Below are 54,441 nucleotides of genomic sequence, written 5' to 3'. Positions count from 1 at the left end.
CCGCGCGGACCCCGTGCGCGTAGAACAACCGCGACGCGGTCGCGAGGATGCGTTCCCGGGTGCCCGGGGCGGGCGTGCGAGCCATCCGGCGATGATAGCGGACCGATCGGTCCGTTCGTGGCGTCGTGCCGGAAGTGGCCGGTCCGGCCCCGGGAGCCGGCATCAGGGACCGCTCGTGACGACGTCGTCGAGGGGGACCGGCGCGCCGCGCTCGGCCCACAGGCGCTCGCCGGGGGTCCCCGGCCCCGGCGGGCGCAGCCCCTGGATGAGCCAGAGCTCCCGGGAGGTCTCGTCGACGTGGAGCTCCCAGTCCAGCGACCGCTCGGCCATGAAGGGGGTCAGCAGGTCGCGGACCCGGCCGATCAGGCGGTCGCGCGCGGACGCGTCGGGCAGGGTCCGGGCGATGTGGTCCACCTGGATCCGCACGGACCGCTCCCGGGGGACCCCGCCGATGAACAGCGCACCGGGTTCGGCGGCCTGGAACACCACGCCGACGTAGAACGGCGGCAGCATCGAGTAGATGCCGGTGATGCCCTCGGCCAGGATCCGCCGGTCGTCGGGGTCGAGGCAGTCGGCGCTGTGGTGGACGGTCCAGAGGGGCATGGGAGGCCTTTCCGTCGTTGCAGGGTCCCGGGGAGCTTAACGGACCGATCGGTCCCGGACCAGACGGTCCGTCACGACGTGCCGCGCTGTCGTCGGGCGGCCCGGCTCCCGGGAGCGCTCGTCCGCGTGCGGGGGTCAGGACAGTGCGCTCAGCGAGCGCCACTCGTCCCAGGGGATCGACCAGTCGTAGAGGTCGCCGTCGGCCGCGGTCAGCGGCTGCGAGCTGCCGGTCACCTCGACCGGGTCGCCGAACACGGCGCTCGCGAAGAACTCCTTCGCGTCCCGTGTGGACAGGTTGATGCAGCCGTGGCTGACGTTGCGGTTGCCCTGGGCCCACGACGAGGCGGGGTTGGCGTGGATGAACTCGCCGTTGTTGGAGATCCGGACCGCCCAGAACTGCGGCTCGTCGACGTAGCCGTAGTCGGGGTTGCTCATCAGCACCTTCTCCGACTTGGCCATCACCACGTGCACCCCCGAGCGGGTCACCCGGCGAGGGTCGGACTCCAGCCCGTAGGAGGCGTCGTAGCGGGCGACCTCCGCGCCGTCGCGGACGACGACGATCGCGTGGCTGCGGGTGTCGGCCTTCACGACCTGGCTGCGCCCGACGGTGAAGGTCCGGTCCAGGTCGTCGGTCACGTAGGTGCCCCCGCCCAGGTCGAGCCCGCGCAGCGCACCCCGCACGTGGACCCGCGTGTGCGCGGGCCAGTAGGACCTCGGGCGGTAGTGCACCCGCGAGCCCTCGGCGGTGTCGGGCAGCCACGCCCAGGCGCCCTCGACCGTCCGCGACGCGGTGACGCTCAGCTGCCGCTCGACGGCGGCCTTCGCCTCGTCGGGGAGCGTCTCGCCGAACCGCAGCACCACCGGGGCGCCGACGCCGACCTCGCCGCCGTCCCGATGTTCATCGTGGCCTCGACCGTGTCGTCCGGGTCGACGGTGCTGAACGGCGCCGCCGGTACCGGGCGCCGGTCCTGCGGGCCCAGCACTCAGGTGCCCGACCACCGGTAGGTGGTGGCGAACTCCAGCGGCTCCGCGGCGGTCCAGGTGCGGCCGTCGGGGGACAGGGTGCCGGGGACGGTGACCGGCCCGTCGCCGGAGTCGGCGGTGAGCGCGACGCCGTCGAGGGTCCCGGTGCTGACGCCGGTGCGGACCGGGCCACGCGGGGCGACCGGGCCGGGGCCGCCCGGGGTGCTGGTGAGGACCTCGGGCACCGGTGGTGCGGGCGGCACGGCCGGGGCGGGCCGCAGGCGGTCGACGGCGCCGGCGAGGTTGCGGGCCAGCGAGCCGCCGCCGCCGCCCACGGTGTCCCCGACCCGGCCCCCGGCCAGCGCGGCGGTCCCGCCCGCGAGCAGGACCACCAGGGCGACCAGGGTGGTCGCGAGCACCGTCCAGGTGCGCCGGTGCACCGAACGCCGCCGCCGGCGTCGGGTGTGCCGCCCGCGCGAACGCTCCCAGGACCTCGACATGGCGGGGATCATGGCCCGCATGTCACCCACACGGGCGGTACGACACCCCGGTGACATGTGATCGTTGCCCGGGCGCGTCCGGAGCACCGGCGTGACAGGGTTCGGCCATGAGCTACGACGTCGCCGCCGTCCGCAGCCGTTTCCCCGCCCTGCGCGCCGGGATCGCCCACTTCGACGGGCCCGGTGGCTCCCAGGTCCCCGACGCGGTCGCGGGGGCGGTGGCGGCCGCCATGACCTCCCCGCTGGCCAACCGTGGGACGGTCACCAGCGGGGAGCGCGCCGCCGACGCGATCGTGCTCGGCGCCCGCTCCGCCATGGCCGACCTCCTCGGCGTGGACCCGCGCGGGATCGTGTTCGGGCGCAGCATGACCGCCCTGACCTTCGACCTCGCCCGCACGCTGTCCGCGACCTGGTCACCGGGCGACGAGATCGTCGTGACCCGGCTCGACCACGATGCGAACATCCGTCCCTGGGTGAGCGCCGCGCAGGCCGCCGGGGTGACGGTGCGGTGGCTGGACTTCGACCCCGCGACCACCGAGCTCGACGACGTGGCGCCGCTGCTGTCCGACCGCACCCGCCTGGTCGCGGTCACCGGGGCGTCGAACCTGGTCGGGACCCGTCCCGACCTGCCGGCGATCGCCGGGGCCGTGCACGCCGCCGGCGCGTTGTTCATGGTCGACGGCGTGCACCTGACCGCGCACGCCCCGATCGACGTCGCCGCGATCGGCGCCGACCTCTACGCCTGCTCGCCCTACAAGTTCCTGGGCCCGCACTGCGGGGTGCTCGCCGCCGACCCGGCACTGCTGGAGACCCTGCGCCCGGCGAAGCTGGCGCCCTCGAGCGACGCGGTCCCCGAGCGGTTCGAGCTCGGCACGCTGCCCTACGAGCTGCTCGCCGGGACCACCGCGGCCGTCGACTTCCTCGCCGCCCTGGACCCGTCGGCGACCGGGGACCGCCGGGCGCGGCTGCAGACGTCGATGGCTGCGGTCCAGGAACACGAGCGGCCGCTGCGCGAGCGCATCGAGACCCACCTCGCCGGGCTGCCCGGGGTGACGGTGCGCTCCCGCGCAGCCCGGCGGACCCCCACCCTGCTGGTGACCGTCGAGGGTCGCGACGCCGCCGAGGCCTACCGGTTCCTCGCCGACCGGCGGGTCGCGGCACCGGCCTCGTCGTTCTACGCGCTGGAGTGCTCGCGGCGGCTCGGCCTGGGGGACACCGGATCCCTGCGGATCGGCCTGGCCTGCTACACCGACGACTCCGACGTCGACCGGCTCCTCGACGGGCTGTCGGAGTTCGTCGGAGCCTGATCGACATATGTGAGACTGTTCAGGTGATGCGTCCTCGGTGGGTCGTCGCGGCCCTGTTCGCCCTGGCCCTCGTCGCGGGATGCTCGGCACCGGCGACGGCGCCGCCCGCCACCGGCGGGACCGGCGTCGCGGGCCGGGACTGCGTCCCGGGCGCCGCGCCCGCCCCGGACGACACGGTCGCCTTCGCCCACGCCACCAACGTGACGATCACCGGCGGCGACGGGTACCGGGTCCTGACCGTGCGCACGCCCTACCCGGGCGGGCAGCCGCAGTCGGTCGTGCTCGTCGGCTGCGGGCGGGACACCCCGGCCCTGCCGCCGGCGCTCGCCGGGGCCCCGGTGGTGCACACCCCGGTCGGCGGGATCTTCGCCGGGTCCACCACCCAGCTGCCGATGGTCACCGAGCTGGGCGGGCTCGACCGGCTCACCGGTGTCGGCGGGGCGGCACTGGTCACCGACCCCGGCGTGCGGGCCCGCGTGGAGTCCGGCGCCGCCGTCGACTTCGCGCCGAACTCCACGATCGACGCCGAGGCGGTCGTCGCGGCGGACCCGGCGGTGGTGCTCTCGGGCGGGACCGACGACCCGGCGTTCCCCGCCCTGGCCGCGGCCGGGATCCCGGTGGTCGGGTGGGCGGACTACCTGGAGACCGGCCCGCTCGGCCAGGCCGAGTGGATCAAGGTCGTCGGGGCGCTGACCGGCCAGGACGCCCGCGCCGCGGAGATCTACGACGGCATCGCCGGGCGCTACACCGACCTCGCCGCGCGGGTGCGCGGCCTGCCGCCGACACGCGTCGTGGCCGGTCAGCCCTACCAGGGGACCTGGAACGTGGCCGCGGCCGACTCGACCGCGGGCATCCTGTTCCGGGACGCGGGCGCCACCTGGCTCGGCGCCGGGATGCCCGGCACCGGCACCCAGCCCCAGTCCCTGGAGCGGGTCCTGGCCGAGGACGGCGACGCCCCCGTCTGGCTCGCCGACGGCCCGTTCGCCACGACCGCCGACGTCGCCGCGGTGGACCCGCGGCTGTCCTCGCTCGCCGCGGCCCGCCCCGGCGGGCAGCTCTGGACACGGGACCGGGCCACCACCGCGACCGGCGGCAACGCCCTCTACGAGCGCGGCGCGCTGCACCAGGACGAGATCCTCGCCGACCTCGTCGCGATCCTGCACCCGCAGGTCCTGCCCGGGCACGCGTTCACCTACTACCGGCAGGTGCCCGCCGGATGAGCCACGCCGCGCCGGCGTCGCGACCCGCGACCGGCGAGCCGGACCGGGCCGGGCAGCGCTCGGGGCGCCGCGCACCGCTGGCCCTGGGGCTGCTCTCGGCCGGGGTCGTCGTGCTCCTGGCCCTCGCGGTCTCGACCGGCTCGGTGGTGATCGGGCTCGACCGGACCCTGTCGGCGCTGCTCGGGATCGGCACGCCGGACGCCCGGATCGACCTGCTCGTCACCGACCTGCGGCTGCCGCGGGCGGTGACCGCGGCAGCCGTCGGCGTCGGGCTGGGCACCGCGGGCCTGCTGACCCAGACGCTGTTCCGCAACCCGCTGGCCGAGCCCTACGTGCTCGGCGTCAGCGCCGGGGCCGGGCTCGGCGTCGCGCTGGTCACGACGCTCGGGGCGGCCTCCGGCGCCGCCGCTTTCGCCACCGGCGGGCTGGGCGCGGCGCCGGTCGTCGGCGGGCGGCTCACCACCGTCACGGCGGCCGCGGTCGGTGCCGCGGCCGTGCTCGGGCTGGTGCTGGCCCTGTCGCGGTTCGCGTGCTCGGTCACCGCGCTGCTGGTGATCGGCGTGATGCTCGGCTCGGCGGTTACCTCGGTGGTCAGCCTGCTGCTGGTCTGGACCGACCCGCGCACCGCGCAGCAGTACCTGATGTGGGGCCTGGGGTCGGTGTCCGGCGTCGGCCGCGGCGAGCTGCCGGTGCTCGGCGGCATCGTCGTGGCGGGCCTGGCCGCCGTGGTGGTGCTCGCGAAACCGCTGGACGGGCTGCTGCTGGGCGACGACTACGCCCGCACCGCGGGGGTGGACGTCGCCCGGGTGCGGCTGGTCGTGCTCGGTGTCGCCGCCGTGCTCGCCGGGACCGTGACCGCGTTCTGCGGGCCGATCGGGTTCCTCGGGATCGCCGTGCCGCACCTGGCCCGGATGGCGGTCGGCACGTCCCGGCACCGGGTGCTGGTCCCGGCCACCGCCCTGACCGGGGCCGTGGTCGGCCTGGCCTGCGCGATCGTGGCGAACCCACCGGGCGCGGGCACCGTGGTCCCGCTGAACGTGGTGACCTCGCTGGTCGGGGCACCGGTGGTGATCGCGGTGCTGCTGCGCTCGCGGCGGCTGGGCGCGGCCTGGTGAGCGCCGGGCTCGCGCTGTCGCGGCTCGCCGTCGGTCACGCCGAGGGCCGGGCGCTGCGCCGCGGCCGGGTCCGCCCGGTCCTGTCCGGTGTGGACGCGCATGCCGCGCGGGGCGAGCTGACCGTGCTGCTCGGGGCGAACGGCGCGGGCAAGTCCACGCTGCTGCGGACCCTGGCCGGACTGCAGCCCGCACTGGGCGGGGCGGTGACCCTCGACGGCACCGACCTGCTCGGGCTGCGCCCGTCGGAGCGGGCGCGCCGGGTCGGGGTCGTGCTGACCGACCGGCCGGACCCCGGACTGCTGACCGGCCGCGACGTCGTCGAGCTGGGGCGGCTGCCGCACACCGGGGCGGCCGGCGTGCTCGGTCCCGGCGACGAGGCCGCCGTCGACGCCGCGATCGACGCCGTCCGCGCCGGTCCGCTGGCCGGGCGTCCGCTGGCCCGGATGTCCGACGGCGAGCGGCAGCGGATGATGGTCGCCCGCGCGCTGGCCCAGCAGCCCTCGCTGCTGCTGCTCGACGAGCCCAGCGCGTTCCTCGACGTCTCCTCGCGGGTCGCGCTGCTCGGGACGCTGCGCCGGCTGGCGGGGGAGCAGGACCTCGCGGTGCTGCTGTCCACCCACGACCTGGAGCCCGCGCTGCGCCTGGCCGACCGCGCCTGGCTGCTCGACGGCGCCGGCGCGCTGCGCACGGGGGCGCCGGACCAGCTGGCCGCCTGCGGGGCGGTGGGGGCGGCGTTCGACACCGACGAGCTGGCCTTCGACGCGGCGAGCGGCACCTTCCGTCTCCGCGTCTGAGGCGCCCCTGCCCGCGCTGCGCTGCCTATGCCCGCGCTGCTCGCGCCCGCGCCGCGCTGCCCGCGCCCGCGTCGGGGCGCCCGGCCGTGCCGCCGGCGCCACCGCCCCCCCGGCCGGGCCGGAACGCGCCCGGACCGACCCCGGGCGGTCGCCGCCCCACCGGTCCCGCGCCGCAACGGGTTCCGGCCGCGCCGCACACCTGCGGGGCACCTGCAGTGGGACCGGAGCCCGTGCGACGCCGCGCGGGGTGGGGGTGCGCCGCGGGTGCGGGGTCGGAGCGCGGGGTGGGCCGGAGCTGCGGAACGGGCACCGGACAGTGGCATGGATCACCCGGACGGCGTCGCGATCAGTGGATGCGGGCCGGTCGCGCACGACCGGCCGCGTCGACGGCGCGGCGCCCGGGCCCGGTGCCGCAGCCCGGTCGGGGGTGTCCGTGACGTCGTCGGGCACCACGCGACCGGGAGTCGCTAGGTTCGCGCTGGACCGCGCCGCCCGTCCGGGTGCGCGCACCGGAACACGAGGAGATGCGATGACGCACGCCGCGAGCGCGGCCGAACTCGAGTCGCTGCTGCTGACCCGGTCGCTCGACGACCCGGAGCTCGCCGCGGCCACCGAGCGGACCCCCGACACCCGGGTCCTGCCCGACGTGTCCGTGGTCAAGGTCGGCGGGCAGAGCTTCGTGGATCGCGGCCGGGAGGCGGTGTTCCCGCTGGTCGAGGAGCTGCTGGAGGCCCGGTCGACGCACCGGCTGCTGATCGGCACCGGCGGCGGCACCCGCGCGCGGCACGCCTACTCCCTGGCCGCGGAGCTCGGCCTGCCCACCGGTGTGCTCAGCTCGGTCGGCAGTGCCGTCGCCGGACAGAACGCCACGATGCTCGGCTACCTGATGGCCCGGCACGGGGTGCCGGTCGTCGCCGGGGGTGGGTTCGACGCGCTGCCGCTGTCGCTGTCCGAGGTCCGCGCCGCAATCTTCGCCGGCATGCCGCCGTACGCGATGTGGCAGCCGCTGCCCGACGAGGGCGTCATCCCGCCCTACCGCACCGACGCGGGCTGCTACCTCGTCGCCGAGACCTACGGCTGCAAGAACATGATCTTCGTCAAGGACGAGGACGGGCTCTACACCGCGAACCCGAAGAACGACCCGTCGGCGACCCTGATCCCCGAGATCACCGTCGACGAGCTCGTCGAGCGGGACCTGCCCGACCTGATCGTCGAGCGCCCGGTGCTGGAGCTCATGCGGCACGCGAGGCACGTCCGCTCGATCCAGATCGTCAACGGGCTGAAGCCCGGCAACCTCACCTGCGCGCTCGCCGGCGAGCACGTGGGCACGATCATCACCGCGGGAGACGCCCGATGAGCACCACCCACCCCAAGGACGTCGAGTCCCCGCTGGCCCGCCAGACCCTGCTGGACCGCGAGCAGGTCCGCCCCGTCGACCAGCAGCAGCCGGTGATCCGGATGCTGCCCCGTCTGCGCGTCGTCGTGCTCGGCGGACGCTCGATCGTCGATCGCGGCCGCGACGTGCTGCTGCCGATCGTCGAGGAGCTGCGCGCCGCGATCTCCGGGGACCCACTGCTGATCGCCACCGGCGCCGGGATCCGCGCCCGGCACGCGCTCGGCGTCGGCCTCGACCTGGGCCTGCCGACGGGCGCGCTCGCCGAGATCGCCGGTCGTGAGGCCGAGCAGAACGGGCACCTGGTCGCCGCCCTGCTCGCCGAGCAGGGCGTCGCCTACCTCGGGCACGACGCCGTCGCCCACCAGCTGCCGGTACACCTGGCCGCGTCGAACGCGGTCGTCACCAACGGCTACCCGCCCTACGGCGTGCACGAGCACCCGCCGTCGGCGGGGAAGGTCCCGCCACACCGCACCGACACCGGCGCGCTGCTGCTCGCCGACGCCTGGGGTGCGGCGTCGCTGACCTACGTCCGCGACGTCGACGGCGTGCTCGACGGGGACACCGTGCTGCGCGAGGCGTCCGCGGCGGGCCTGCTCGCCGACGCCGCCCGGACCCTGCCGATCGACCGGGAGGCGCTGCGCACCCTGCAGCGCGCCCGCCACGTCCGGTCGGTGCAGATCGTCAACGGGACCGTCGCCGGGAACCTGACCAAGGCCCTCGCCGGGGAGCACGTGGGGACCGTCGTCTCGGCCTGACCCCGGGATCGATCAGTACCTCAGCGCGGTCGGGGCAGGATCGGGCAGCGCTGAGGTACTGATCGACGGGGGCGTCCGCTCAGCCCACCGGGATCGACGGAGCCGGGGGAGCGGGAGGGGCCGGGGGAGCGGTGCGGCGTCGGCGCCGACCCGCGACGAGTGCGGCGGCCGTCAGCAGCACCAGCCCGGCGACAGCGGCCACGAACGGCACCGAGCCGGGGTCCCCGCCGTAGGCGCCTATCGTCACGAACGCCACCGCCGAGGGCAGCACGCCCAGCACGGACCCGGCGAGGAAGTCGCGCAGCCGGATCGCGGTCAGCCCGCAGGCGTAGCTGAGCACCGGGAACGGGATCACCGGCAGCAGCCTGCCCCCGGCGACGGCCCACAGCCCGCCCCGGCGCAGCCGCGCGTCGAGACGGCGGATGCGGGCGCTGCCGATCCCGGCGACGACCTCGCGACCCAGCGTCCGCGACAGCACGAAACCGATCAGCGAGCCCACGGCGACGGCGGTCATCGTGGTCGCCAGGCCGACGGGCAGGCCGAACAGGACCCCGGCCGCGATGCCCATCACGGTCGCGGGCGCCGGGACCAGGGTGAACCCGACGAACAGCACGGTGAACAGGACCGGTGCGGCCCAGCCCGCGGCCGCTGTCGTCGCGCGGACGCCCTCGACCGTCGGCCAGCCGGTGACCAGCAGTACCGCGGAGCCCGCGGCCACCAGTGTCACCAGCAGCACGGGCCGCCACCATCGGGCCACCGTCGACCACCTCCACCCGGGTCTACGAGTGCGGGTACCCGCGGGGTTCGGGTGCGCACCGGCACGGACCGGTGAACGGCGACGGGTGTGCGGCGGACGACGTGTCCGGTATGACACCGTCTCGGCCTGATGAGACGTCCTGCGCGCACCCGCACCCTGCTGGGGTGGATCGCCGTCGCGTTCGTCGGGGCGTGGATCGTCGGGACCGTCACACTGATCGCGGCGGCCGGGGAGCGCGGCGCCGACGACCGGGCCGCCCTCTACGCCCGGGGAGACGCCGCGCTGCGTACCCCCGACGGCGGCGGCGCCCGGCTGCACGAGCTGCTGCTCGACGCCCCGGACCGCGGTTTCGTCGACGACTACGTCGAACGCCTGCAGGCGGCCGGGTCGCCCGCCGTGCTGCCCACCGGGCCGGACCGGGTCGAGGTGCGCTCGGGCCCGGTGCTGGTGACGCTGTCGGTCACCGAGGAGGCGGGACGCTGGTACTTCAGCCTCCTGCCGCCCGGGGAGCGGGAACCGGGCTGACGGCCGGGCGCCGCCACGGCATCCACGGCCGGGGCGCGGGCCCGGGGCCGGCCGCGACGACGACACCGGGGAACCCGGTCAGCAGCCGCGGCACCGCGCGGCGCAGCCGTCGCACGGCGGCGGGACCGTCGACGTCGTCGAGGCGCGCCTGCAGGACCAGCTCGCCGTCGTGGCGCGCGGTCCGCACCCGGGACAGCTCGGGCAGCGTCCGCGCCAGCACACGCAGCTCGTCGGCGGTGAGGGGACAGCCACCGACGACCACCGTCGCGGTGAAGGGGCGCGTCCCGTCGTGCTCCGAGCTCATGGAGCGCCCTACGAGCAGAACCCCCGTCCGGGTGCGGCCCATGCCGGGAGATACCCACTTCTCATGACGCCGGGACCCGGGGTTGCTCCGTCCGCAGCAGCTCCGTGACGTCCGTCCGGAACTGCATCGCGCGGTAGGGCCAGTTGGTCGTGGTGTTCCACTGGCTGACCACCAGGTGCAGGTCGTCGAGCGTCGAGCCGGGGACGACGTAGCCGCCGTAGAGCTGCGCGACCCGGCCGGTGGCGTGGTCCTCGTCGTCCCAGCCGCAGCCGGTCAGCACGGTGGCCCGGGGTGCGCGGTGCAGGTCGGCCTCCGGGCGGTCGAGCAGCAGCGTGTCGATGCGGTAGTGCCCGGCGTCGAACACGGTGAGGAGCAGGTGTCCGCGGCCGTCCGGGCCCGGGACCCGGCGCAGGTTCAGCTCCCCGAACGCGCCCGGCAGCGTCAGCGTCGGCGGGTTGCCCCAGTCCCAGCGCTCCCCGGCGAAGCCCCACGGCTCCCACGCGGAACGGTCGGTGATCCGGTCGGCCGGGACCCGGTGCAGCAGCAGACCGTCCCGGCGCTGGAAGCCGGTGGTGTAGGCGTAGACGTACCCGTCGCCGCCGTCGCACCAGGTCAGCTGCTGGAACAGGCCGTCGTGGTGGTCGCCGGGCCAGTCGCAGCCGGTGCGCTCCCAGGTGACGCCGTTGTCGTGGGAGGCGAGGATCTCGCTCCACAGCACGTTGCCCAGGCCCTTGTTCGCCATCACGTGCAGGTACATCGTGTCGCCGACGGTGATGACGTCGGCGGGCAGGATGGTGGTGACGCGGCGGTGCAGCCGGAACCAGTTCGTCGCCGGCTTGCCGACGAGCCGGCAGGCGTAGTCGGCGGTGTCCCCGCCGGAGCCGGTCCAGCGCAGCCCGGACCGGAACCCCTGCGGGTCGGCGAACAGCACCACCGGGGAGCGCCAGCCCGGGCCGCCGACCCCGGCCCGGTCGAACGTGTCGCCGAAGACGGCGACCAGCCGCCCGTCCGGCGCGGTGGCGAGGATGCCGAGGTCGGTGCCGCCGATCCCGAACCGGTCGGTGTGCCCCGGCCCGGTCAGGTCGGCGATCTTGGTCGTGACGGCCATGGCGGCGACCCTACGGCCGGTACCTCGTGATCGCGGCGCGGGTCGCGGGCAGCGCGAAGACCTCCGCGAAGGTGTCGACACTGGCGTCCACCGACCCGGTGATGCCCAGCTCCCGCCAGGTCTCGAGCAGCTCCTTCTGCGCGGCGAGGACCTCCCGGGTCGGGACGAGCAGGGTCGTGACCAGGTCGTCGACGGCGGCGTCGAGACCGCTGGGGTCCTCGACCAGCCGGTTCACCAGCGGTGCCACCCCGGGCTCGTCGACCCGGTGCACGCTGCCGGTCAGGACCATCTCCTGGGCGAGCGCGGCGCCGACGTAGCGGGGCAGGAGGGCCGCGTCGACCACGGACGGGATGCCGAGGCGCACCTCGGGCAGCCCCACCCGCACCCCGGAGTGCGCGACGCGCAGGTCACAGGCCAGGGCCAGCTCGAACGCGGCGCCCAGACAGGCACCGTTGAGCCGGGCGAGGGTCGGGACCGGCGCGGTGCGCACCGCACGCAGGCACTCCGCGAGCCGGGTGATGATCTCCCGGCCGTCGCCGGGCCCGGCGTCGCGGAAGACGTCGAGGTGCATCCCCGCGCCGAACGCGCGGTCCCCGGTGCCGGTGAGCACGACGACCCGCACCCGGTCCGGGAGGTCGGTGACGGCGTCGGCGATGGCGTCGACGTCGTCGAGGTGCAGCGCGTTGGCCGCACCGGGGCGGTCCAGGGTGACGGTCCGGACGGGGCCGTCGTCGTGCACCCGCGGTGTCCCCATCAGTGCACCGTCCACGGCGGGGGGACGGTCCGCGGGGGTCGTCGCCGCAGCAGCAGGACCAGCACCAGCAGCACGGCCGCCCCGACGCAGGCGGCGACCGTGGTCAGGATCGCCACGAGCAGCGGGGTGACCCCGGCCGCGGCCACGACCAGCGCGACCCCGATCCCGCGGGCCCCCGGCGCGGCGGACAGGGTGAAGGTCCCCGGCTCGGTGGCCTCGAACGACCCGATCAGGAAGCCGGAGCGGGCACCGACGGAGTAGGTCTCGTCCATCGTCGCCGGGACCAGGGGCATCGGTCCGGACGGGCCGGTCACCGTGGGCAGCGCGTCGGCGGAGCCGGCTCCGCTGCGGGTCTCCAGGTAGACCCAGCGGGGCCCGGGGTCGGTCACCACGACCGGACCGCCGGTGCCCGCGGGGACGGCGACGTCCGCGGGCAGTGCGGCCCACCGCGCCCAGGACAGCACGGCCACCAGCGTCAGCACCGTGACCGCCGCGCCGCCGACCCACCGCCATCCCCGGACCACGACGATCATCGGACCACAGCGGCCGCCCCGACGACAGGTCCTACCGGGCGGCCGCGGCGGCCACCGCGTCGGCGAACACCCGCGGTGCCTCCACCGGGACGAAGTGCCCGACGCCGTCGACGGCGGTCACGGTGACCTCGGCGAAGAACTCCCCGACCCGGTCGGACCACGCGCGCGGGAACAGCGGGTCGTGCTCGGGCCACAGGAGCGTGGTCGGGACGGTGATCCGGTCGGCCGGGTCGGGCGCGGTCTCGGCCAGCGAGCGGGCCACCGCGCCACCGCCGGAGCGGTACCAGTTGACCGACGCGACGAACGCCCCCGGCGCGCCGTAGACGGTGGTGAGGTGGTCGAGGCGCTCGTCGTCGGGGGTGAACCCCGGGCCGGACCAGTGCGACCAGAAGTGGCGCAGGTACGCGCGGGTCGCGCGGGCGTCGCCGTCGACGAGCTCGCGGGCCAGGTCGAGCTGGTGGAAGGACTGGTACCAGAACTCCCGCATCGGCTGCTCGTCGAGGATCCGCCGTCCGACGCCGGGCGCGGGCGGGGTGACGACGAGCGCCCGCAGCAGCTCCGGGTGGTCCTTCGCGAGCTGCTGGCCGACACGGCTGCCCACGTCGTAGCCGGCGACGACCACCTCCGACAGGTCCAGCTCACCGAGCAGCGCCGCCAGCGAGCGCGCCTGCGCGGCCGCGGAGTACTGCTCGGTCGGGTCGTGGTCGTGCTTGTCGGCCCCCCCGAACCCGCGCAGGTCCGGGACGACGACGTCGTGCCCGGGGGTCAGCAGCTCCGCGACGGCGGTCATGTCGGTCCGGTCGCCCGGCCAGCCGTGCAGCAACAGGACCGGTGGCGCGCCGGGCACGCCGTGGCGGTCGTGGGCCAGTCGGAAGCCGTCGGTGGCGGCGGACAGCGGCATCGCGGGGACCCTCCGGGATCGCGGGACGGGCGGCTCGAAGTACTGAGAAGTGATGATGGGGTGCCCGGGTCGCGACGGCGATACTCGCGCCCGTGAGCGAGCGCCGGGACCCCGACGTCGAGGTCGACTGGGACGACCCGGAGACCCCCACCCCTGGCTGGATGGGGTTCCTGCTGGCGCTGTGGCTGCTGCTCGCGCTCGCCTGCGGGTGGTCCGCCGTCGACGACCTGCGCCTGGCCACCGGCTCGGTCGGCGCGCCCGGCGTCCTGGAGGTTACCTCCTGCACCGACCTGGGGGAGGGCCGCTACGACTGCGACGGCCTGTTCCGGCCCGACGCCGGTGGGACCCCGATCGCCGTCGACGCCTCACCGGACTCCGCCGCCGGGGAGGTCGTCGCGGCGCAGCTGACCCCGGCGGGCGACCGCGCCGTGCCGACCGGGACGACCGGGGTCCTCGCCGCGCTCACCCTGCCGTTCCTCGGCGTCACGCTGCTCGGCTACCTGCCCTGGACGACGGCGGTGGTGCTCGGCACCCGGCGGGGGCGGCGGGGGCTCGCCGTCCTCGGGCACCTGGTGACGGCCGTCGCCGGGTCCGCGACGGTGGTCGGCCTCGTTCTGTCCTGACCGGTCCGGTCGAATTGTCGGGCCGTAACGGTTACCGTTCGCCGACCGTTCGGCCGACACGTCAGGGGGATCCGTGTCCCAGGCACCCACCACCGGATCGACGGAACGTCACCGTCTCCCGGTCCGGACGCTCGTCGCGGCGTCCATCGGCAACGCGGTCGAGTGGTACGACTGGACGATCTACGCGACGTTCTCGATCTACTTCGCGACGCAGATCTTCCCGCCCGAGAACGCCGCACTGGCGCTGATCTCGACGCTCGCGACCTACGCGCTCGCCTTCTTCTTCCGGCCCCTGGGTGGGCTGCTGCTCGGCCGGTTCGCCGATCTGCGGGGCCGTCGGACCGCGATGCTGGTGACGATCCTGCTGATGGCGGGCGGCTCGTTCGTCATCGGGCTGCTGCCGACGTTCGCGATGATCGGCTGGTTCGCGCCCGTCCTGCTGCTGCTCGCGCGCATCGCGCAGGGCATGTCGCTGGGCGGTGAGGTCTCCAACGCCTCGGCCTACCTCGCCGAGATCGCCCCGCGCGAGCGCCGTGGGCGCTACTCGTCGTTCTTCTACATCTCCACCGGCACCGCGGTGCTGTTCGCCTCGCTCACCGGTTTCGTCCTGGCCGCGACGCTGACCGAGGACCAGCTCGCCGCGTGGGGCTGGCGGATCCCGTTCCTGCTCGGCGGGGTGCTCGGGATCATCGGGCTCTGGATGCGCCGCCAGATGAGCGAGACCGAGCAGTTCGAGGACAACAAGGAGTCGGCGGCCCGGATCCGCAACCCGCTCATGCTGACGCTGCGTGAGCACCCGAAGGCCGTGGCGCAGCTCGTCGGCTTCACGATCCTGCACACCCTCTGCTACTACACGTTCTTCTCCGCGCTGACGCCGTTCGCCACCCGGTCCCGCGGCGCCGACGCGACCGAGGTGTTCCTCGCGCTGTCGATCGCGACCGCGATCTTCGTGCTCCTGCAGTACCCGATGGGTGCCGCCGCCGACCGCTACGGCCGCCGACCGCAGATGCTGGTGTGGTCCGCGGCCACCGCGGTGCTGGTCGTACCGCTGTCGTTCCTCATCGGGCCCGGCTTCTGGAACATGTTCGTCGTGTTCGCCGTCGGGCTGGGGCTCTACACGGCGATGACCTCGGTCGCGCCGGCGATCATGAGCGAGCTGTTCCCGACGAAGGTCCGTGCCCTGGGCATCGGCGCCTGGTACAACCTGACCGTCGCGGTGTTCGGCGGGACCGCGCCGCTGGTCATCGCCTCGCTGCAGGAGGCGGACCTGGCGATCCTGTTCTTCGTCTTCGTCTACGTCGCCGTCGGGGCCGTCATCTCCTTCGTCGCGGTGCTGACCCTGCCCGAGACGAAGGGCTCGGCCCTGCGCTGACCCCGCACGCGTCCCGGTCCCGCGCGCACCCGGCTTGTAGGCTCCATCGAAACGTTGCCGTTTCGATGGAGGGCTCGCGATGACCAGCACCGCACCGGCCGACACGCTGCGCCTTCTCGCGCACGGAGCCACGGTCGAGGAGGGCCTGGGCTTCTTCGACGCGCTGCCGGCCGTCGGTGTCGAGGAGATGCTCGGCGACTGGTCCGGCGGCGAGATCCCCACCGGCAACCCGATGGACGGGCTGCTCGGCCGCTTCGGCTGGCACGGGAAGCGCTTCGACGGCCTCGACGAGGTCCACCCGCTCGTGATGGACCACCCGCGCGGAGGCCGGTTCTCGCTCAACCCCGCCCTGGTCCCGCTGCCCGCGCTGCTGCGGTACCCGGCCGTCCTGCGCCACGCCGCCCTCGCCCGGCTCGCCCGCACCGCGGGCCCCGCCCTCGCCACCCGGGCGCCGAAGGCGCGGCTGCGCACCACCGTCTACCGCGGGGTCGCCAGTGCCACCATGTGCTACGACGACCTGCCGATCCACGACGTCTTCCGGCGCGTCGACGACGACACCGTCCTGGGCGCGATGGACATGCGCGGCCTGGCGGACCCGTTCCTGTTCTTCCTGCGCCGCGAATGACCAGCCGCTTCCCCGACGAGCGGCGCCGGGAGGTGCTCGCCGCGGCCCGCCGCCTCGCCGCGGAACGCGGCTACTCCTCGACCACCGTCGAGGCCGTCGCCGCGGCGACCCGCACCAGCAAGGCGACGCTCTACCGGCAGTGGGGTGACAAGGCCGCGCTGGTGGTGGAGGCCGTCTCGGCGGACAGCCGGCTCGCGCTCGACCGGCTCGCCGCGCGGGCCCGGGCCGACGTGCCGATCGTGCTCGGCCTGGCCGGGGCCGGGCAGAGCGACCCCGCGCTGCTGGCCGCGCTGTCCTCGCTGCTGCTGCCGCAGGTCGAGGCGCTGCGGGTGCTGGTCCTCAGGGCCGTGGCCCGCGGGGAGCTGACCGGCGAGCCGCCCGCCGCCCGGCACCTGCCGTACCTGCTGGCCGGGGCACTGGTGGCACCGACGCTGCTCGACGGGCCCGCCGCCGTCGCCGACGCCGGGTACCTCCGGTCGGTCTGCGACGACGTGCTGCTGCCCGCGCTCCGGGCGCGTCCCTGACCCCGGGAGGGTGCCGGCGGGTGGTCAGGGGCCGTCGACGACCTGCACGACGCCGTCGGCGGTGCCGGTGACGAACAGCCGTCCGGTGTCCGGGTCCACCGCCACGGTGTTCGGCTGCCGCACGGTGGGGATCCGGGCGACCTCGCGCGGCGTCGGGGTGGTCATGTCGTAGCCGACGAGCAGGTTCGCGCCGCTCGCGGTGACCCACACCCGGTCGCGGACCGGGTCGTAGGCGATCCCGTAGGGCTCGCCGGGCAGGTCCACCCGCCCGATCTCGGCCGGGGTGCCCGCCGGGTCGAAGACGATCAGGTGCCCGCCCCGGGTGTCGGTCGCGATCATGCGGCCGTGCCGGTCCGCGACCAGGTGGGTCGGCCCGTCGCCGGCCGGGAGCTCGCGGATCCCGTCACCGGTCGCGGCGTCGTAGACGGTGAGCGTGTTCTCCCGGACGTCGATCAGCCCGACCCGGTCGCCGACCGGGGCGAGCCCGGCGGGCTGGGTCACGTCGGTCAGCTCGCGCACGACCGCGTCCCCGCGGACCACGGAGACGCTGCCGCCCGCCTCGTTGGCGACGAACACGGTCCCGGCGGCGGTCCCGGTCGCGTCGTGCGCCATCGGACCGGTCGCCACCTCCGGGCCGACCTGCCCGCCGGGCAGCGCGACCCGCAACAACCCGTTCGCGCTCTCGCTCGGCACCAGGACCGGTCCGCCCGGGGCGGCGAGCTGCAGGTGGCGCAGGACACCGGGCAGCGGCACCCGTCCCACGACGGCGGCGGTGTCGGCGTCGAGCAGTACGAGCCGGTCGGGCTGCCGCACCCCGACCGCGACCCGCCGGGTCGGCCCGTCGGCGACGATGCCCTCCGGGACCGCGCCGACCGCGACGATCCGCCCCGGTGGGGTCCCGGTGAGCGGGGGTGCGACGCCCGGCTCGGCCGGCGGCGGCAGCGGCTCGGCGAAGCGCACCGGGGTGCCCGCCCGCCCCGGCGCCGCCGGTGTGTCGGCAGGCGGGGCCGCACAGCCCACCGCCAGGAGCGCCGTGGTCAGCAGCGCCAGGGCCAGGAGCGCCGGGGGCGCCGGGACGACCGGCGCCCCACGGGTCGTGCGTCCGACTGTCGCCATCTCCCCAGCATCGTCGGCCGGGCCGGTCGCCGCGCGTCGGCCGGAGATCGTCTTGCGCAGTGCAACGATAGTCGGCTACCGTTACGTGCTCGCAGACCGTGCGCACGAGGGAGTGTCACCGTGACGACCACCGAGGCCCCGCAGCTGCCGTCCGAACATCATCGACGTCGCACCGCTCTACGCGGTGCTGCGGCAAGAGGGGCCCGTCGTCCCGGTGCGCACCCCGGTCGGTGACCCGGCCTGGCTGGTCACCCGGCACGCCGAGGCCCGCGCCCTGTTCGCCGACCCCCGGCTCGGTCGCTCGCACCCCGAGCCGGAGAACGCCGCGCGGGTGTCGGAGGCCGCGATCCTGGGCGGGCCAAGCGGCGCCTTCGAGCGGGAGAAGGCCGAGCACGACCGGATGCGCAGGCTGCTGGTCCCCGCGTTCTCCGCCAAGCGGATGCGGCTGCTCGGCGACCACGTCGGCGTCCTCGTCGACGGGTGCCTGGACGACCTCGTCGCGGCGAAGGAGCGCGCGGCCGACGGTATCGCGGACCTGCACACCCACCTCGCGTTCCCGCTGCCGGTGCTGGTGATCTGCGAGCTGCTCGGGGTGCCGTTCGCCGACCGCGGCTACTTCCACGGGCTCTCCGAGCGGGTCGCCACGATCCGCTCCGGGGGCGACGCCGAGGTGGCGATGGGGGAGTTCCGTGCCTACCTGGGGCGCCTGGCCGAGACCAAGCGGACGCAGCCGGGGGAGGACGTCGTCACCGACCTCGTCCGCGCCCAGGAGCAGGACCCGGACTTCGGCGAGGAGGAGATGACCCGGCTCACCGCCGCGCTGCTGTTCGCCGGGCACGAGACGACCGTCGGGCGGATCGACCTCGGCGTGCTGCTGCTCCTGACCGACCCCGCCCGCCGCGACGCCTTCGTCGCCGACGTCGAGGGGCGGCTGCACGGCACCGTCGAGGAGGTCCTGCGGCTGTCCTCGCCGGGAGGGCTCGCCCTGCTGCGCTACGCCCACACCGACATCGAGGTCGGTGACGTCACGATCCGCCGCGGCGACGCCGTCATGATCGCGACGGCCTCGGCCAACCGGGACGCCGAGGTCTTCGACGACGCCGAGGCCTTCGACCCCACCCGCCGTCCCAACCCGCACGTGTCCTTCGGCTACGGCGGGCACTTCTGCATCGGGGCGAGCCTGGCTCGCACCGAGCTCGCGACCGTGTTCGCCCGGCTGTTCCGGCGCCTGCCCGGGCTGCGCCTGGCCGTCGCCCCGGAGGAGCTGCAGGTGCGCTCCGAGCAGGTCACCGGCGGGGTGCGGTCGCTGCCGGTGACCTGGTGACCCGAGCCCGCTGACCGCGCCGTCCGTGGCCCCGTGCGCGGGACCGCGCACGGGGCCGCGGCTCCACGGGTGCGGTGCTCAGAGGCCGTCGCGCAGGATCCCGTCCATTGCCCGCTCCACGATCGCCGCGATCGTCCAGGACGGGTTGGTGCTGCCGGTCGACCCCGGCACCAGCGCCCCGTCGACGACGTGCAGCCCCGGATGCCCGGCGACGCGCCCGCGGTCGTCGGTCACCCGGCCCAGGACCGCGCCGCCGAGCGGGTGCCACGTCACCGGGTCCAGGGTGCCCAGGTCGAGGATCCCGCTCGGCGCGTCCGCGGCGCGGGCGAGGAGCCCGGACGGGCCCGGCGGCAGCTGCGCGGCCAGGTCGGACACGGTCCGGCCCGCTCCGGCACCGAGCGGGGCGTCCGGTGCGACCAGCCGCTGGGTGAGGTCGCGGACGGTGCGCTGGGCGTCCAGGTCCCCGTCGGTGGGCCAGTGCAGCACGGCGTCGCCGGTGGCGGTGTCGAAGCGGAACTCGCCGGCCGGGTCGCAGGCGCCGAACCCGGGCAGCGACATCGCCCGGACGTCGAACGGCAGCGGAGCCGGTCCGAAGGTGAGCGTGACGGCCGCGGCGCGGTCGTCGGTGGGGGGCCGGATGCCGGCGGCCATCGGTCCGGCCTGTGGCCCGCCCGCGGGCCGCGGTACCCCGACGCGCAGCTGGATGCGGTCGCCGTTGTTGCCCCAGAAGCGGCCCGCGTCGGTGGTCAGGTCGGGCAGCGTCCCGGTCTCGCGGGCGCGCACGAGCAGCCGCGACGTGCCGGTCGACCCGGCGGCGAGGAACACCGCAGCGGTGGTGAGCGCGATCCGCTCCTGCACGACGCCGTCGGTGTCGATCCGCTCGACGTCGAGCCGGTAGCGGCCGCCGCCGAGCGCGTGCAGGTCGGTGACCCGGTGCAGCGGGGCGACGGTGACCAGGCCGGAGGCCTCCGCGTCGCGCAGGTAGTTCTTGTCCGAGGACAGCCGGGCACCGGAGTTGACCCCGGAGAAGTACTCGCCGACCGACATCGACGGTGTGGCCCGGCCGGCGAACTCCGCGCGCACGACGTCCCAGTCGGTCGCGTTGGGCAGCAGCTGTGCCTCGAGCCCGGCGCGGCGGGCCTGCTCCAGGAACAGCCGGGTCCCGACGTGTGCGGGGTGGGCCAGGACGTCGTCGGGGATCGGCGACACACCGACCCGGGCGGCGGCGCGCGGGTAGTGCACGGCGGCGAGCTCGTCGTGGTCGATCCCGGGGATCGCCGCGGCGAACGCCGCCGCGTCCGGCCGGATCCAGACTCCGGCGTAGACCAGGGTGGAGCCGCCGACCCCGGCGCCGCACAGCACGCTCATCCCACGCCCGGTGACCTTCTCGAACAGCCCGGTGTAGGGCCGGTAGAGCGTCGGTGGCTGGCCCGGGAAGACCGGCGCCGGGGTGAGCCACGAGGAGCGGCGGTCCGGGCGCAGGAACGCCGGGAACGTGTCGGTGGCCGGGGTCGGCCAGCGGCGACCACGCTCCAGCACCAGGGTGCGCACACCGGCCTCGGCGAGCCGGGCCGCGGCGATCGACCCGCCGAGCCCGCTGCCCACGACGACGGCCGGTGCGGACATCGCGGTGACCTCGCGGCGCAGCGGCGCCGGCGCGGCGGTCGCGGTCCCGGCGGCGCCCAGCGCGGCGACGCCGAGCGCGGCGCCGGTCAGCAGGGCCCGGCGGCTGGTGGTGCTCATGCGGTGTCCCCGACCCGGATGTCGGCGACGATCTCGCGGATCAGCCCGTCGGAGTAGCGGAAGGTCTCGTGCACCCGGGCGGTGGTGAGCCCGACCGGACCCACTCCGACGTCGAGGGTGAACCCCGCGACCACGACGCCGTCGTCGCGGACGGTGTAGGTCTCGTCGGAGACACCCCGGACGACCCGGTACTGCGGGCCGTGACGCAGGTCGGCGCGCAGCTGGTCGCCGGAGAACCCGGTCTGCAGCCCCGCCTCGACCCGGGTCGCCCGCGGGTGCAGCGGCACGTCGGACGGGTCGTGGTCGGCGAGCGCGGCGACGTAGGCGCGGGCACCCGCGATCCGGCAGGCGTCGTCGCAGGCGGCGGCGGACGCGACACCGGGGCCCGCGCCGACGAGCACGAGCACGAGCACGGGGACCGCCGCGAGTGCGGCGCGACCACCGGTGAGCAGGGACGGGGGACGACGGGCGGGGCCACCGGCCACACCGGTCATCCATGATCGACGGCAGCGCACGGGCGGCAGTCTGGCACGGGTGAGCGGTCGCTCACCCACCGGGTTCTCCATCGGGTGTCGGAGACATCCGGGGGTCCCGCCGGACGGGGGCGGGCCCGACCCCCACCCGGCGGTGGCGCCCGGGACACCGTTCGCCACCATGGGGCGGTGACAGGCACGGCACCCCCGAACCCCCAGCAGCACCGCTCGATCAACCAGCGCATCGCCGACGAGCTCGGCGCCCGTCCGGACCAGGTCGGGGCCGCGGTGGCCCTGCTGGACGAGGGCTCGACGGTCCCGTTCGTGGCCCGGTACCGCAAGGAGGCGACCGGCGGTCTCGACGACGCCCAGCTGCGCACCCTGGAGGAGCGGCTGCGCTACCTGCGGGAGCTGGAGGAGCGACGCACGGTCGTGCTCGACTCCATCCGCTCGCAGGGCAAGCTCGACGAGACCCTCGAGGCCACGATCCTCGCGGCCGAGTCCAAGGCCCGGCTCGAGGACATCTACCTGCCCTACAAGCCCAAGCGCCGTACCAAGGCGATGATCGCCCGCGAGCAGGGACTCGAGCCGCTGGCCGACGCGCTGCTCGCCGACCCGACCCTGGACCCGCACACCGAGGCGGCCGGCTACGTCACCGCCGAGGTCGCCGACGCCGGGGCCGCGCTGGAGGGCGCCCGGTCGATCCTGGTCGAGCGGATCGGGGAGAACGCCGACCTGGTCGGTGGCCTGCGCGAGCGCATGTGGACGCACGGGCGGCTGGTCACCACGGTCCGCGAGGGCAAGGAGAACGACCAGGCCGCGGCCAAGTTCTCGGACTACTTCGCCTTCTCCGAGAAGTTCACGACGCTGCCCTCGCACCGGATCCTCGCGGCCTTCCGCGGCGAGTCCGAGGAGGCGCTCGACGTCACCCTCGATGCCGGCGTCGCCGACGACGAGCCGAACCCCTACGAGGCGCTGATCGCCGCCGAGTACGGCGTCGCGGACCGCGGCCGCGCCGGTGACGCCTGGCTGCTCGGCGTCGTCCGGTGGGCGTGGCGGACCCGGCTGCTCACCGCGCTCGGCATCGACATCCGGGTCCGGCTGCGCACCGCCGCCGAGGAGGGCGCGATCGGCGTGTTCGCGGCGAACCTGCGCGACCTGCTGCTCGCCGCCCCCGCGGGTACCCGCGCGACCCTGGGCCTCGACCCGGGCCTGCGCACCGGGGTCAAGGTCGCCGTCGTCGGCGCGACGGGCAAGGTCGTCGACACCGCGGTGATCTACCCGCACGAGCCCCGCAAGGACCGCGCCGGGTCGCTGAAGACCCTGGCGGCGCTGTGCACGAAGCACTCCGTCGAGCTGATCGCGATCGGCAACGGCACCGCCTCGCGCGAGACCGACGCGCTGGCCGGTGAGCTGATCGCGGCGAACCCGGGCCTGAAGCTGACCAAGGTGATGGTGTCCGAGGCCGGCGCGTCGGTGTACTCGGCCTCGGCCTACGCCTCGGCCGAGCTGCCCGACATGGACGTCTCGCTGCGCGGCGCGGTCTCCATCGCACGGCGCCTGCAGGACCCGCTCGCCGAGCTGGTCAAGATCGACCCGAAGTCGATCGGGGTCGGGCAGTACCAGCACGACCTGCCCGAGTCGTCGCTGTCGCGCTCGCTCGACGCGGTCGTCGAGGACTGTGTGAACGCGGTCGGGGTGGACGTGAACTCGGCGTCCGCGCCGCTGCTGCGCCGGGTCTCGGGCATCTCCGAGTCCCTCGCCGGCGCGATCGTCGCCCACCGCGACGAGAACAGCCCGTTCCACAACCGCACCGCGCTGACCGGCGTCGCGCGGCTGGGGCCCAAGGCGTTCGAGCAGTGCGCGGGCTTCCTGCGCATCCGCGGCGGCGACGAGCCGCTCGACGTCACCGGCGTGCACCCCGAGTCCTACCCGGTCGTCCGGCGGATGGTGGAGCGCACCACGCTGGACGTGTCCGCGCTGATGGGCAACGCCGCGCGGCTGCACCAGATCAAGCCCAAGGACTACGTCGACGACACCGTCGGACTCCCGACCGTCACCGACATCCTGGCCGAGCTGGAGAAGCCGGGCCGGGACCCGCGCCCGGCCTTCCGGACCGCGACCTTCGCCGAGGGTGTCCACAAGATCTCCGACCTGCGGCCGGGGATGCTGCTGGAGGGCGTCGTGACCAACGTGGCCGCGTTCGGCGCGTTCGTCGACGTCGGGGTGCACCAGGACGGCCTCGTGCACGTCAGCGCGATGAGCACGGACTTCGTCTCCGACCCGCGTGACGTCGCGAAGTCCGGTGACGTGGTGAAGGTCAAGGTCCTGGAGGTCGACGAGGCCCGCAAGCGGATCTCACTGACCCTGCGCCTGGACGACGAGCCCGGGGCCGGTGAGCGCGGCGGTCGGGCCCGGGGGGCCGGCCAGGGCGGCGGCCAGGCCGGACGCGGCCGGGACGGCGGCGAGCGCGGCGGACGCGGCGCGGGCGGTGGCCCGCGTGGTGGTCAGGGCGGCGCCCGTGGCGACCGCGCCCGGGGTGGCCAGGGCGGTGGCCGTGGCGACGGCGGCCGTGGTGGTCAGGGCGGCGCCCGCGGTGGCTCCGGTGGCCAGGGCGGACGTGGTGGCTCCGGCTCGGGCGGCCGCCAGGACCGCGGCCCCGCGAACGACGCGATGGCCGAGGCGCTGCGCAAGGCGGGCTTCGGCAAGTCCTGAGCCCGCGCCCCGCGACCGGCCCGCGTGCGGACCTCCGTACGCGGGCCGGTCGCGATCGGTGGGCCGGCCCGGGGCCCGGGTCGGCACCGGCGGGGCGGGGGCGCGCGGCGGTCGGGGGCACCGACCGCCGGGTGGGCGCGCCGGAGCCGGGTGCGGGTCACCCGGTCGGGCCGCCGGGGTCCGTGGCGGGGTTCCCGAGCTCGACGAGTGTGGTGACCGGCCCCGCGGGCGGGTGCACGGTCAGCGTGCGGCTCCCGTCGGGGGCGCCGCCCAGCTCGGCGCGGACGCTCCCGCCGTGGGCGGTGCCGTCGACGTCGAGGTGGCTGAAGTGCAGCTGCACGGTGCCGGTCGAGCCCGACGCGGTGAGCAGACCGTGCGCGACCCGGCCACCGCCGTAGCGGGCCAGCAGCGATCCGTCCTGCGGGGCGAAGCAGAACACGACACCGGGACCGAACGGTGCGGGTGCGTCGGGTCCCGGGTCGGCCACGGTCAGGACCGCGCCCGCCCACCCGGCCGGGCGGTGCAGCGCCGCCACGGCGGCGCGGACCCGCTGCGCCGCGTCGCGCGGCACGCCGTAGTAGTCGTAGACACCGCCGCGCGCGGCGTCGTAGCCGCAGACGACGAACAGCCCGGAACCGGTGGCCGCCTTCACCTGCGAGGCGAACCAGCCCACGAACCCGCTGTCGTCGCGGCCCCGTGGCAGCACCACCCGGAGGACCTCGAACAGCTCGGTCCCCGCGCCGGCCGGGACGAGTGCGCTGGTCCGGCCCTCGTCGCGCACCGTGGCGATCGCGCCGGGGACCGCCGCGCCGGGTCCCTCCCGGAAGGCCCACGTGCCCGGCAGCCAGTCGAGGGCGCACCCGTTCATCACCGACCGCAGCCGGGCCTCGGTCTGCGCCGGTACCTCCACGGAGATCGTCACCACCCGGGGAACCCTCCGCCCGCTCGGCTAAGAGCGTCCGGCAGTAGAGGTGGCCGTGTGTCGGTGTTGGTAGAGACACGGACCTGCAAGTGATCATGGGATTGCTGATGTCCTGATGGTCGCCTGGAGGGTCCGTGCCTCTATTGCCAGAATCGCTGATCGACCCCCTCTGGGTCGAGTTCGCTGCCCTGATCGAGGCAGAGCGGCGCCCGGAGTTCGACCCGGCCCATCCGTGGGGATGTCACCGCCGCCGTATCCCCGACCGCCTGGTGTTCGAGCACGTGCTCGCGGCGTTGGTGCACGGCAGCGGCTACGAACGCATCGCCACCCCCGGCTGCTCGGACCGCACGATCCGCCGCCGTCTCGCCCAGTGGGCCGCCGCCGGCGTCGGGGAGCAGGTCCTTCGGGCCGCGCTGGCCGGCTATGACCAGATGATCGGTCTCGACCTCGACGATCTGTCTGCCGACGGAGCGATCACCAAGGCTCCCTGCGGTGGCGAGGTCGCCGGCTGTAACCCGGTCGACCGGGGCAAACAGGGCACCAAACGCTCCGTGGTCTGCGACGGTGCGGGGATCCCGCTGCACCTGATCAGCGCCCGCGCCAATGACCACGACTCGCCGTTGCTGAAACCGACCCTGATCGGGATCTACGACATGATCGGGCCGCTGCCCGAGCGACCGTGCCTGCACCTGGACCGGGGCTATGACTCAGGCAAGACCCGCGATCTGCTCGAACGACTCGGGTTCGACGCACAGATCGCCACCAAGGGCCGGCCCGCCCCGATCCAGGTCGGTAAGCGGTGGCCGGTCGAGCGCACCCATTCCTGGATGAACGGCTACGGCAAGCTGCGCCGGTTCACCGATCGCCGGAAGATCATCGTCGAGTTCTACCTCGACCTCGCCGCCGCGCTCACCGTGATCCGCCGGCTGATCAACCGTGCCCGCAGCCGCTACCGCTGGACAACCCGACCCACGACCCGTCGACTCCGATAACCATCAATCGCCGGGCGCTCTAATGTGTCAAGGCATTAGCCCGACCGAGAGGTGACGATGACCGCGGACCCGCTCGCCATCGCCTTCGTCAACACCCGCTCCTCGCCCGCACGGGACCGCATCGACGGGCTGGATCCGCTCACCGCGTGGGCCGCCGGCGCCCCGGCGCTCGCCGGCGTCGTGGCCGCGCTGGCGGAGGACGACGTCGTCGCGGTGCGGCGCCTGCGCGATGCGGGCCAGGCCGTCCTGCGTGCCGTCGCCGGGGTCGCCGCACCGCCGCCGGAGCCGTGGGAGACGGTGACGCGGACCGGGCTGGCCGCCGCCCCGATGACGCTCGGCTGGTCGGACGGCGCCGTGGTCACCGGCGACGGCGACCCGCTGCCCGTGGTGCTGCACCTGCTCGGGCGGGCGCTGGTCGACCTGCTCGTCGGTCCGGACGTGGCGCTGCTGCACCGGTGCCAGGGCACGGACTGCCTGCGGGTGTTCCTGGCGCGCCGCGACGGCCGCCGCTGGTGCGACGGACGGATCTGCGGCAACCGCGCCCGGGTGGCGGCGTTCGCCCGCCACCGCCGCGGCGAGGACCCTTCGGGCGGGGCCTGAGGGCGGGGAGGGGGCCCTCACCCGCGGGGTCGACGGGAGTCGCGCCGACCCCGTGCCGGAGGCCCGTGCCGATCTTGGTGGTGATCTCCGGGTCGTCGGGCCGACGGCGGTGACCAGGGGCGGGGGTGGTGGCGGTCACGCGGGACCCGGCGCACGCGGCGCGCCGGGACATGGCACACTGGTCGATCGACGGCCGTCGGCGACGACGCACGGCCGCGAGCCCCGGAGGTCTGGGTTCACCGGCACATCATCTGGATCGAGATGCCGCACGCGGGCCTGGCGGGCTGGGAGAGCGGGCGAGAGCCGCCCGACGACACAGCGCACCCCCCTGCGCACGCCATTTGAGGACCGAGTGAGCATTCTGCTGGACCAGCACCCCGACCTGAACGACTCCGGAGACGAGATCACCACTTTCGCCGCCATGACGGACACCGACGCCGACGCGACCGACACCGCGACCGCCGACGCCGCCCCCGACACCTCCGCCCCGTCGGAGGTCACCCCCTCCCGCGAGGTCGCCGAGGACGGGCCCGCCGCGGACACCGCCGAGGAGTCCGTCGACGACACCCCCGCCGGCCCGACCTTCGCCGACCTGGGCCTCGCGCCCCGGCTGCTCGAGACCCTGGACACGCTGGGCTACGCCGCGCCGAGCCCGATCCAGGCCGCCGCGATCAGCCCGCTGATCGCCGGTCGTGACCTGCTGGGGCAGGCCGCCACCGGTACCGGCAAGACGGCCGCGTTCGCGCTGCCGATGCTGCAACGCCTGGCCGACGGCCGCACCTCCCGCTCCCGCGGCGCGAAGCCGTTCGGGCTGGTGCTCGCCCCGACCCGCGAGCTGGCCATGCAGGTCGGCGACGCGGTCGCCAAGTACGGCGCCGCCCTCGGTGCCTCGGTCGCCTGCGTCTACGGCGGCGCGCCCATCGGCCCGCAGCTGGGCCAGCTCCGCCGTGGCGTCGACATCGTCGTCGCCACCCCCGGCCGCGCCATCGACCTGGTCAACCGCGGCGCGCTCGCCCTGGACGCGATCGAGGTCGCCGTCCTGGACGAGGCCGACGAGATGCTCGACATGGGCTTCGTCGAGGACATCGAGACGATCCTCGGCGCGACGCCGCGGGGCCGCCAGACCGTGCTGTTCTCGGCGACCATGCCGGGCCGCATCCAGAGCCTGGCGCGCACCCACCTGACCGACCCGGCCGACATCCGGATCAAGAAGGAGGCCACGCCCGAGGGCGAGGCCCCGCGGGTCCGCCAGACCGCGTACCACGTGCCCCGCAGCCACGTCACCGTCGCGCTGGGCCGGGTGCTCGAGATGGAGCAGCCGACCGCGGCGATCGTGTTCTGCCGCACCCGCGCCGACGTCGACGCCGTCACCGAGACCCTCACCGCGCGCGGCCTGCGCGCCGAGGCGCTGCACGGCGGCATGGACCAGGAGCACCGCACCCGGGTCGTCGAGCGCCTGCGCGCCGGCCGCACCGAGCTGCTGGTCGCCACCGACGTCGCGGCCCGTGGTCTGGACATCGACTCGCTGACCCACGTGGTCAACCACGACGTGCCCTCGTCGCCGGAGTCCTACGTGCACCGCATCGGCCGGGTCGGCCGGGCGGGACGCGAGGGCGTCGCGATCACCCTGGTCACCCCGGGGTCGGTGCGTCACCTGCGCAACATCGAGCGCCTCATCGGGGCGTCGGTGCCCAGCGCGCCGGTGCCCTCGCCGGAGGACCTGCGCACCGTGCGGCTCGCCCGCACCGCGCTGGCCCTGCGGGAGCAGGCCGGTCAGGACGCCGACACCCCGCCGCAGGACGGTGTCGAGCAGCTCGTCGTCGAGCTGGCCCGTGACCACGACCTCGCCTCGATCGCCGCCGCGGCCATCCGGATCGCCCGTGCCGACAACTCGGTGCCCGACGACGAGATCGAGATCCCGCAGGTCCGCTCGCGCGGTGGCCGCGAGGGCGGCCCCGGTGACCGGGGCCCGCGCCGCGACCGCGACGGCCGTCCGGGCGGTGCCCGCGGTCAGGGCGCCCGTCCGCCGAAGGCCGGTGCCACCCGCCTGTTCGTCTCGGCGGGCCGCGCCTCCGGCGTGCGACCGCAGGACATCGTGGGTGCGCTGGCGAACGAGTCCCGGCTGTCCGGCCGCGACATCGGTGCGATCCAGATCCACGAGCGCCACTCGCTGGTCGAGGTGCCCGAGCACGCCGCGGACGACGTGCTGCGCTCGCTGCGCGGCGCGACGACGCTGAAGGGCCGCAAGGCCAACGTGCGTCGGGACCGGGACAACGCCGGCGCCCACTAGACCCGGGATGCACGAGAGGGGCCCCGCGCGATCCGCGCGGGGCCCCTCTCGTCGTCCGGGGGTGGGTCAGCGCACCTCGACCCGGTCGCCCTGGCGCAGCTTCCCGAAGAACACCGTGGCGTCCTGGTTGCGCATCTTGACGCATCCCGCGGACCCGGAGTCGCGGTCGCCCTGGTGGAAGGCGACACCACCCGGGGCGAAGAACACCGACCACGGCATCGGGGCGCCGTCGAACTCGGCGGAGTAGTGCTCGCGGTCCTTGTCGTAGACCGCGAAGTCACCGGTGGGCGTCTCCGTGCCGTGACCCCCGGTGGCGACGTCGACGGGACCGTAGGTGACCGAGCCGCCGTTCATCAGCCACGCCTGCTGGGACCCGAGGTCCACGCAGGCCCTCGCCGACGCCGAGCACGGGGTGCCGGCGACCCCCGGGTCGGCACCGGCCGCGAGTGCGGTGCCCGCGGCACCCAGCCCGACGACCAGCCCGGCGGTCACGACGGCCAGGGCGCGGCGGCGGCGCACCCGGCGGGTGCTACGGGGAGTGGGCTCGTTCGTGTGCGCCATGAGTGTTGCTCGAGTCCTCTCGGGTGAACGATGGTGCTGCCGGACGGTTCAACGATCACCCGCGGCGACGGATACGCCCGGACGGGTCATCGGTTGCGACGGGAAACGGGCCTGCCCCGGCGATCTGCGGGAGGATCGGCCCCGTCCCGACACCGGAGTCCGGCCGAGGAGCGCGCATGACCACCACCCCGTCCCGCAAGCCCCGCAGTCACCAGGTCACCGACGGCATCGGCGCCACCGCCGCGCGCAGCATGCTGCGCGCGGTCGGTATGCGTGACGACGACTTCGCCAAGCCCCAGATCGGCATCGCCTCGTCCTGGAACGAGATCACCCCGTGCAACCTGTCGTTGCAACGGCTCGCGACGGCGGCGAAGGAGGGCGTGCACACCGCGGGCGGCTACCCGCTGGAGTTCGGGACGATCTCGGTGTCCGACGCCATCTCGATGGGGCACCGGGGGATGCACTACTCCCTGGTCAGCCGGGAGATCATCGCCGACTCGGTGGAGACGGTCGTGGAGGCCGAGCGGCTCGACGGGACGGTGCTCCTGGCCGGCTGCGACAAGTCGCTGCCCGGGATGCTGATGGCCGCGGCCCGGCTCGACCTCGCCGGGGTGTTCGTCTACGCCGGCTCGATCATGCCGGGCCGGGTCGGCGACCGGGAGGTCAACATCGGCGACGCGTTCGAGGGCATCGGGGCCTGCGCGCGCGGGCTGATCACCCCCGACGAGCTGGACACCCTGGAACGGGCGATGTGCCCGGGGGAGGGCGCCTGCGGCGGCTTCTACACCGCCAACACGATGGCGGCGGCGGCCGAGGCCCTCGGGATGGCGCTGCCCGGGTCGGCCAGCCCGCCCGCGGTGGACCGGCGCCGCGACGGCGTCGCGCGGGCCTCCGGTGAGGCCGCGGTCGGCATGATCGCCCGTGGCCTGACGGCCCGGTCGGTGCTGACCCGGGAGGCCTTCGAGAACGCGATCGCCGTCGTGATGGCCTTCGGTGGGTCCACCAACGCGGTGCTGCACCTGCTCGCGATCGCCCGCGAGGCCGAGGTGCCGCTGACCCTCGACGACTTCAACGCCGTCGGCGACCGGATCCCGCACCTGGCCGACGTCAAGCCGTTCGGGCGGCACCTGATGTACGCCGTCGACCAGGTCGGAGGGGTGCCCGTGGTGATGAAGGCACTGCTCGACGCGGGCCTGATCCACGGCGACGCCCGCACCGTCACCGGCCGCACGGTCGCGGAGAACCTCGCCGAGCTCGACCCGCCGGGCCTCGACGGCTCGGTCATCCACGACCTCGCCGACCCGATCCACCCCACCGGCGGCCTCACGATCCTGCGGGGATCGCTCGCCCCCGACGGCGCCGTCGTCAAGTCCGCCGGGTTCGACGCCGCCACCTTCACCGGCACCGCCCGCGTCTTCGACGGCGAGCAGGGCGCCCTCGACGCCGTCGACGCCGGCGAGATCGGACCCGGCACGATCGTCCTGATCCGCTACGAGGGGCCGCGCGGCGGGCCCGGGATGCGCGAGATGCTCGCCGTCACCGGCCGGATCAAGGGAGCGGGCCTGGGCAAGGACGTCCTGCTGGTCACCGACGGCCGCTTCTCCGGAGCGACGACCGGGCTGTGCGTCGGCCACGTCTCGCCCGAGGCAGCGGACGGCGGGCCGATCGCGCTCGTCCACGACGGGGACACCGTCACCCTGGACATGAAGGCCCGCACGATCGACATCGGCGTCGAGCCCGCCGAGCTGGAACGGCGTAGCGCGGCGTGGACGTGCCCGGCGCCGACGAACCGGCGCGGGGTACTGGGCAAGTACGCCAAGCTGGTCTCCTCCGCGGCCGACGGCGCCGTCTGCGGCTGACCCGCGCCGGGCCCGGCCGTCGCCCCGACCGGCCGGCCGGGCCGCACGGGCGTGTCCGGGCGCCGGTCGCGTGGGTCTCCGGGCGCCCCGGGCGGGTGCCGCCGCGACGCAGCCGACACCGCCCCGACACGGGATCGCAACATCGGTCACCCACCCTGGGGTGTGATGAGCACCGATCCCGGGACGACGAACGGCCTCTACCGGGTACGGGTGCGGCTGCCCGACGAACCGGGGGCGCTGGCCCGGCTCACGGCGGCGCTGGCAGAGGTCCGCTGCAACATCCTCGCCCTCTCGGTGCACGGCCAGGACGCACGGTCGGTCGTCGACGAGCTGCTGGTGTCCGGGCCGTGCAGCGTCGGCGAGCTCTCGGTGGCGGTCTGCGGCGCGGCTCCCCAGGGCGGGGTGCTGGTCATGACCGCCGACCCGCACGACCTGGTCGACCCGCCCACCCGGGCGCTGGACATCCTCGCCGCCGGGCACAGCCCCGCCGAGGGGATCGCCGCCCTGCTCGGCGCGTCGGGCGTCCGCACGCCCGGCCCGGACGAGCCGGGTGCCCGCGACGAGCACGACCTGGAGCTGGCCGCCCCCGACGGCACCCGGCTCGTCGCCCGGCGGGCGGCGCCGTTCACCGTCACCGAGGTGGCCCGGGCCGAGGCGTTCCTGCGGGCGGTCGCGACGCGTCCGGAGGCCGACCCACGCGGCTGGACCGGGGCGTAGCGCACTCGGCGCACCGCAGGTGCCGGTCGGCGTCGCACCCGTGTGCGGTCTCCGCGACCGCTGGCATCCTCCCCGGCAGGACGATCGAGAACGGGCAGTACCCACACGGCCTCCGGCGGGCGTCCTCACCATCGCGAAACCGCCGCGACCCGTGGCGGCAACGATGGACGGTGATCGTTGCGTCATGGAGGCCGGAATGGGTGAGCCGTCGTCCCCGCAGGACCGGGACCGGGTGGGCGTGGTCGTGCCGTACGACTTCGCGCTGGACCGCGAGATGTGGCGGTGGGTGCCCGAGCAGGTCACCCTGCACGTCACCCGCACGTCCTTCGCCGCGACCCCGGCCGACGCCGCGCAGGCACGGCTGATCTCCGATCCGGCGATGGTCCGGCGCGCCGCGGCCGACGTGCTGACCCCGGGGCCCGCGGTGGTCGCCTACTCGTGCACCTCGGGGAGCTTCGTCGGAGGGGCGGCGGGGGAGAGTGCGCTGCGTTCCGCGGTGCTGGCCGCCGGTGCGCCGGCCGCCGTCACGACGGCGGGGTCGCTCGTCGCGGCCTGCGCGGAGCTGGGGGTCAGCCGGCTCGCCGTCGCCACCCCGTACGTCGACGACCTCACCGGGCTGCTGGCCGACTTCCTCGCCGAGTCCGGGGTGGCCACCGTGGCCCGGCACGGTCTCGGTCTGCTCGGCCGCATCTGGGCCACGACCCCGGAGCAGGTCGCGGCCGCCGTGCGCGCCGCGGACCACCCCGACGCGCAGGCCGTCTTCGTCTCCTGCACCAACCTGCCCACCTACGACGCGATCGCCGCGCTGGAGCGCGAGCTCGGCAAGCCGGCGCTCACCGCGAACCAGGTGACGATGTGGGCGGCGCTGCGTGCCGCCGGGCACCGGGCCGTCGGGCCCGGACAGTCCCTCGTGGACGGCGCCCCGGTCCCGCCCGTGCTGCGGGTGGTCGAGCCGGTGGGTCTCGACGCGGTGGTCGCGCCGGAGGCGGCGGGGCTGCTCAAGGTCCGAGTGCGGCTGCCCGACGAGTCCGGGGCGCTGGCCCGGCTGACCGCCGCCGTCGCCGAGGTGGGCGGCAACATCCTGTCCCTGTCGGTGCACGGCAGCGACGGCGGCTCGGTGGTCGACGAGATGCTCGTCGGGGGCGGGGCCACCGCCGACCGGCTCTCGCGGGTGATCCGGCGACGGCTGCGCGGGTCGGGCCCGGACGCGGTCCAGGTCACCCCGGCCGACCCGCACGAGCTCGTCGACGGACCCACCCGGGCGCTGGACCTGCTCGCCGTCACCCGGGGCCGGGACGGGCTGCTCGACGGACTGGCCGCGCTGCTGCACGCCGACGGGGTCGGTACCGGCCCGGCTCCGGCGGACGGGCACGTCGTGGAGCTCGCCGCCCCGGACACCCCGCCGGTGTGGGCCCGGCGGGACTGGGCACCGTTCACCGTCACCGAGCGGGCCCGCGGCGAGGCGTTCCTGCGGGCGGGCGCGGCGATCCCGCCGACGACACGGTCGTCGGTGCTGCTGCCCGGCGGGACCGAGCTGCTCGCCGCCCCGGCGTCGGGCGAGGAGGTCGGCGAGCTCGACGTCCTGCTGCGGACCTGCCTGGCCGGTGAGCCCACCGCGGACTGGACGGCCGCCGACCTGGCGGGCCTGCTCTCGCCCGCGCCGGGGCCCGCCCTGCTGCTGCGGACCGCCGCCGGGGACCTGGTGGGCCTGGCCGCACTGCTCGGCGCCGGCGACGACACCGGCACCGACACCGGGACCGGCGTGCCGGAGCCGGTCGTGGTGCTCCATCCGTGCCTGCGCGGGGCCGGTGTCGGCCGTTGGCTGCGTGCCCGGCTGGGCTGCGGGGTCGCCGCCTAACCTGCGGGGGTGTCCGACCACGCAGCGCGCGACCACACCGGCCCCCGCACCGGGTCCGGGGGCCCGGCCCCCGGTGGGCTCCCCGAGGACTGGGCGGCCTGGCGCAGCCGGGTCGACCTCGGCGACTACGACCGCAGGTGGGCGGCGATGGCCGCGGCGGGGGAGAACCCGCACGGGGAGGCCGACCTGGTCTGCGCGCTGCGCGGGGACGGTCCGGTGCTCGACGGCGGCTGCGGCACCGGCCGCGTCGCGATCGAGCTGGACCGGCGCGGCGTCGCGGTGACCGGCGTCGACCCGGACCCGGACATGATCGCCGCGGCCCGGGCCAAGGCGCCCGCGCTGCGCTGGGTCACCACCGGCCTGGAGGCCCTGGACCTGCCCGACCGTTTCGGTCTGGTCGTGCTGGCGGGCAACGTGATCCCCTACGCCGACGATCGGGCGGGGGTGGTCTCCGGCTGCGCCCGGCACCTGCGGCCGGGCGGCCTGCTGCTCGCCGGGTTCAGCACCCGGCCCGGCTGGCCCACCCCCGACGACCACGACGCCTGGTGCGCCGCGGCCGGGCTGGACCCGGTCGCGCGCTGGTCGACCTGGGACCGCGCACCCTGGTCCGGCGGCGACTACGTGGTCGCCCTGCACCGCCGGGACTGAGCCGGGTCCGAGCCGGGTCCGACGCGGTCCGGGCCGGGCCCGCGCCGGGCGGGGCCCGCTCAGCCGGGTACCCGGCAGAGTACCTCGCCGTGCGGGATGACGATCCAGCCGTCGGGGTGTGCGGCCCACTCGCGCCACGCCGCGGAGATCCCGTCCAGCTCGGAATCCTGCGCCAGCCCGCGCTCGACGGCCATCCGGCCGACGCCGGTGTGGATGCGGTCGGCCCACATCCCACCCCAGTCCGCGCGGGCCTGCGGGGTCGCGTGGCACCAGACCGACGCCGACGGGGTCACCTCGGCGAACCCGGCGGCGTGCGCCCAGCCGAGCAGCCGTCGTCCGGCGTCGGGCTCGGCGTCGTTGCCGCGGGCGACGGCCCGGTACAGCTCCAGCCAGCGGTCCAGCCGCGGGTCGTGCGGCCACCAGTGGAACCCGGCGTAGTCGGCGTCGCGGGCGGCGACGATCCCGCCCGGGCGGGCGACCCGGCGCATCTCCCGGAGCACCGCGACCGGGTCGGACACGTGCTGGAGCACCTGGTGGGCGTGCACGACGTCCCAGGTGTCGTCCGGATCGGACAGGGCGTAGCCGTCGTCGACGGCGAACTCCACGTCGAGACCGCGGGCGGCGGCGCCGGCCCGGGCCTGCTCCAGCGGTCCGGGCACCACCTCGACCCCGCGCACCCGGCCGGGGGCGACCCGCTGCGCCAGGTCCGCGGTGATGCTGCCCGGTCCGCAGCCGACGTCGAGCAGGCTGGTGCCGGGCGTGAGCCGGTCCAGCAGGTAGGCGCACGAGTTCTCCGCGGTGCGGGCCGCGTGCGACCGGACGACGACGCTCGGATGGCCGTGGGTGTAGGTGTCGCGGGGCACCGGGCCAGCCTGGCACGGCGCTCAGCCGGGCACGCGGCGGATCCGGATCGGGCCCCTGGCCGTCGACGGGTCCACGACCCGGCCGGACTGCACGATCTCGACGCGCCCGGCGTCGACGAGCCGGCGCGCGGCCATCCGCGCCGGCTCCATGAGGTCGCGCCAGCCGTCGGGGTCGACGGCGCGGGCCGCCTCGGACGGGCAGATCGTCGCCCCGTTGCGGCGCCGGTCGAGCAGGTCGGTGATCGCCGCCTCCAGCGCGGTGTCGACCGGGCGGACCTTCCGCCGGCGGCAGCCCTGCGAGCAGTAGCGCACCTGCTCCCAGTCGTCGGCCCACTTCCGCCGCCACTCGATCCGCCGCCCGCAGACCACGCAGCTCCTGTCCTCCACGACCGCCATCGTCGTCCTGTCCCCGGTGCTCCGCTCGCCGGCATCTATCAGGTACCTTATTCTCGGCCCATGGCGCGGGTGCGGAAACGGGTGCGGCAGCTGCTGGTCTTCCTGCACGTCGCGGTGTCGGTGGGGTGGATGGGTGCGGGTGCGGCGAACGTCGTGCTCGCCGGGGTCGCGCTGGGCGCGGACCCGGCCACCGCGGCCGCCGCCTACCGGTTCGTCGACGTCGTCGACTGGTGGCTGGTCATCCCGCTGGCGTTCGCGGCGCTGGTCACCGGGGTGGTCGTCGCGGTCGCGAGCCCGTGGGGGCTGACCCGCCACTGGTGGGTGCTGGTGAAGCTGGTGCTGACTGTCGCGGTGATCGTGTGGAGCACCCTCGCGGTGGGGGTGTGGGTGGAGGAGAGCGTCGTGGCGTTCGCGGCGGGGGAGACCGCGAGCCCGGTCGGCGGGGCGCTGGTCACCGGCGCCGCGCTGAACATCGCGGCGTTCCTGTTCATGACCTGGGCCTTGGTGGCCACGCCGTGGGGCAGGACCCCGTGGGCGCCGGCGCGCCGTCGTGTCGCGCGGGGGCCCGCGGCCCGCACCCCGGCCTGATCCCCACCGCCGGCCGGGCGGGGTGCGGGATGCGGGGGGGGGGGACTCAGCTGCGGGCGAGCACGGCCGCGTCGAGCGCCTCGCGCATCGCGGCCTCCGGGCCCGGGCGCCCGGTCATGAGCTCGACCTGGGCGACCGCCTGCTGCAGCAGCATCTCCAGGCCGGACACGATCCGCGCCCCGGCCGCCGCCGCACCGCCCGCGACGGCCGTCGGCCACGGCGCGTAGACGGCGTCGAGCAGCACGGTCCCCGGCTGCCAGCGCGCGCCGGCCAGTGCGTCGGCTGCCCCCGCCGGGAGCGTCGAGACGACCGCGTCGGCGCCCTCGAGCAGCCGGGCCGCGGCGGGCGGGTCGGTGAGCACCGCGTGCACCGACACCTCGGTACCGAGGCGCTCGGCGGTCCCGCGCAGGTCCGTGGCCCGCCCGGCGTCGCGGACCAGCACGTCGACGGCGTCGACCTCCATGTCGTGCAGCGCTGCGACGGCGGCCTGCGCCGTCCCGCCCGCGCCGAGTACGACGGCGCGCCCGTCGCCGGCACCGGCGGCGCGCAGCGAGCGGACGATGCCGGTGACGTCGGTGTTGTGCGCGGTCGTGCCGGTGCTCTCGAAGACCAGGGTGTTGCCCGCGCCGATCGCGGCCGCCCCCGGCGCGACGTGGTCGGCGACCGCGAGCAGCACCCGCTTGAGCGGCATCGTCAGCGACAGCCCGGCCCACTCCGGCCCCAGCCCGGCGACGAACCCGGCCAGACCGGCCTCGTCGACCTCGTGCCGGCCGTAGTGCCAGCCGGTCAGCCCGAGCGCGGTGTAGGCGGCGTTGTGCAGCGCGGGGGAGAGCGAGTGGGCGACCGGGGACCCGAGGACGGCGGCGCGGCGGACGGGGGACGTGCTCATCCGGGCAGTATCGCGCGGCGGCTCAGCCCGTCCGCGACGGCTCCCGCTGCGCGGCCGCCACGGTGCGCCGTGCCCGCGCCCAGCTCCACCACCCGTGCACGACCAGCCCGGCGAACACGACGTAGACCGCGGCGGAGAACCACAGCCCCGAGGCCAGCTGCAGCGGCACCCCGACGGCGTCGACCAGCAACCAGATCGCCCAGAACTCGATGAACCGCAGACCCTGGGCCAGGAACGCGACCGCCGTGCCGACGAAGATCGCGGCATCGGGCCAGGGTGCCCAGCTGGCGTCGAGCGCGTCGAGGACCAGCGCCATCACGACCGTGCCGCCGACGAGCAGGCCGGCCAGCCCGAGCCGCTGCGCGGTGCCGGCCCGGCGCACCGCGAGGCCGTAGACCGGGTCGCGCCTGCGCAGCCACGCCAGGAGCCCGAACACCGAGATCGCGAGCACGATGACCTGCCGGAACGCGAGCCCGCCCAGGTGCGCCGAGGCGTAGACGGTGAACAGCAGCACGCAGGCCGCCATCTGCACCGGCCAGGTCGCGAGACTGCGCCGGCGGGCCAGGAAGACCACGGCGATGGCGCCGATCTGCCCGACGAGCTCGGCCCACGACACGAACTGCCCGAACGCGGTCAGTCCGTGGTGCAGCAGGAGGTCCACGGCGGTCCCCTTCCCGGACGCGGCGGGCGCGCCCCGTGACAGCACACAACGACCGCGCCGCTCCCGCCCATCCCCGCCCGGTCCGGTGTGAGCGGACCCACACCACCCTCAGTCGAGCCGGTCGCGGCGCACCTGGGTGACCGCACGGCCGTCGACCAGGACCAGGACGGGGTCGTGCGGACCGACGGCGTCGGCGTCGAGGCGCGCGAGGGCCGCCACGGTGGACTCCCCGTGGCCGACGGTCGCGGGCGGCGGACCGGCGTGCGCGCCGATCCGCTCGTCGGGCCGCAGCCCCACCAGGGCGCCGGGCCGGACGGTCCCGATCACGTCCGGTGCCGACCAGGTCGCGGCGTCGGTGTCGCGGGGCAGCACCACCGGGACCGCACCGCCGGGCCCGACCCGGTCCGCTCTCGCGAGCAGCGCGCCGACGGTCGTCGTGGCCGGCGCGACGAGCAGGCCCGGTGGGTACGGACCGACCGTGTCGCGCACCCGGGGTCCGGTGACGGCGTCGAGGAACCCGAGCCGGGTCAGCCAGTCGTCGTCGAAGTACTTCGACAGGTAGATCCGTCCGGAGTCCGGCAGCACCGCGACCACCAGCGCGTCCGGCCCGGCCGCGGTGGCCACGCGCAGCGCCGCGGCCACCGCGGTCCCCGACGAGCCCCCGACGAGCAGCCCCTCGGACCGCGCGAGCGCGCGGACCGTGCGCAGCGACTCCCCGTCGCCGATCCGCTCGACGCGGTCGTGCACCGCCGGGTCGTACACCTGGGGCCAGGTGTCGGTGCCGGTCAGCGGGTGCAGGTAGTGGCCGACGGCCTCGACGTAGTACGGGCTGCCGTCGCCACCGCCGTAGCGGGAGGTCCACGGGGCGGCCGCGACGACGGTCACGCCGTGACGGCGCAGGTACCTCCCGGCGCCGGTCAGGGTGCCGCCGGTGCCCACCCCCGCGACGAGGTGGGTGACCCGGCCGCCGGTCTGGGCCCAGACCTCCGGGCCGGTCGTGCGCTCGTGCACCGCCGGGTTGGCCGGGTTGTCGTACTGGTCGGCGAGCCAGCCACCGGGGGTCCCGGCGGCGATCCGGCCGGCCAGCCGTCGCACGTGGCGCGGGTCGTCCTGGGGGACCAGCCCCGGCGTGGCGACGACCTCGGCGCCGTAGGCCCGCAGCAGCGCCTGCTTCTCGGCGGTGGTGCGGTCGGGCACCACGAACACCGCCCGGTAGCCGCGGGCCGCCGCCACCATCGCCAGGCCGATGCCGGTGTTGCCCGAGGTGCCCTCGACGATCGTGCCGCCCGGTCGCAGCGCCCCGGACTCCTCGGCGTCGAGGACCATCGCCAGCGCGGCCCGGTCCTTGACCGAGCCGCCCGGGTTGGTCCACTCGGTCTTCACCCAGACCTGGGCGGCCCCCTCGGGCACGAGGCGGCGCAGCCGGACCAGCGGGGTGGCCCCGACCGCGTCGAGCACCGAGTCGTACACCGCACCGGCTTCCCCGTCCCACCCCATGACGAGGATGGTCCGCCGCCGGGTGGGAGGCTGCACCACGTGGGTGGTGCGGAGCGGACGGTCCTGGTCCTGGGTGGTCGCAGCGAGATCGGGCTGGAGGTCGCCGAGCGGCTCGCCACGGACGCCGGCACGGTCGTGCTGGCCGCCCGTCGTCCGGAGGCGTTGAGCGCCGAGGCGGCCCGGGTCCGGGCCGCGGGCGCCGCGGTGGACACGGTCGCCTTCGACGCCGACGACCTCGCAGGCCACCGCCCGCTGCTCGACGACGTGACCGCGCGGCACGGCCGGATCGACGTCGCCGTGGTGGCGTTCGGGATCCTCGGCGACCAGGCCCGCGCCGAGACCGACGCCGCGCACGCCGCCGCGATCGTGCACACCGACTACCTCGCCCAGGTGCACCTGCTCACCGAGCTGGCACAGGTGCTGCGCGCGCAGGGGAGCGGGACGCTGGTCGTCTACTCCTCGGTGGCCGGCGTGCGGGTACGGCGCGCCAACTACGTCTACGGCAGCGCCAAGGCCGGGCTCGACGGGTTCGCCTCCGGCCTGGCCGACGCGCTGCACGGGACCGGGGTGCGGCTGGTGCTGATCCGCCCGGGGTTCGTCGTCGGCCGGATGACCGAGGGGATGAGCCCGGCGCCGCTGTCGTCGACACCCGCGCAGGTCGCCGACGCGACGGTCCGCGCGGTCCGGCGCGGGCGGGGCAACGCCGACGTCTGGGTGCCCGGCACCCTGCGGCTGCTGTTCCTCGGGCTGCGGCTGCTGCCCCGCGCCGTCTGGCGTCGGATGCCCCGTTAGCGACTCGGTCTACAGGCGAACGGTGTCCCGCGATCTGCGTGTGGCACTTCCCCTGGAGTGACCGGGCTCATATCGTCGCGTGCGCATCCCCCTGAGACGACGAGGTCCGAGGAGAACCACCGTGGGACACACCCGTGGAGCAATCGTCCGCAGCGCACCGGGCAAGTACGAGGTCGTCGACCTGGAGATCGACGACCCGCGTCCCGGCGAGATCGAGGTCAGGATGGTGGCGTCGGGCCTGTGCCACTCCGACGACCACATCGCCACCGGCGACATCCCGGTCGGCACCTACCCCTTCGCCGGCGGTCACGAGGGCTCCGGCATCGTCACCCGGGCCGGCGCGAACAAGAAGGGACTCAAGGAGGGCGACCACGTCGTCTTCTCGTTCCTGCCGTCCTGCGGGCACTGTCGCTGGTGCGCCAGCGGCATGCAGAACCTGTGCGACCTCGGCGCCGGGCTGCTCGCCGGCACCCGCTGGGAGGAGCCCACCACCCGGCTGCGCCTGGCCGACGACGGCACCCCGGTCGGCCAGATGTGCGGCATCTCGACCTTCTGCGAGACCACCCTGGTCTCCGAGGACTCCTGCGTGAAGGTCCCCGACGACATCCCGCTGGAGGTCGCCTGCCTGGTCGGCTGCGGCGTCGGCACCGGCTGGGGCTCCGCGGTCAACGCCGGCGGGGTGCAGCCCGGCCACACCACCATCGTCATGGGCATCGGCGGCATCGGCATCAACGCCGTGCAGGGAGCCCTGCACGCCGGCGCGGCGAACATCATCGCCGTCGACCCGGTCGCGCTGAAGCGGGAGAAGGCCCAGGAGCTCGGCGCCACCCACGCGGTGGAGACGATGGAGGAGGCCACCGAGATCGCCAAGCAGTTCACCAACGGTCAGGGCGCCGACCAGACCGTCGTCACCGTCGGCGTGGTGAAGCCCGACCACATCGGGCAGGCGATGGCCTCGATCCGCAAGGCGGGCACCGTGGTCGTCACCGCGCTCGGCGACATCAACTCCACCGAGCCGCTGCCGGTGTCGCTGGCCGACGTCACTCTGTTCCAGAAGCGCATCCAGGGCGCGATGTTCGGCATGTCCAACCCGAACTGGGACATCCTGCGCCAGCTGGAGCTCTACCGGGCCGGTGCGCTCAAGCTCGACGAGCTGGTCACCAGCACCTACACCCTGGACCAGGTGGCGACGGCCTACGAGGACATGCACGCGGGCAAGAACATCCGCGGCGTCATCCGGTACTGAGCCCTGGCAGGCTCCGGGGCATGGTCTACGTACTCGACGGACACAACGACCTGCCCTGGGCGCTGCGCGAGCTCTCCGGCGGCGACCCGGCCCGGGAGCCGGACGTCGCCGCCGGGGACCCGCGGCTGCACACCGATCTCCCGCGGCTGCGGGCCGGCGGGGTCGGCGCCCAATTCTGGTCGGTCTACGTGCCCGGCGAGCTGGGCCACGACGAGGCCGTCACCGCGGTGCTGGACCAGGTCGACCGGGTGCGGCGGCTGCTCGCCGCCCACCCGGACGGCCTGGGCGCGGCCGACACCGCCGACGACGTCGACGCCGTCGTCGCGTCCGGGCGGGTCGCCTCCCTGATGGGGGCCGAGGGCGGGCACTGCATCGCCGACTCCCTCGCCGTGCTGCGGATCCTGCGCGGGCTCGGGGTGCGCTACCTGACGCTGACCCACAACCTGAACAACAACTGGGCCGACTCGGCCACCGACACACCCCGCCACGGGGGGCTCTCGGAGTTCGGGCGCGAGGTCGTCGCCGAGATGAACCGGATCGGCATGATCGTCGACCTCTCGCACGTCGCGCCGACGACGATGCACGACGCCCTGGCCGTCACCACCCGGCCGGTGCTGTTCACCCACTCCGGCGCCCGCACCGTCACCGACCACCCGCGCAACGTGCCCGACGACGTGCTGGCGGCGCTGCCCGGCAACGGTGGCGTCGCGATGGCGACGTTCGTGCCGCGCTTCGTCTCCGGCGAGGTCACCGCCTGGGACGGCCGGCTGCGCGAGGCCATGGCCGCCGCCGGGGCGGACCACCGCGACCTCGACGCCCGCACCCGCTTCGCGTCGTCCTGGGACGGCCCGCCCGCCCCGCGCGCGACCCTGGCCGACGTCGTCGCCCACGTCGAGCACCTGCGCGAGGCCGCGGGGGTCGACCACGTCGGCATCGGGGGCGACTTCGACGGCACCGCCGAGCTGCCCGACGAGCTCTCCGACGTCTCCACCTACCCGCGGCTGCTCGACGCGCTCGCCGACCGCGGGTGGAGCGCCGAGGACCTGGCGAAGCTCGCCCACCGCAACGCGCTGCGCGTACTGCGCGACGCCGACGCCTGACCGCCGCCGCGCGCCTCGCCCCGCCGCCCTGGCGCCCGACCGCCGCCGCCCCGGTGCCCCGGCGTCGGGGTGCTCCCGGGACCCCCGTGGCCCGGAACGCCGCCCCGGGGCGGGGAGTGCGCTGGTCGTGGGTCAGGGCGTGCCGGTGGGGCGGTCGGACGCGAGCGCCGCGGCGGCGGAGGCGGCCATGCGCAGCGACCCGATCGCGGTGGGGTGGAAGGGGTCCGGGGTGGCGAGGCCCATGATGTCCGGCGGCATCCGGTCGCGGTCCGGGTCGCACAGCGGGGCCAGGCTCGGTGCGGCGACGGAGAACCCGACGCGGGCGGCGCCGTCGGTCAGCACGTCGTTGAGCCTGCGGTTGCGCTCGGCGAGCAGGTCGAGCTTGGCCTGGTCCAGGCCGGGGGTGCCGACCGGTCCGCGCATGTCGGTGCACGTCGGGTCGAACCGGGCCGGGAACGGGTCGTAGGACAGCGCGACCACCACACGAGGACGTCCCGGCAGCGTGTCGAGGTCGGTGAACAGGGCCCCGACGTCACGGGCGAACCCGGCCAGCCGGGACTCGAACTCGCCGTCGGAGAGCCGGTCGTCGCAGGTCGCGAGGCCGTAGCAGTACAGCAGGAAGTCCGACCAGGCCAGGTCGTTCGGGCCGACCGCGACGACCACCCACTGCAGGTCCCGGACCTGCTTGAGCCGTCCGACCTGCGGATCGACGGTGACTCCCTCGCGCAGCTGCGGTCCGCGGAGCCCGGTCGCCACGCCCGCCCCGGCACAGGCGAGGTTCAGCACCTCCTCGCCGCGCAGCCGGGCCAGCTCGGCGGCGGTGGAGTCGGTGCTGCGCCCGCAGGCCCGGTCCTCGGGGGTGACGGTGCCGTCGTCGCGGCGCAGCGGCGGGCCGCCGATCCGGGCCGCGCGGGAGTCCCCGATCACCGCGCCCGTGACTCCGGTGACCGCGGGCCCGACCGGCGACGGGGTCACCGTCGCCGCCCCGACCAGGTCGGTGAGCGAGGTGACCCGCCCCAGGCCGGTGAGGGTGCCGTGCAGCGCGGCCACCCCGGCGCCCGCCCACAGCAGCACCGACGCCGCCACCGCCACCACCGTCATCCGCCCGATCGGCCCGGCCAGGTCGTCCCAGTGCACCGGCCGGTACCGGCGGGTGCGGGCCCGGCGCAACGCCAGCAGCAGCCGGGCCGTCGCCATCAGACCGCTGCCCAGCAGTGCGACCAGCACGATCCCCGTGGCACCCCACAGGTACCAGGTCACGAAGCCCTCACCGAGGTCGCGGACCGCGTCGCCGGCGCCGTCGACGGTGTGCGGGCCCAGCACCGGGCCGTTGTCGGCGGGCCGGGTCAGCGGGCCGATCGACAGCCGTGGCCGGATCGGGCCCCACACCTGCACGGTCGTCAGGTCGAACTCGGCGTTGCCGAGCTGGGCGATCTGGGCGGGGCCGGACAGCGACAGGGGCGGTACCCGGGCGCCGACGCCGACGTCCTGGCCGAAGACCTGCACGTGGTTCTCCGGCGTCAGCATGATCACCAGCGGGACGCCGACGACGGCGACCAGCGCGAGCAGCAGCAGGGTGGGGAGCGACCGGGCCTCGCGCAGCAGCGCGCGTGGCCAGGACCGGGAGGGGGGACGGGCGGGCACCGTCAGTGCGCGGAGCGGGACACGGGCGGGGTGGGCACGGGCCCATGGTGGCCCGGGGGCCGGGCCGGAGTCACGGACGTCGCGGGGTGGCGTCGGACTCCCCGGCGCCCGCAGCCTCAGTCCTGCCGCAGCCGGGGCGCGAGCCGCGCCGCGGTGACGACGCCGGGGCCGTCCCGTTCGACGTCGTCGGCGAGGGTCTCGGCGTGGGCGACCAGGCCCGCCAGGTCCAGTCCGGCGGGTGCGGCGACGTCGAGCACCCGCCACAGCCGCACCCCCTCCACGCCGCGGCGCAGCAGCGCGACGCTGCCCCGGGCGTTCCCGCGCTGGGCGTGGGTCAGCCCGACGGCCAGCTGGGCCAGCGCCCGCCACAGCTCGCGGGTGTCGTCCCCCGCGTCCTTCCACGCGCCCTCGAGGACCTCGTGGGCGTGGAAGGGCAGGCCCGAGTCGAGCAGACGCTGGGCCTCGGAGACGGCGTCGTCGGGGGACAGCGTCAGGTCCTCGGGCACCCGCTCGACGCCGGGTGCGCCGTGCGGGAGCGGACGTCCGGCGGCGTCGCGGGGGCGGGCGTTGCGGGCACGGCCCCGGTCGTCGCGGTCGCGGGAACGGGTCATGGCTGCGAGCGTGCCAGCTCTCCGGTTAGCGTGCGTCATGATCACAGATCTGTTCGACGTCCGCGGCAGGGTCGCCGTGGTCACCGGCGGCACCAGCGGCATCGGCCGCATGATCGCGGGCGGTCTCGCCGAGGCCGGGGCGCGCGTGTACGTGTCCAGCCGCAAGGCCGACGCCTGCGCCGGGACCGCCGCCGAGATCGGTGGCACCGGCATCGCCGCGGACCTCTCCTCGGAGGACGAGTGCGTCCGCCTGGCCACCGAGGTGGGGGAGCACGAGGACCGGGTGCACCTGCTCGTCAACAACGCGGGCGCGACCTGGGGTGCGCCGCTGGAGGAGTTCCCGGCGCACGCCTGGGACAAGGTGCTCGACCTCAACCTGAAGGCGCCGTTCTTCCTGACCCGGGCGTTCCTGCCGTTGCTGGAGGCCGCCGGGTCCGCCGACGACCCGGCCCGCGTGATCAACATCGGCAGCATCGACGGGCTGCGGGTGCCGGAGCTGCCGAACTACAGCTACTCGGCGAGCAAGGCGGGGGTGCACCAGCTGACCCGGGTCCTGGCCCGCGACCTCGCCGGTCGCGCCGTCACCGTGAACGCGATCGCCCCCGGGCCGTTCCCGTCGCGGATGATGCGCGCCACGCTGGAGGCGGCCGGTGACGCGATCGCCGACTCGGCCCCGCTCGGGCGCCTGGGGAAGCCCTCGGACGTCGTGGGGGCCACCCTGTTCCTGGCCGGGGCGGCCGGGGCGTACGTGACCGGCGCGGTACTCCCGGTCGACGGGGGTATCTCGACCACCCGCTGAGCGCCCGCGCCCCGGGCCGCTCAGCCGGACTGCAGCGGACCGAGCGCGGCGGTGAACCGGTCGAGGAACGCCGGCCAGTCCGCCACCGGCCCGGTCGGGCGGACGACGAACTTGGTCAGGCCGCCGTCGGCGTGCCGGCGGGCCAGCTCGGCGACGCCGTCCCAGCCGACGCCGACGATGTCGCGCCAGTCCGCGTCCGGACGCTGTGCGCCGGCCAGCGCCCGGGCCCGGGCGAGGTCCGCGCCGGGTGGGGCGACCCACAGGTTGGTGCCGTAGTGGTCGTCGTCGATCGCGCGGCCCGCGTCGCGGGCGGCGGTCTCGATGATCCCGCGGGCCCGGGCGGTCTCGGTAGGGGTGAGGAAGCTGGCGAGCCAGCCGTCGGCGAGGCGCCCGGCACGCCGCAGCCCGGCGTCGGCGCGCCCGCCCACCCACAGGTCGGGCGGGGCGGCCGGACGGGGCAGGACCGTGGCGTCGTCGAGGGTGACGAACTCGCCGTGGTGGGTGACCGAGTCCTCGATGAGCAGCCTGCGCAGCACGACCAGGGACTCCTCGAACACCGCGGCACGCCGGCCCGGCACCGGGTACAGCTGCCGGTCGCGGGGCCGGGCCGCCTGCAGCCCGAACACCGGCAGGATCCGCCCGGGCGCGAGCACCGCCAGCGACGCAAGCTCGGCGGCCAGCAGCATCGGGTTGCGCCCGGGCAGCACCGTGAGGCTGGTGCCGACCTTGAGCGTGCGGGTGCGGGCCGCCGTCCAGGCGCTGCCGACGAGGGGGTCGACGACCGACGTCGACGCGATGTCGGCCAGCCACAGCGAGTCGACCGCGGACGCGTCGAGGGCGTCGAGCAGCTCGTCGAACTCGTCGGCGAAGGTGGGCAGGTCGCGGGCCTCGACGAGGCCGAGACCGATGCGGACCGTGCCGTGCGGGGAGGCGACCACTCACTCACCGTAGGTGATCGGTCACCGCGCCGGGGTCGCTCAGCCCGACTCCAGCGGGCCCAGCTCGGCGACGAACTGGTCGAGGAACCGGGCCCAGTCCCGCGCCGGCGCGGCCGGTCGCACGACGAACTTGGTCAGACCGCCCGCGACGTGCCTGCGGATCTGCTCGGCGGCGCCGTCCCACCCGCGGGCCACCAGCTGCTCGGGGTCGGCGTCGGGCCGTTGCTGGGCGGCACGGTGCAGCGCGCGCTCGGCCGCGACGCCGGCCCCGTCGCCCGGCAGGACGACGGTGATGTTGGTGCCGTAGTGGTCGTCGTCGATCGCGCGGCCTGCGTCGCGGGCCGCGCCCTCGATCACGGTACGCGCGCGGGCGGACTCGTCGGGGGTGAGGAAGCTGCCCAGCCAGCCGTCGGCGAACCGCCCGACCCGGCGCAGCCCGACCTCCGCGCGTCCCCCCAGCCACAGGTCCGGCGGCCGGGCCGGGCGCGGTGCGACCGTCGCGTCGTCGAGGGTGAAGAACTCGCCGTGGTGGGTCACCGAGTCCTCGGACAGCAGCCGTCGCAGGACCACCAGGGACTCCTCGAACACCGCGGCCCGGCTGCCGGGCACCGGGAACAGCTGGCGCTCCGACGGCGTCGCGGCACGGATGCCGAACGCGGGCAGGATCCGTTTCGGTGCCAGCACCGCCAGCGACGCGAGCTCGGCCGCCAGCAGCATCGGGTTGCGACCGGGCAGGATCGTGACACCGGTGCCGACCTTGAGCGTGCGGGTGCGGGCCGCCGCCCAGGTGGTGCCGACCATCGCGTCGACACCGGGGGCGGAGACCAGGTCGGGCAGCCACAGGGAGTCGATCCGGGCGCGCTCGAGCGCGTCCACGAACTCGTCGAACTCCGACCCGGGGTCGGTGGCCTGCAGCCCCACCGAGCCGACGCCGATGCGGACCTTGCCGTGCGGGGACGTCACCACGTCGGTCGACGCTACCCCGCGTCGGGGCTCCGGCGCGGGTCGCGGCCGCTGTTGCCCAGCGCCCGGTGGAACGGCGGCGCATCGGCCGGGACCGGGACCACCGGCCCGAACAGACCCTCCCGCGACGCCTCCTGGCCGGGTGCGGACATCGCGGTGGTGAACTCCAGTACGGCGGCGACGGCCTCGTCGTCGGGGGTGAACGGGCGGCCGGTGGCCACGGCGAGGTCCCAGCCGTGCAGGACCAGCTCGTCGAGGGCGATGACCCCGGCGACGTCGGCGGGCAGGTCCAGACCGCCCGCCGCGGTGAAGCCCTCCCAGGCGGCCGGTTCGCGCCACGCCTGCGCCAGCGCGGTGAGCCGGGCCGGGATCGCGGTCCGCCAGTCCCCGACGAGATTGCCGGCGTCGGCGCTCGGCGCGGTACCGGCGGCCTCGGGGGACTTCTCCGCCGCGACCCGGAACGCCCACGCCAGACCGTGCAGGTGGTCCAGCAGCGCGGCGACGGTCATGCCGTCGCAGGGCGTCGGGTCGTGGAGCTGGTCGTCGCGGACTCCCACGACGATGTCGGCCACGGCGCGGGCGGTCGGAACGAGATCGGGCACGGGCTACCTCCGGTCGGTCGGGGCCCTGCGATCGCGGGGCCCCGTCTGCTCCGACCGTCGGCAGGACGCCGACTCATCGCCCGCCGTGTTGTTCGACACCCGGTAGAAGGTGGTGTGCGGGATGCGGCAGAGTGGACGACGACGTCCCGTCCGCCTGGAGGAAGCACCCGTCATGAACGACCCGTCACTCGTCGCCAAGGTCTTCCGCGCCGTGGCGATCGCCGAGGCGCTGTCCTGGACCGGCCTGCTGATCGGCATGTTCGTCAAGTGGATCCTGGCCACCTCCGAGCTCGGGGTGCAGGTCATGGGGCCGATCCACGGGGCGCTGTTCGTCGCCTACGTGGTCGTCACGCTGTGGACCGCCCGGCTGTTCCGCTGGGACCTGCGCACCGTCGTGATCGGTCTGCTCGCCAGCATCCCGCCGCTGACGACGATCTGGTTCGAGCGGCACGCCGGGGCGACCGGCCGGCTCGATCCGGCGCGGGCCCGGGCCGTGACCGGCTGAGTCCTCCCGGACCGCGCGCCGCGCTTGACGACGCAGGTAAGCCTAGGCTAACTTCAGGTCGTCGCTTGGTGGTGGGAGCGGCGCGTCAGTTCGGGACGAGGGCCCGGTCGCTCGACCACGGCGACCGGGCCCTCACATATTTCCAGCTCATCGCTCGCTCGGGACGGGCTTCCGGATCCACCACAGGTGCAGTCCCAGGCCGGCACCCGTGGCGACGGCGAGCAGTACGACGTAGAGCCCGGTGTCGGCGAGGTCGCCGCCCACCCACCAGTGGACAGCCCCGGCGACCACCACGAGCAGCGGCAACAGCAGCAGCGCGCGGAGCGTCTCCGCTCGCTCCCGCTCGGGTGTCACGTGTGTCCCGTACAGGGCTCGACCGACCGCCCGTGCGACCAGCCACACGGCGACAAGGCTCAGTACCAGTACGAGCACGGCACCGGACCAGGTCGCCCCGGAGGCATCCCGCAGTCCGAGCGGGCGGCCCAGTAGAACGACCACGCCGAGCGCCCCCGCGACGACCACCACCTGCATCTCCAGGCAGCGGCGCCGCAGCAGCACCAGCTCCGCGCGCTCGTCGGTCTCGTTCCTGATCTGGCGCTGCGTCTCGCGCAGGGCCGTCCACGGACTAGGCATCCCGGCCTCCCGTCTTCGCTGCGTCACGCCGGGCGCGGATCCTGTCGGCCTCCGCGGCGGGCAGCGCGAACAACTGCTCCACCGGGGTGTCCAGCGCGACCGCCAGTCGCAGTGCGACCGCCGTCGACGGGTTGTATCCGCCGGCCTCGATCTCCACCACGGTCTGGCGGCTCACGCCGACCAGTTCGCCCAGTCGTCGTTGGGTCAGACTCGCCCGGCGTCGCGCTGCGGCGACGTCGGATCGCACATCGGCGGGGAGCCTGCCCATGCGACAGCTTTACCCGACATGGGTCGGGTCTACCCGACCTTTCACGCGTCCGGATGGGCCAGCGCCCGGTACACCGGCCGCAACGCGTCGGTCAGCCGCCCGCCGTTCGCCCGCAGGGACGGCTCGGGCACCTGGTCCAGGACCGCGCCCGGCTCGGTGTCCGGCGGGCGCGGGGGAGCGGAGCCGGGCGCCCCCTCCCAGAAGTCGTCCAGCAGGACCGCCAGCGGCACCGGCCCGGACGGCGCGGATCGGCCGCCGGTGCGGTCGCGCTCGGACCGCAGCCGCTCCAGCAGCGTGTCCCGGTCGCGTCCGCGCAGGGTGAGCAGCGTGAACGGGTCGGTGTCGCACCGCTGGGCCAGCACGTAGAACACCGCGGCCAGGTGCTTGCACGGCACGGTGTGGTCCGGGCACGAGCAGTCCTGTGCGAGGTCGGCGACGTCGGCCGGGAACAGCGACAGGCCCAGGCCGTCGAGCAACTCCTCGATCTCGGGGGGCACGGTGCCCGACAGCAGCGCCGCGGTGTACCAGGCGTCGGCGGCCAGTGCCTGCTCCACGCCCCGCCACTCCGTCTTGTCCCACACCCGCAGCCCGATGCGCACCCGGTAGGGCTGCGGCCGGGTGCCCTGCACCAGTGCGACCACCGCGCCCGCGTCGACGTCGAGCGACACGATCTGCCCCGACCGGGCGTAGCTGCGGCCACGCGAGAGCCGCCCGCCGACGCCGAGGCGTTCCAGCACGGCCAGGAACCGCGCCGACCACCAGGTCCGGGCGACCGCACCCCGCGTCGCGTGGATCCGGATCCCGCCCTCGACGCGGCGCGGCGGCCCGCCGGTGAAGTCCTCCTGCGCCCAGAACGGCCGGTCACTCATCGCCGCCCCCTGTGTCCTCGTCGGGATCGGCCACCGCGTCCGAGCCGAGTGCGAACACCGCGCGCAGCTCGGAGGTCGACAGCGACGTCAGCCAGTCCTCCCCGCCGGTCACCACCATGTCCGACAGCGACCGCTTCGCGGTGACCAGCGCCTCGATGCGCTCCTCCACGGTGCCCGGGCACACGAACCGGCGCACCTGCACCGCGCGCCGCTGCCCGATCCGGAACGCGCGGTCGGTGGCCTGGTCCTCCACCGCCGGGTTCCACCACCGGTCCAGGTGGATCACGTGGTTCGCCGCGGTCAGGGCCAGCCCGGTGCCGCCCGCGCGCAGCGAGAGCAGGAACAGCGACGGCCCCTCGCCGGACTGGAACCGCTCCACCATCTCGTCGCGCCGCTTCTTCGAGGTGCCGCCGTGCAGGTAGAGGACCTCGGTGTCGAACCGTGCCGACAGGTGCGGTCGCAGCATGGCGGCGAACTCGGTGTACTGGGTGAACAGCAGCGCCCGGTCCCCGGCGGCGAGCACCGGCTCCAGGAGCTCCTCGAGGCGGGCGACCTTGCCCGAGCGGTGCCGCCCGCCCGAGCGGTGCATCGGGGACCCGTCGTGCAGCAGCTGCGCGGGGTGGTTGCAGACCTGCTTGAGCTTGCTCATCGCCGCGAGCACGTTGCCGCGGCGCTCGATGCCGTCGCTGTCCTCGATCTTCTCCATCATGTCGTCGACCACGGTCCGGTACAGCGACGCCTGTTCCCGGGTGAGCCGGTGGTCGGCCACGATCTCGATCTTCTCCGGCAGGTCGTCGATCACCGTGGGGTCGGTCTTGACCCGCCGCAGCAGGTACGGCCGGGTGATCCGGCGCAGCGTCCGTGCCACCCCGGCGTCGCGGTGGCGTTCGATCGGCACCGCGAACCGCTGCCGGAACACCTCCGGCACCCCGAGCACCCCGGGTTGAGGAAGTCCATCACCGACCACAGCTCGGCCAGCCGGTTCTCCATCGGCGTGCCGGTCAGCGCGACCCGGTGGGCCGCGTCGAGCGACCGCATCGTGCGCGACGCCGCCGCGTGCGCATTCTTGATCATCTGGGCCTCGTCGAGCACGAGGCGGTGGAACCGCCACGCCCGCAGGTCCTCGGCGTCGCGCGTCGCGGTCGCGTAGGTGGTGACGACCAGGTCCGCCGCGTCGAGCGCGGCGTGCAGGGCCGCACCGCGCGGCCGGGAGGCGCCGTGGTGGGCGTGCACCCGCAGGCCGGGGGCGAACGTCGCGGCCTCCCGCTGCCACGTGCCGACCATCGACATCGGGCACACGATCAACGACGGCGCGCCGGTCGGCCCGTCGGCCCGGTCGTGCGCCTCCAGGGCCAGCAGCTGCACGGTCTTGCCCAGGCCCATGTCGTCGGCCAGACACGCCCCCAGCCCCAGCGAGGACAGGAACGCCAGCCACGCCACCCCGCGCTCCTGGTAGGGGCGCAGCGTCGCGGTGAACCCCGGCGGTGCCGGAACGGGTGTCAGCGTGCGGTCGGCGGTGCCCTCCAGCAGCGCCCCCAGGTCCCCACGGGCCGACACGTCGGTCACCGGGAGGGGGGCGTGGGCGTCGCCGCGGGCCGCGGCCAGTACCTCCCCGACCGTGGGCGGCCGGTCCCGGTGGCGGCGCAGGAAGTCCAGCCCCTGCGCCAGCGCCTCGGCGTCCACGGCGACCCAGCGTCCGCGCAGCCGGACCAGGGGCGCCTTCGCGGCCACCAGCGCGGAGATCTCCGACTCGCCCAGCTCCTCGTCGCCGACGGCGAGCGACCAGCGGAACTCCGCCAGCTCGTCGCGCCCCAGGCCACCGCGGGTGATCACCCCCGGGGCGGGGGCCGACGAGGCCGACAGCCGCAGCCCCAGCGGACGGCGCCCGTCCCAGCCGCGCGGCAGCGCCACCCCGAACCCGGCCGACAGCAACGCCGGCGCGTCCCGGTGAGGAACCGGTGCGCGCCGGTGACGTCGAGCGGCAGCCCGGTCGGCCGGGCCCGGCGCAGCGCGGGCACGAGATCCGGCAGCACCTGCGCCGCCCGGCCCAGCTCCGCCAGCAGCACGTCCTGCGCGCCGGACACCAGCGCGTCGCCCTCCCCGGCCCAGACGCCGGCCGCGTCGAACACCAGGCTCGGGTCCTCGGTGGAACGCAGCGCGAACTGCAGCTCCCACGGGTGCCGTCACCGGTCTGGTCGTCGAGGTCCGGGCCGGGGTCCGCCGGGTCATGCAGGGTGGACACCTCGGCGAGCCGGAACAGGGCGGTCGCGGCGCCGGGCTGCTCGCGCCCGACGTCCTCCCACACCGTGAGCGCCTCGCGCAGCACCTGCAGCCCGGCCCCGGTCGCGGGCAGGTCCGCCGACGGTCCGGTCAGTGCGTGCAGCAGGGCCGCCGGCGCGTCCGGCCGGGCGGGCAGCGGGAGCGGCATGGTGGCACTGCGCCCCAGCCGCTCGCGGACCGCGGTGTCGGTGAAGCGGGCCAGCGCGGCGTCGACCAGGGTGTCCGGGTCCTGCCCCGCGACGTCGCCCGGGCGGCGCTGCTCGGCCCGCGCGACCGGGGGCAGCCGACGGACGAGGTCCGCGCGGGCGACCGCGTCCAGCCCCTGGACGACCGGGCGCCAGCGCGCCGCGGGCCGGCCGGACTCGGTGAGCAGCACCGGCAGGACCCGGCCGCGGGCGGCCAGCTCCTCGGCGAGCTGCGCGAGGTCGGCGAGGTGGGTGAAGCCGGCGCCGTAGCGGACCTCGGGGGAGGGGTCGGTGAGCTCGGAGGGGTCGACGACCACCGCGGGCACCGTCCACGGCGCCAGCGTCGGCGCGCCCCGGCCGCGGGTGCGCGGCCGGGAGCGGACCAGACCGGGGGAGTCCTGCGGCCCCGACGGGTACGAGGGCAGCAGCACCGTCACCGACGCCGGCTTGCCCGGGTGGATCGCGGCCAGCGCGTCCGAGGGCACCGCGAACGGGTGCGGCCGCGCCGTGCGCAGTGACCGGCGGTCGGTGCGCGGGCTCCGCTCGCCGTCCTCCGCCCACAGCAGGACGCCGCGGGCGGGGGAGTGCAGGGCGTGGACGACGAACACACCCCCACGCTAGAGGCGACCCCCGACAGCCACCGCGTGCAGGAGCCCGGCCGCGGCCGCGCACGCCTCGTCGGTGACCACGTGCTCGTCGCCGTCGTCGATCCGCAGGTCCACCCGCGCACCCGCCCCGGTCAGCAGGACCGCGGTCTCCTCGACCCGGTGCGCGGGCACCCACGGGTCGCGCGAGATCGACCGCAGCACCGCCGGGGTCGGCGCGAGCGACCCCGACGGCGGGGCGGGCACCGGGTCCGGGCCGACGAACCCGCCGGTGAACACGACCAGTCCCGCGCACGGGCGTGGGTCGCGCACCAGCAGGTGGTGCGCGACCACACAGGCGCCCTGGGAGAACCCCCACAGCACCACCCGGTCCCGGCCGACCCCCTCGTCCGCCAGCCGGGCCAGCCGGTCGTCGACGACGTCGAGCGCGCGCAGCAGCGCGTCCCGGTTCTCGTCGAACGGTTCGAGGAACGGCTTCGGGTACCAGCTGCCGCCCGGCGCCGCCGGGGCGACGAACCGGGCGGGCACGTCCCCGAACCGCGCCGCGGTGGCGCGCATGTCGCCGGGGTCGCGCCCCCGCCCGTGCAGGGCGAGCACGACCAGCGGCGCCGCGGGGTCCCCCCAGGTGGTCATCAGGCCTCGATCGGTTCCAGCTTGGCGAAGATCTCCTCGCGTCGGTCCTCGAACTGCTCCGGCAGCTGGAACCGGGTGCCCAGCTCGTGCGGCGACTCGTCGCAGGTCCAGCCGCCCTCCTCGTGGGTGACGGCCAGCTCGAACAGCGCCCCGCTCGGCGTCCGGACGTAGACGCTCTTGAAGTACTTGCGGTCCTTGAGCTCGGAGATGTCGGTGTAGCCCGCACCCTCGATGTCGAACTTCACCGCCTCCTGGTTCGCCAGGTCCGACACGTTCCACGCGAAGTGGTGATAGGTGCCCGCGCCGTAGCGCCAGGTGCCCTGGTCCTCGCTCCGGTTGACGGTGATCTCCAGGGGTTGCCGACCTTCGCGTCCCCG

The 54,441-nt window shown here is 75.5% G+C and carries 58 protein-coding genes and 2 pseudogenes (1 of these 60 only partly in view); 27 read left to right on the top strand and 33 right to left on the bottom strand.

The window, feature by feature from the left end:
* From KPF47_RS19955 to KPF47_RS38925, 4 genes are all read right to left on the bottom strand, one after another.
* A protein-coding gene (locus KPF47_RS19955) for a TetR/AcrR family transcriptional regulator (protein WP_224386206.1) crosses the window boundary here: on the bottom strand, positions 1–85 show its 5' portion. The gene continues 533 nt to the left of window position 1, outside the view; the window shows 85 of its 618 coding nt (coding positions 1–85); the start codon lies at positions 83–85; its stop codon lies beyond the left edge, outside the window.
* Positions 86–162: 77 nt separating this feature from the next.
* Positions 163–603: a tautomerase family protein gene (locus KPF47_RS19950; protein ID WP_224386205.1), complete on the bottom strand. Its 441-nt coding sequence runs from the start codon at positions 601–603 to the stop codon at positions 163–165.
* Between the two features lie 135 nt (positions 604–738).
* Positions 739–1,602 carry a L,D-transpeptidase gene (locus KPF47_RS38930; protein ID WP_308015277.1) on the bottom strand — a complete coding sequence of 288 codons (864 nt, stop codon included), beginning with the start codon at positions 1,600–1,602 and terminating at the stop codon, positions 739–741.
* Positions 1,587–2,066: an Ig-like domain-containing protein gene (locus KPF47_RS38925; protein ID WP_255658844.1), complete on the bottom strand. Its 480-nt coding sequence runs from the start codon at positions 2,064–2,066 to the stop codon at positions 1,587–1,589. Before KPF47_RS38925 ends, KPF47_RS38930 begins: the two co-directional genes overlap by 16 nt.
* A gap of 107 nt (positions 2,067–2,173) precedes the next feature.
* Here KPF47_RS38925 and KPF47_RS19935 point away from each other — a divergent pair, with 107 nt between their 5' ends.
* From KPF47_RS19935 to KPF47_RS19910, 6 genes are all read left to right on the top strand, one after another.
* On the top strand, positions 2,174–3,373 hold the full coding sequence (locus tag KPF47_RS19935; protein ID WP_224390247.1) for a cysteine desulfurase-like protein: 1,200 nt from the start codon (positions 2,174–2,176) through the stop codon (positions 3,371–3,373).
* A 26-nt stretch (positions 3,374–3,399) separates the two neighbouring features.
* Positions 3,400–4,593, top strand: a complete 1,194-nt coding sequence (locus KPF47_RS19930; RefSeq protein WP_224390251.1) for an ABC transporter substrate-binding protein — start codon at positions 3,400–3,402, stop codon at positions 4,591–4,593.
* Positions 4,590–5,708 (top strand): iron ABC transporter permease, encoded by a 1,119-nt coding sequence (locus KPF47_RS19925; protein WP_224390246.1) that lies wholly within the window; start codon positions 4,590–4,592, stop codon positions 5,706–5,708. Before KPF47_RS19930 ends, KPF47_RS19925 begins: the two co-directional genes overlap by 4 nt.
* A complete protein-coding gene (locus KPF47_RS19920) occupies positions 5,705–6,502 on the top strand; it encodes an ABC transporter ATP-binding protein (RefSeq protein WP_224390245.1) in 798 nt (265 codons plus the stop codon). The genes KPF47_RS19925 and KPF47_RS19920 overlap by 4 nt, the downstream gene beginning before the upstream one ends.
* A gap of 529 nt (positions 6,503–7,031) precedes the next feature.
* Positions 7,032–7,859 (top strand): uridine kinase, encoded by an 828-nt coding sequence (locus KPF47_RS19915; protein WP_224390244.1) that lies wholly within the window; start codon positions 7,032–7,034, stop codon positions 7,857–7,859.
* The gene (locus KPF47_RS19910) at positions 7,856–8,653 is read left to right on the top strand and encodes a molybdenum storage protein subunit alpha (RefSeq protein ID WP_224390243.1); all 798 of its coding nucleotides are present in this window, start codon (positions 7,856–7,858) and stop codon (positions 8,651–8,653) included. The genes KPF47_RS19915 and KPF47_RS19910 overlap by 4 nt, the downstream gene beginning before the upstream one ends.
* Positions 8,654–8,732: 79 nt before the next feature.
* Here KPF47_RS19910 and KPF47_RS19905 read toward each other — a convergent pair whose 3' ends face one another.
* On the bottom strand, positions 8,733–9,389 hold the full coding sequence (locus KPF47_RS19905) for a TVP38/TMEM64 family protein (RefSeq protein ID WP_224390242.1): 657 nt from the start codon (positions 9,387–9,389) through the stop codon (positions 8,733–8,735).
* Positions 9,390–9,539: 150 nt separating this feature from the next.
* Between KPF47_RS19905 and KPF47_RS19900 the strand changes: the two genes are divergently transcribed.
* A complete protein-coding gene (locus KPF47_RS19900; protein WP_224390241.1) occupies positions 9,540–9,935 on the top strand; it encodes a hypothetical protein in 396 nt (131 codons plus the stop codon).
* On the opposite strand, the gene KPF47_RS19895 is transcribed toward KPF47_RS19900, so the two are convergent.
* From KPF47_RS19895 to KPF47_RS19875, 5 genes are all read right to left on the bottom strand, one after another.
* Positions 9,898–10,239, bottom strand: a complete 342-nt coding sequence (locus KPF47_RS19895; protein ID WP_224390240.1) for a hypothetical protein — start codon at positions 10,237–10,239, stop codon at positions 9,898–9,900. The two genes, KPF47_RS19900 and KPF47_RS19895, sit on opposite strands and share 38 nt — an antisense overlap.
* Positions 10,240–10,300: 61 nt before the next feature.
* Positions 10,301–11,347, bottom strand: a complete 1,047-nt coding sequence (locus tag KPF47_RS19890; RefSeq protein WP_224390239.1) for a DUF4185 domain-containing protein — start codon at positions 11,345–11,347, stop codon at positions 10,301–10,303.
* Between the two features lie 10 nt (positions 11,348–11,357).
* Positions 11,358–12,101 (bottom strand): enoyl-CoA hydratase/isomerase family protein, encoded by a 744-nt coding sequence (locus KPF47_RS19885; RefSeq protein WP_224390238.1) that lies wholly within the window; start codon positions 12,099–12,101, stop codon positions 11,358–11,360.
* The gene (locus KPF47_RS19880; protein WP_224390237.1) at positions 12,101–12,634 is read right to left on the bottom strand and encodes a hypothetical protein; all 534 of its coding nucleotides are present in this window, start codon (positions 12,632–12,634) and stop codon (positions 12,101–12,103) included. The genes KPF47_RS19885 and KPF47_RS19880 overlap by 1 nt, the downstream gene beginning before the upstream one ends.
* 31 nt (positions 12,635–12,665) lie before the next feature.
* On the bottom strand, positions 12,666–13,535 hold the full coding sequence (locus tag KPF47_RS19875; protein WP_224390236.1) for an alpha/beta fold hydrolase: 870 nt from the start codon (positions 13,533–13,535) through the stop codon (positions 12,666–12,668).
* A gap of 92 nt (positions 13,536–13,627) precedes the next feature.
* Between KPF47_RS19875 and KPF47_RS19870 the strand changes: the two genes are divergently transcribed.
* The 4 genes from KPF47_RS19870 (at position 13,628) to KPF47_RS19855 (ending at position 16,679) form a co-directional block, all read left to right on the top strand.
* Positions 13,628–14,158, top strand: coding sequence for a hypothetical protein (locus KPF47_RS19870; RefSeq protein WP_224390235.1), 531 nt, complete (start codon positions 13,628–13,630; stop codon positions 14,156–14,158).
* Positions 14,159–14,231: 73 nt separating this feature from the next.
* Positions 14,232–15,530 (top strand): MFS transporter, encoded by a 1,299-nt coding sequence (locus KPF47_RS19865; RefSeq protein ID WP_224390234.1) that lies wholly within the window; start codon positions 14,232–14,234, stop codon positions 15,528–15,530.
* A gap of 79 nt (positions 15,531–15,609) precedes the next feature.
* The gene (locus tag KPF47_RS19860) at positions 15,610–16,155 is read left to right on the top strand and encodes a DUF4334 domain-containing protein (RefSeq protein WP_224390233.1); all 546 of its coding nucleotides are present in this window, start codon (positions 15,610–15,612) and stop codon (positions 16,153–16,155) included.
* Positions 16,152–16,679 carry a helix-turn-helix domain-containing protein gene (locus KPF47_RS19855; RefSeq protein ID WP_224390232.1) on the top strand — a complete coding sequence of 176 codons (528 nt, stop codon included), beginning with the start codon at positions 16,152–16,154 and terminating at the stop codon, positions 16,677–16,679. Before KPF47_RS19860 ends, KPF47_RS19855 begins: the two co-directional genes overlap by 4 nt.
* Before the next feature lie 24 nt (positions 16,680–16,703).
* Here the strand turns inward: KPF47_RS19855 and KPF47_RS19850 are convergent, their stop codons facing one another.
* The gene (locus tag KPF47_RS19850) at positions 16,704–17,795 is read right to left on the bottom strand and encodes a YncE family protein (RefSeq protein WP_224390231.1); all 1,092 of its coding nucleotides are present in this window, start codon (positions 17,793–17,795) and stop codon (positions 16,704–16,706) included.
* Positions 17,796–17,952: 157 nt separating this feature from the next.
* On the opposite strand from KPF47_RS19850, the gene KPF47_RS19845 reads away from it, so the two are divergent.
* Complete coding sequence (locus tag KPF47_RS19845; RefSeq protein ID WP_224390250.1) at positions 17,953–19,119, top strand: cytochrome P450; 1,167 nt, start codon at positions 17,953–17,955, stop codon at positions 19,117–19,119.
* A gap of 78 nt (positions 19,120–19,197) precedes the next feature.
* Here the strand turns inward: KPF47_RS19845 and KPF47_RS19840 are convergent, their stop codons facing one another.
* Positions 19,198–20,862, bottom strand: a complete 1,665-nt coding sequence (locus KPF47_RS19840; protein ID WP_224390230.1) for a GMC oxidoreductase — start codon at positions 20,860–20,862, stop codon at positions 19,198–19,200.
* Positions 20,859–21,356, bottom strand: a complete 498-nt coding sequence (locus KPF47_RS19835) for a hypothetical protein (RefSeq protein ID WP_224390229.1) — start codon at positions 21,354–21,356, stop codon at positions 20,859–20,861. The genes KPF47_RS19840 and KPF47_RS19835 overlap by 4 nt, the downstream gene beginning before the upstream one ends.
* 168 nt (positions 21,357–21,524) lie before the next feature.
* Between KPF47_RS19835 and KPF47_RS19830 the strand changes: the two genes are divergently transcribed.
* A complete protein-coding gene (locus tag KPF47_RS19830; protein ID WP_224390228.1) occupies positions 21,525–24,050 on the top strand; it encodes a Tex family protein in 2,526 nt (841 codons plus the stop codon).
* A 157-nt stretch (positions 24,051–24,207) separates the two neighbouring features.
* Here the strand turns inward: KPF47_RS19830 and KPF47_RS19825 are convergent, their stop codons facing one another.
* Complete coding sequence (locus tag KPF47_RS19825) at positions 24,208–24,972, bottom strand: DUF6196 family protein (protein WP_224390227.1); 765 nt, start codon at positions 24,970–24,972, stop codon at positions 24,208–24,210.
* A 134-nt stretch (positions 24,973–25,106) separates the two neighbouring features.
* Between KPF47_RS19825 and KPF47_RS19820 the strand changes: the two genes are divergently transcribed.
* The 3 genes from KPF47_RS19820 (at position 25,107) to KPF47_RS19810 (ending at position 28,854) form a co-directional block, all read left to right on the top strand.
* Positions 25,107–25,964: an IS5 family transposase gene (locus KPF47_RS19820; protein ID WP_224389877.1), complete on the top strand. Its 858-nt coding sequence runs from the start codon at positions 25,107–25,109 to the stop codon at positions 25,962–25,964.
* A gap of 57 nt (positions 25,965–26,021) precedes the next feature.
* A complete protein-coding gene (locus KPF47_RS19815) occupies positions 26,022–26,564 on the top strand; it encodes an ABATE domain-containing protein (protein WP_224390226.1) in 543 nt (180 codons plus the stop codon).
* A gap of 352 nt (positions 26,565–26,916) precedes the next feature.
* On the top strand, positions 26,917–28,854 hold the full coding sequence (locus tag KPF47_RS19810; RefSeq protein WP_224390225.1) for a DEAD/DEAH box helicase: 1,938 nt from the start codon (positions 26,917–26,919) through the stop codon (positions 28,852–28,854).
* 66 nt (positions 28,855–28,920) lie between these two features.
* On the opposite strand, the gene KPF47_RS19805 is transcribed toward KPF47_RS19810, so the two are convergent.
* A complete protein-coding gene (locus KPF47_RS19805) occupies positions 28,921–29,415 on the bottom strand; it encodes a L,D-transpeptidase (RefSeq protein ID WP_224390224.1) in 495 nt (164 codons plus the stop codon).
* A 176-nt stretch (positions 29,416–29,591) separates the two neighbouring features.
* On the opposite strand from KPF47_RS19805, the gene ilvD reads away from it, so the two are divergent.
* The 4 genes from ilvD to KPF47_RS19780 all read left to right on the top strand — a co-directional run bounded on the left by ilvD (position 29,592) and on the right by KPF47_RS19780 (position 34,497).
* A complete protein-coding gene (gene ilvD / locus KPF47_RS19800) occupies positions 29,592–31,274 on the top strand; it encodes a dihydroxy-acid dehydratase (protein ID WP_224390223.1) in 1,683 nt (560 codons plus the stop codon).
* Between the two features lie 165 nt (positions 31,275–31,439).
* Positions 31,440–31,991, top strand: coding sequence for an ACT domain-containing protein (locus tag KPF47_RS19795; protein WP_224390222.1), 552 nt, complete (start codon positions 31,440–31,442; stop codon positions 31,989–31,991).
* 196 nt (positions 31,992–32,187) lie between these two features.
* Positions 32,188–33,849, top strand: a complete 1,662-nt coding sequence (locus tag KPF47_RS40265) for an ACT domain-containing protein (protein ID WP_308015437.1) — start codon at positions 32,188–32,190, stop codon at positions 33,847–33,849.
* 9 nt (positions 33,850–33,858) lie between these two features.
* Positions 33,859–34,497 (top strand): bifunctional 2-polyprenyl-6-hydroxyphenol methylase/3-demethylubiquinol 3-O-methyltransferase UbiG, encoded by a 639-nt coding sequence (locus KPF47_RS19780; RefSeq protein WP_224390221.1) that lies wholly within the window; start codon positions 33,859–33,861, stop codon positions 34,495–34,497.
* A 59-nt stretch (positions 34,498–34,556) separates the two neighbouring features.
* On the opposite strand, the gene KPF47_RS19775 is transcribed toward KPF47_RS19780, so the two are convergent.
* The gene (locus KPF47_RS19775) at positions 34,557–35,360 is read right to left on the bottom strand and encodes a methyltransferase domain-containing protein (protein ID WP_224390220.1); all 804 of its coding nucleotides are present in this window, start codon (positions 35,358–35,360) and stop codon (positions 34,557–34,559) included.
* A 21-nt stretch (positions 35,361–35,381) separates the two neighbouring features.
* Positions 35,382–35,756 carry a DUF2256 and DUF3253 domain-containing protein gene (locus KPF47_RS19770; RefSeq protein WP_224390219.1) on the bottom strand — a complete coding sequence of 125 codons (375 nt, stop codon included), beginning with the start codon at positions 35,754–35,756 and terminating at the stop codon, positions 35,382–35,384.
* Between the two features lie 60 nt (positions 35,757–35,816).
* Between KPF47_RS19770 and KPF47_RS19765 the strand changes: the two genes are divergently transcribed.
* The gene (locus KPF47_RS19765) at positions 35,817–36,344 is read left to right on the top strand and encodes a DUF2269 family protein (protein ID WP_224390218.1); all 528 of its coding nucleotides are present in this window, start codon (positions 35,817–35,819) and stop codon (positions 36,342–36,344) included.
* A 46-nt stretch (positions 36,345–36,390) separates the two neighbouring features.
* On the opposite strand, the gene KPF47_RS19760 is transcribed toward KPF47_RS19765, so the two are convergent.
* The 3 genes from KPF47_RS19760 to KPF47_RS19750 all read right to left on the bottom strand — a co-directional run bounded on the left by KPF47_RS19760 (position 36,391) and on the right by KPF47_RS19750 (position 39,430).
* Entirely contained in the window at positions 36,391–37,233 is an 843-nt protein-coding gene (locus tag KPF47_RS19760; RefSeq protein WP_224390217.1) for a shikimate dehydrogenase, read from the bottom strand.
* Positions 37,234–37,255: 22 nt separating this feature from the next.
* A complete protein-coding gene (locus KPF47_RS19755) occupies positions 37,256–37,894 on the bottom strand; it encodes a nicotinamide mononucleotide transporter family protein (protein ID WP_224390216.1) in 639 nt (212 codons plus the stop codon).
* 108 nt (positions 37,895–38,002) lie between these two features.
* Complete coding sequence (locus KPF47_RS19750; RefSeq protein ID WP_224390215.1) at positions 38,003–39,430, bottom strand: PLP-dependent cysteine synthase family protein; 1,428 nt, start codon at positions 39,428–39,430, stop codon at positions 38,003–38,005.
* Here KPF47_RS19750 and KPF47_RS19745 point away from each other — a divergent pair, their 5' ends adjacent.
* From KPF47_RS19745 to KPF47_RS19735, 3 genes are all read left to right on the top strand, one after another.
* The gene (locus KPF47_RS19745) at positions 39,431–40,183 is read left to right on the top strand and encodes an SDR family NAD(P)-dependent oxidoreductase (protein WP_224390214.1); all 753 of its coding nucleotides are present in this window, start codon (positions 39,431–39,433) and stop codon (positions 40,181–40,183) included.
* A 121-nt stretch (positions 40,184–40,304) separates the two neighbouring features.
* Positions 40,305–41,429: an NDMA-dependent alcohol dehydrogenase gene (locus KPF47_RS19740; protein ID WP_224390213.1), complete on the top strand. Its 1,125-nt coding sequence runs from the start codon at positions 40,305–40,307 to the stop codon at positions 41,427–41,429.
* Positions 41,430–41,449: 20 nt separating this feature from the next.
* A complete protein-coding gene (locus tag KPF47_RS19735; protein ID WP_224390212.1) occupies positions 41,450–42,529 on the top strand; it encodes a dipeptidase in 1,080 nt (359 codons plus the stop codon).
* 132 nt (positions 42,530–42,661) lie between these two features.
* On the opposite strand, the gene KPF47_RS40260 is transcribed toward KPF47_RS19735, so the two are convergent.
* On the bottom strand, positions 42,662–44,173 hold the full coding sequence (locus KPF47_RS40260; protein ID WP_224390211.1) for a GDSL-type esterase/lipase family protein: 1,512 nt from the start codon (positions 44,171–44,173) through the stop codon (positions 42,662–42,664).
* Positions 44,174–44,289: 116 nt separating this feature from the next.
* A complete protein-coding gene (locus KPF47_RS19725) occupies positions 44,290–44,784 on the bottom strand; it encodes a DUF309 domain-containing protein (RefSeq protein ID WP_224390210.1) in 495 nt (164 codons plus the stop codon).
* A gap of 37 nt (positions 44,785–44,821) precedes the next feature.
* On the opposite strand from KPF47_RS19725, the gene KPF47_RS19720 reads away from it, so the two are divergent.
* On the top strand, positions 44,822–45,583 hold the full coding sequence (locus KPF47_RS19720) for an SDR family oxidoreductase (RefSeq protein ID WP_255660073.1): 762 nt from the start codon (positions 44,822–44,824) through the stop codon (positions 45,581–45,583).
* A gap of 20 nt (positions 45,584–45,603) precedes the next feature.
* On the opposite strand, the gene KPF47_RS19715 is transcribed toward KPF47_RS19720, so the two are convergent.
* Genes KPF47_RS19715 through KPF47_RS19705 form a run of 3 tightly spaced genes read right to left on the bottom strand, consistent with a single transcriptional unit; the run spans position 45,604 to position 48,086 of the window.
* Positions 45,604–46,521: a TIGR03854 family LLM class F420-dependent oxidoreductase gene (locus tag KPF47_RS19715; RefSeq protein WP_224390209.1), complete on the bottom strand. Its 918-nt coding sequence runs from the start codon at positions 46,519–46,521 to the stop codon at positions 45,604–45,606.
* 39 nt (positions 46,522–46,560) lie between these two features.
* Positions 46,561–47,487, bottom strand: coding sequence for a TIGR03854 family LLM class F420-dependent oxidoreductase (locus tag KPF47_RS19710; RefSeq protein ID WP_224390208.1), 927 nt, complete (start codon positions 47,485–47,487; stop codon positions 46,561–46,563).
* An 11-nt stretch (positions 47,488–47,498) separates the two neighbouring features.
* Entirely contained in the window at positions 47,499–48,086 is a 588-nt protein-coding gene (locus KPF47_RS19705; RefSeq protein WP_224388559.1) for a TIGR03086 family metal-binding protein, read from the bottom strand.
* Positions 48,087–48,258: 172 nt separating this feature from the next.
* Between KPF47_RS19705 and KPF47_RS19700 the strand changes: the two genes are divergently transcribed.
* The gene (locus KPF47_RS19700) at positions 48,259–48,591 is read left to right on the top strand and encodes a DUF3817 domain-containing protein (protein ID WP_224388561.1); all 333 of its coding nucleotides are present in this window, start codon (positions 48,259–48,261) and stop codon (positions 48,589–48,591) included.
* Positions 48,592–48,738: 147 nt separating this feature from the next.
* Here the strand turns inward: KPF47_RS19700 and KPF47_RS19695 are convergent, their stop codons facing one another.
* From KPF47_RS19695 to KPF47_RS40245, 6 genes and pseudogenes are all read right to left on the bottom strand, one after another.
* Entirely contained in the window at positions 48,739–49,224 is a 486-nt protein-coding gene (locus tag KPF47_RS19695; RefSeq protein WP_224388563.1) for a hypothetical protein, read from the bottom strand.
* Positions 49,217–49,492, bottom strand: a complete 276-nt coding sequence (locus KPF47_RS19690) for a helix-turn-helix transcriptional regulator (protein WP_224388565.1) — start codon at positions 49,490–49,492, stop codon at positions 49,217–49,219. Before KPF47_RS19690 ends, KPF47_RS19695 begins: the two co-directional genes overlap by 8 nt.
* Before the next feature lie 41 nt (positions 49,493–49,533).
* On the bottom strand, positions 49,534–50,361 hold the full coding sequence (locus KPF47_RS19685; RefSeq protein WP_224388567.1) for an SWIM zinc finger family protein: 828 nt from the start codon (positions 50,359–50,361) through the stop codon (positions 49,534–49,536).
* Positions 50,354–50,950 (bottom strand): C-terminal helicase domain-containing protein, encoded by a 597-nt coding sequence (locus KPF47_RS40255; protein WP_308015438.1) that lies wholly within the window; start codon positions 50,948–50,950, stop codon positions 50,354–50,356. The genes KPF47_RS19685 and KPF47_RS40255 overlap by 8 nt, the downstream gene beginning before the upstream one ends.
* Before the next feature lie 84 nt (positions 50,951–51,034).
* Positions 51,035–52,272 (bottom strand): annotated as a pseudogene (locus tag KPF47_RS40250) (DEAD/DEAH box helicase); the annotation flags it as partial.
* Complete coding sequence (locus tag KPF47_RS40245; protein WP_308015436.1) at positions 52,191–52,490, bottom strand: hypothetical protein; 300 nt, start codon at positions 52,488–52,490, stop codon at positions 52,191–52,193. The gene KPF47_RS40245 and the pseudogene KPF47_RS40250, both read right to left, overlap by 82 nt.
* Positions 52,491–52,588: 98 nt before the next feature.
* Here KPF47_RS40245 and KPF47_RS40240 point away from each other — a divergent pair, with 98 nt between their 5' ends.
* Complete coding sequence (locus KPF47_RS40240) at positions 52,589–53,344, top strand: hypothetical protein (protein ID WP_308015435.1); 756 nt, start codon at positions 52,589–52,591, stop codon at positions 53,342–53,344.
* Positions 53,345–53,443: 99 nt separating this feature from the next.
* Here KPF47_RS40240 and KPF47_RS19675 read toward each other — a convergent pair whose 3' ends face one another.
* Both KPF47_RS19675 and KPF47_RS19670 read right to left on the bottom strand, forming a co-directional pair.
* On the bottom strand, positions 53,444–54,064 hold the full coding sequence (locus tag KPF47_RS19675) for an alpha/beta hydrolase (protein ID WP_224388571.1): 621 nt from the start codon (positions 54,062–54,064) through the stop codon (positions 53,444–53,446).
* Positions 54,064–54,441 (bottom strand): annotated as a pseudogene (locus tag KPF47_RS19670) (VOC family protein); the annotation flags it as partial. The pseudogene KPF47_RS19670 and the gene KPF47_RS19675, both read right to left, overlap by 1 nt.

Origin of the sequence: Pseudonocardia sp. ICBG1293 (assembly GCF_020131355.1) — a bacterium.
Taxonomy (GTDB): Bacteria; Actinomycetota; Actinomycetes; order Mycobacteriales; family Pseudonocardiaceae; genus Pseudonocardia.
Note: the sequence above shows the minus strand (reverse complement) of the source record. Positions and strands in the feature narration are given on the sequence as shown.

What these genes read in the sequence shown, in the direction of transcription:
- KPF47_RS19950 (WP_224386205.1), bottom strand. Translation starts at nt 603, where the DNA reads ATGCCCCTCTGGACCGTCCACCACAGCGCCGACTGCCTCGACCCCGAC.
- KPF47_RS38925 (WP_255658844.1), bottom strand. Translation starts at nt 2,066, where the DNA reads ATGTCGAGGTCCTGGGAGCGTTCGCGCGGGCGGCACACCCGACGCCGG.
- KPF47_RS19935 (WP_224390247.1), top strand. Translation starts at nt 2,174, where the DNA reads ATGAGCTACGACGTCGCCGCCGTCCGCAGCCGTTTCCCCGCCCTGCGC.
- KPF47_RS19930 (WP_224390251.1), top strand. Translation starts at nt 3,400, where the DNA reads ATGCGTCCTCGGTGGGTCGTCGCGGCCCTGTTCGCCCTGGCCCTCGTC.
- KPF47_RS19925 (WP_224390246.1), top strand. Translation starts at nt 4,590, where the DNA reads ATGAGCCACGCCGCGCCGGCGTCGCGACCCGCGACCGGCGAGCCGGAC.
- KPF47_RS19915 (WP_224390244.1), top strand. Translation starts at nt 7,032, where the DNA reads ATGACGCACGCCGCGAGCGCGGCCGAACTCGAGTCGCTGCTGCTGACC.
- KPF47_RS19910 (WP_224390243.1), top strand. Translation starts at nt 7,856, where the DNA reads ATGAGCACCACCCACCCCAAGGACGTCGAGTCCCCGCTGGCCCGCCAG.
- KPF47_RS19900 (WP_224390241.1), top strand. Translation starts at nt 9,540, where the DNA reads ATGAGACGTCCTGCGCGCACCCGCACCCTGCTGGGGTGGATCGCCGTC.
- KPF47_RS19895 (WP_224390240.1), bottom strand. Translation starts at nt 10,239, where the DNA reads ATGAGCTCGGAGCACGACGGGACGCGCCCCTTCACCGCGACGGTGGTC.
- KPF47_RS19890 (WP_224390239.1), bottom strand. Translation starts at nt 11,347, where the DNA reads ATGGCCGTCACGACCAAGATCGCCGACCTGACCGGGCCGGGGCACACC.
- KPF47_RS19885 (WP_224390238.1), bottom strand. Translation starts at nt 12,101, where the DNA reads ATGGGGACACCGCGGGTGCACGACGACGGCCCCGTCCGGACCGTCACC.
- KPF47_RS19880 (WP_224390237.1), bottom strand. Translation starts at nt 12,634, where the DNA reads ATGATCGTCGTGGTCCGGGGATGGCGGTGGGTCGGCGGCGCGGCGGTC.
- KPF47_RS19875 (WP_224390236.1), bottom strand. Translation starts at nt 13,535, where the DNA reads ATGCCGCTGTCCGCCGCCACCGACGGCTTCCGACTGGCCCACGACCGC.
- KPF47_RS19860 (WP_224390233.1), top strand. Translation starts at nt 15,610, where the DNA reads ATGACCAGCACCGCACCGGCCGACACGCTGCGCCTTCTCGCGCACGGA.
- KPF47_RS19855 (WP_224390232.1), top strand. Translation starts at nt 16,152, where the DNA reads ATGACCAGCCGCTTCCCCGACGAGCGGCGCCGGGAGGTGCTCGCCGCG.
- KPF47_RS19850 (WP_224390231.1), bottom strand. Translation starts at nt 17,795, where the DNA reads ATGGCGACAGTCGGACGCACGACCCGTGGGGCGCCGGTCGTCCCGGCG.
- KPF47_RS19840 (WP_224390230.1), bottom strand. Translation starts at nt 20,862, where the DNA reads ATGAGCACCACCAGCCGCCGGGCCCTGCTGACCGGCGCCGCGCTCGGC.
- KPF47_RS19835 (WP_224390229.1), bottom strand. Translation starts at nt 21,356, where the DNA reads ATGACCGGTGTGGCCGGTGGCCCCGCCCGTCGTCCCCCGTCCCTGCTC.
- KPF47_RS19815 (WP_224390226.1), top strand. Translation starts at nt 26,022, where the DNA reads ATGACCGCGGACCCGCTCGCCATCGCCTTCGTCAACACCCGCTCCTCG.
- KPF47_RS19805 (WP_224390224.1), bottom strand. Translation starts at nt 29,415, where the DNA reads ATGGCGCACACGAACGAGCCCACTCCCCGTAGCACCCGCCGGGTGCGC.
- ilvD (WP_224390223.1), top strand. Translation starts at nt 29,592, where the DNA reads ATGACCACCACCCCGTCCCGCAAGCCCCGCAGTCACCAGGTCACCGAC.
- KPF47_RS19795 (WP_224390222.1), top strand. Translation starts at nt 31,440, where the DNA reads ATGAGCACCGATCCCGGGACGACGAACGGCCTCTACCGGGTACGGGTG.
- KPF47_RS40265 (WP_308015437.1), top strand. Translation starts at nt 32,188, where the DNA reads ATGGGTGAGCCGTCGTCCCCGCAGGACCGGGACCGGGTGGGCGTGGTC.
- KPF47_RS19770 (WP_224390219.1), bottom strand. Translation starts at nt 35,756, where the DNA reads ATGGCGGTCGTGGAGGACAGGAGCTGCGTGGTCTGCGGGCGGCGGATC.
- KPF47_RS19765 (WP_224390218.1), top strand. Translation starts at nt 35,817, where the DNA reads ATGGCGCGGGTGCGGAAACGGGTGCGGCAGCTGCTGGTCTTCCTGCAC.
- KPF47_RS19760 (WP_224390217.1), bottom strand. Translation starts at nt 37,233, where the DNA reads ATGAGCACGTCCCCCGTCCGCCGCGCCGCCGTCCTCGGGTCCCCGGTC.
- KPF47_RS19735 (WP_224390212.1), top strand. Translation starts at nt 41,450, where the DNA reads ATGGTCTACGTACTCGACGGACACAACGACCTGCCCTGGGCGCTGCGC.
- KPF47_RS19725 (WP_224390210.1), bottom strand. Translation starts at nt 44,784, where the DNA reads ATGACCCGTTCCCGCGACCGCGACGACCGGGGCCGTGCCCGCAACGCC.
- KPF47_RS19720 (WP_255660073.1), top strand. Translation starts at nt 44,822, where the DNA reads ATGATCACAGATCTGTTCGACGTCCGCGGCAGGGTCGCCGTGGTCACC.
- KPF47_RS19700 (WP_224388561.1), top strand. Translation starts at nt 48,259, where the DNA reads ATGAACGACCCGTCACTCGTCGCCAAGGTCTTCCGCGCCGTGGCGATC.
- KPF47_RS19695 (WP_224388563.1), bottom strand. Translation starts at nt 49,224, where the DNA reads ATGCCTAGTCCGTGGACGGCCCTGCGCGAGACGCAGCGCCAGATCAGG.
- KPF47_RS19690 (WP_224388565.1), bottom strand. Translation starts at nt 49,492, where the DNA reads ATGGGCAGGCTCCCCGCCGATGTGCGATCCGACGTCGCCGCAGCGCGA.
- KPF47_RS19685 (WP_224388567.1), bottom strand. Translation starts at nt 50,361, where the DNA reads ATGAGTGACCGGCCGTTCTGGGCGCAGGAGGACTTCACCGGCGGGCCG.
- KPF47_RS40255 (WP_308015438.1), bottom strand. Translation starts at nt 50,950, where the DNA reads ATGCACCGCTCGGGCGGGCGGCACCGCTCGGGCAAGGTCGCCCGCCTC.
- KPF47_RS40240 (WP_308015435.1), top strand. Translation starts at nt 52,589, where the DNA reads ATGCAGGGTGGACACCTCGGCGAGCCGGAACAGGGCGGTCGCGGCGCC.
- KPF47_RS19675 (WP_224388571.1), bottom strand. Translation starts at nt 54,064, where the DNA reads ATGACCACCTGGGGGGACCCCGCGGCGCCGCTGGTCGTGCTCGCCCTG.